Source organism: Pseudoalteromonas sp. Ld20, assembly GCF_045064175.1.
Lineage (GTDB): Bacteria > Pseudomonadota > Gammaproteobacteria > Enterobacterales > Alteromonadaceae > Pseudoalteromonas > Pseudoalteromonas neustonica.
Genome location: NZ_JBISHB010000045.1, coordinates 1 through 56,443 on the forward strand (window position 1 = coordinate 1; position 56,443 = coordinate 56,443).

General features: G+C 40.4%; 51 protein-coding genes, 1 tRNA gene and 1 rRNA gene. 19 read left to right on the forward strand and 34 right to left on the reverse strand.

Annotated elements, in window-relative coordinates:
- From ACJJVX_RS19890 to rph, 3 genes are all read right to left on the reverse strand, one after another.
- A 16S ribosomal RNA gene (locus ACJJVX_RS19890) occupies positions 1-100 on the reverse strand; the annotation flags it as partial.
- A gap of 637 nt (positions 101-737) precedes the next feature.
- Positions 738-1,382 carry an orotate phosphoribosyltransferase gene (pyrE, locus tag ACJJVX_RS19895; protein ID WP_054206701.1) on the reverse strand — a complete coding sequence of 215 codons (645 nt, stop codon included), beginning with the start codon at positions 1,380-1,382 and terminating at the stop codon, positions 738-740.
- Positions 1,383-1,402: 20 nt separating this feature from the next.
- Positions 1,403-2,116, reverse strand: coding sequence for a ribonuclease PH (gene rph, locus ACJJVX_RS19900; RefSeq protein WP_054206700.1), 714 nt, complete (start codon positions 2,114-2,116; stop codon positions 1,403-1,405).
- Between the two features lie 178 nt (positions 2,117-2,294).
- Between rph and ACJJVX_RS19905 the strand changes: the two genes are divergently transcribed.
- The 7 genes from ACJJVX_RS19905 to ACJJVX_RS19935 all read left to right on the forward strand — a co-directional run bounded on the left by ACJJVX_RS19905 (position 2,295) and on the right by ACJJVX_RS19935 (position 10,908).
- Entirely contained in the window at positions 2,295-3,155 is an 861-nt protein-coding gene (locus ACJJVX_RS19905) for a YicC/YloC family endoribonuclease (RefSeq protein WP_054206699.1), read from the forward strand.
- Between the two features lie 249 nt (positions 3,156-3,404).
- Positions 3,405-5,414 (forward strand): methyl-accepting chemotaxis protein, encoded by a 2,010-nt coding sequence (locus ACJJVX_RS19910; protein WP_405633189.1) that lies wholly within the window; start codon positions 3,405-3,407, stop codon positions 5,412-5,414.
- A gap of 102 nt (positions 5,415-5,516) precedes the next feature.
- Positions 5,517-6,137, forward strand: coding sequence for a guanylate kinase (gene gmk / locus ACJJVX_RS19915; protein ID WP_054206697.1), 621 nt, complete (start codon positions 5,517-5,519; stop codon positions 6,135-6,137).
- A gap of 118 nt (positions 6,138-6,255) precedes the next feature.
- A complete protein-coding gene (rpoZ, locus tag ACJJVX_RS19920; RefSeq protein ID WP_054206696.1) occupies positions 6,256-6,531 on the forward strand; it encodes a DNA-directed RNA polymerase subunit omega in 276 nt (91 codons plus the stop codon).
- 128 nt (positions 6,532-6,659) lie between these two features.
- Positions 6,660-8,759 (forward strand): bifunctional GTP diphosphokinase/guanosine-3',5'-bis pyrophosphate 3'-pyrophosphohydrolase, encoded by a 2,100-nt coding sequence (gene spoT / locus ACJJVX_RS19925; protein ID WP_169328336.1) that lies wholly within the window; start codon positions 6,660-6,662, stop codon positions 8,757-8,759.
- Positions 8,760-8,771: 12 nt separating this feature from the next.
- Positions 8,772-9,164 (forward strand): RidA family protein, encoded by a 393-nt coding sequence (locus ACJJVX_RS19930; RefSeq protein ID WP_405633193.1) that lies wholly within the window; start codon positions 8,772-8,774, stop codon positions 9,162-9,164.
- A gap of 139 nt (positions 9,165-9,303) precedes the next feature.
- Entirely contained in the window at positions 9,304-10,908 is a 1,605-nt protein-coding gene (locus ACJJVX_RS19935; protein WP_169328335.1) for a FapA family protein, read from the forward strand.
- A 58-nt stretch (positions 10,909-10,966) separates the two neighbouring features.
- Here ACJJVX_RS19935 and asnA read toward each other — a convergent pair whose 3' ends face one another.
- Complete coding sequence (gene asnA / locus ACJJVX_RS19940; RefSeq protein WP_342884395.1) at positions 10,967-11,962, reverse strand: aspartate--ammonia ligase; 996 nt, start codon at positions 11,960-11,962, stop codon at positions 10,967-10,969.
- 190 nt (positions 11,963-12,152) lie between these two features.
- Between asnA and asnC the strand changes: the two genes are divergently transcribed.
- From asnC to recG, 3 genes are read left to right on the forward strand one after another with little or no spacing between them, the layout of a single operon-like run.
- Positions 12,153-12,611 carry a transcriptional regulator AsnC gene (asnC, locus tag ACJJVX_RS19945; RefSeq protein ID WP_405633197.1) on the forward strand — a complete coding sequence of 153 codons (459 nt, stop codon included), beginning with the start codon at positions 12,153-12,155 and terminating at the stop codon, positions 12,609-12,611.
- Between the two features lie 41 nt (positions 12,612-12,652).
- Complete coding sequence (trmH, locus tag ACJJVX_RS19950) at positions 12,653-13,339, forward strand: tRNA (guanosine(18)-2'-O)-methyltransferase TrmH (protein WP_054206690.1); 687 nt, start codon at positions 12,653-12,655, stop codon at positions 13,337-13,339.
- A gap of 60 nt (positions 13,340-13,399) precedes the next feature.
- Positions 13,400-15,481: an ATP-dependent DNA helicase RecG gene (gene recG / locus ACJJVX_RS19955; RefSeq protein WP_054455955.1), complete on the forward strand. Its 2,082-nt coding sequence runs from the start codon at positions 13,400-13,402 to the stop codon at positions 15,479-15,481.
- A gap of 218 nt (positions 15,482-15,699) precedes the next feature.
- Here the strand turns inward: recG and ACJJVX_RS19960 are convergent, their stop codons facing one another.
- Together ACJJVX_RS19960 and ACJJVX_RS19965 are read right to left on the reverse strand one after the other, a co-directional pair.
- Complete coding sequence (locus ACJJVX_RS19960) at positions 15,700-16,617, reverse strand: porin (RefSeq protein WP_054206688.1); 918 nt, start codon at positions 16,615-16,617, stop codon at positions 15,700-15,702.
- A gap of 190 nt (positions 16,618-16,807) precedes the next feature.
- Positions 16,808-17,686, reverse strand: coding sequence for a LysR family transcriptional regulator (locus ACJJVX_RS19965; protein ID WP_054455954.1), 879 nt, complete (start codon positions 17,684-17,686; stop codon positions 16,808-16,810).
- 91 nt (positions 17,687-17,777) lie between these two features.
- Between ACJJVX_RS19965 and ACJJVX_RS19970 the strand changes: the two genes are divergently transcribed.
- Positions 17,778-18,152: a DUF413 domain-containing protein gene (locus tag ACJJVX_RS19970; RefSeq protein ID WP_054206686.1), complete on the forward strand. Its 375-nt coding sequence runs from the start codon at positions 17,778-17,780 to the stop codon at positions 18,150-18,152.
- Between the two features lie 131 nt (positions 18,153-18,283).
- Positions 18,284-19,519 (forward strand): response regulator, encoded by a 1,236-nt coding sequence (locus ACJJVX_RS19975; RefSeq protein ID WP_064436036.1) that lies wholly within the window; start codon positions 18,284-18,286, stop codon positions 19,517-19,519.
- Here the strand turns inward: ACJJVX_RS19975 and rarD are convergent.
- The gene (gene rarD, locus ACJJVX_RS19980) at positions 19,516-20,439 is read right to left on the reverse strand and encodes an EamA family transporter RarD (RefSeq protein WP_169328331.1); all 924 of its coding nucleotides are present in this window, start codon (positions 20,437-20,439) and stop codon (positions 19,516-19,518) included. The two genes, ACJJVX_RS19975 and rarD, sit on opposite strands and share 4 nt — an antisense overlap.
- A 52-nt stretch (positions 20,440-20,491) precedes the next feature.
- Positions 20,492-20,947, reverse strand: coding sequence for a thioesterase family protein (locus ACJJVX_RS19985; protein WP_197279091.1), 456 nt, complete (start codon positions 20,945-20,947; stop codon positions 20,492-20,494).
- A gap of 119 nt (positions 20,948-21,066) precedes the next feature.
- Here ACJJVX_RS19985 and recQ point away from each other — a divergent pair, with 119 nt between their 5' ends.
- From recQ to ACJJVX_RS20005, 4 genes are all read left to right on the forward strand, one after another.
- Complete coding sequence (recQ, locus tag ACJJVX_RS19990) at positions 21,067-22,890, forward strand: DNA helicase RecQ (protein ID WP_054206706.1); 1,824 nt, start codon at positions 21,067-21,069, stop codon at positions 22,888-22,890.
- 15 nt (positions 22,891-22,905) lie between these two features.
- Positions 22,906-23,205 carry a DUF3630 family protein gene (locus ACJJVX_RS19995; RefSeq protein WP_054206683.1) on the forward strand — a complete coding sequence of 100 codons (300 nt, stop codon included), beginning with the start codon at positions 22,906-22,908 and terminating at the stop codon, positions 23,203-23,205.
- Positions 23,206-23,451: 246 nt separating this feature from the next.
- Entirely contained in the window at positions 23,452-25,161 is a 1,710-nt protein-coding gene (locus ACJJVX_RS20000; RefSeq protein WP_054206682.1) for a POTRA domain-containing protein, read from the forward strand.
- Between the two features lie 53 nt (positions 25,162-25,214).
- Positions 25,215-25,790: a mechanosensitive ion channel domain-containing protein gene (locus ACJJVX_RS20005; RefSeq protein WP_054206681.1), complete on the forward strand. Its 576-nt coding sequence runs from the start codon at positions 25,215-25,217 to the stop codon at positions 25,788-25,790.
- Positions 25,791-25,846: 56 nt separating this feature from the next.
- Here ACJJVX_RS20005 and ACJJVX_RS20010 read toward each other — a convergent pair whose 3' ends face one another.
- The 3 genes from ACJJVX_RS20010 to ACJJVX_RS20020 all read right to left on the reverse strand — a co-directional run bounded on the left by ACJJVX_RS20010 (position 25,847) and on the right by ACJJVX_RS20020 (position 28,286).
- Complete coding sequence (locus ACJJVX_RS20010) at positions 25,847-26,905, reverse strand: succinylglutamate desuccinylase/aspartoacylase family protein (protein ID WP_054206680.1); 1,059 nt, start codon at positions 26,903-26,905, stop codon at positions 25,847-25,849.
- Complete coding sequence (rimK, locus tag ACJJVX_RS20015; RefSeq protein WP_054455946.1) at positions 26,892-27,797, reverse strand: 30S ribosomal protein S6--L-glutamate ligase; 906 nt, start codon at positions 27,795-27,797, stop codon at positions 26,892-26,894. Before rimK ends, ACJJVX_RS20010 begins: the two co-directional genes overlap by 14 nt.
- A gap of 66 nt (positions 27,798-27,863) precedes the next feature.
- Positions 27,864-28,286, reverse strand: a complete 423-nt coding sequence (locus ACJJVX_RS20020) for an ATP-dependent zinc protease (protein WP_054206678.1) — start codon at positions 28,284-28,286, stop codon at positions 27,864-27,866.
- 150 nt (positions 28,287-28,436) lie between these two features.
- Between ACJJVX_RS20020 and ACJJVX_RS20025 the strand changes: the two genes are divergently transcribed.
- Positions 28,437-29,408 (forward strand): zinc transporter ZntB, encoded by a 972-nt coding sequence (locus ACJJVX_RS20025; RefSeq protein WP_054206677.1) that lies wholly within the window; start codon positions 28,437-28,439, stop codon positions 29,406-29,408.
- Here ACJJVX_RS20025 and ACJJVX_RS20030 read toward each other — a convergent pair.
- Together ACJJVX_RS20030 and ACJJVX_RS20035 are read right to left on the reverse strand one after the other, a co-directional pair.
- On the reverse strand, positions 29,386-29,610 hold the full coding sequence (locus ACJJVX_RS20030) for a Rho-binding antiterminator (protein ID WP_405633209.1): 225 nt from the start codon (positions 29,608-29,610) through the stop codon (positions 29,386-29,388). The genes ACJJVX_RS20025 and ACJJVX_RS20030 overlap by 23 nt on opposite strands.
- Positions 29,611-29,675: 65 nt before the next feature.
- Positions 29,676-29,750: transfer RNA gene (locus ACJJVX_RS20035), tRNA-Arg, on the reverse strand.
- A 255-nt stretch (positions 29,751-30,005) separates the two neighbouring features.
- Here ACJJVX_RS20035 and ACJJVX_RS20040 point away from each other — a divergent pair.
- Entirely contained in the window at positions 30,006-30,188 is a 183-nt protein-coding gene (locus ACJJVX_RS20040) for a hypothetical protein (protein ID WP_054206675.1), read from the forward strand.
- Here the strand turns inward: ACJJVX_RS20040 and ACJJVX_RS20045 are convergent.
- The 3 genes from ACJJVX_RS20045 to ACJJVX_RS20055 are packed head-to-tail and all read right to left on the reverse strand — an operon-like array spanning position 30,185 to position 31,899.
- Entirely contained in the window at positions 30,185-30,994 is an 810-nt protein-coding gene (locus tag ACJJVX_RS20045; RefSeq protein WP_405633213.1) for a phosphotransferase, read from the reverse strand. The two genes, ACJJVX_RS20040 and ACJJVX_RS20045, sit on opposite strands and share 4 nt — an antisense overlap.
- Positions 30,995-31,002: 8 nt before the next feature.
- A complete protein-coding gene (gene pnuC / locus ACJJVX_RS20050) occupies positions 31,003-31,626 on the reverse strand; it encodes a nicotinamide riboside transporter PnuC (RefSeq protein WP_054206673.1) in 624 nt (207 codons plus the stop codon).
- A gap of 18 nt (positions 31,627-31,644) precedes the next feature.
- The gene (locus tag ACJJVX_RS20055) at positions 31,645-31,899 is read right to left on the reverse strand and encodes a YkoF family thiamine/hydroxymethylpyrimidine-binding protein (RefSeq protein ID WP_054206672.1); all 255 of its coding nucleotides are present in this window, start codon (positions 31,897-31,899) and stop codon (positions 31,645-31,647) included.
- 132 nt (positions 31,900-32,031) lie between these two features.
- On the opposite strand from ACJJVX_RS20055, the gene ACJJVX_RS20060 reads away from it, so the two are divergent.
- Positions 32,032-32,271 carry a DUF2960 domain-containing protein gene (locus ACJJVX_RS20060; protein WP_405633217.1) on the forward strand — a complete coding sequence of 80 codons (240 nt, stop codon included), beginning with the start codon at positions 32,032-32,034 and terminating at the stop codon, positions 32,269-32,271.
- Positions 32,272-32,299: 28 nt separating this feature from the next.
- On the opposite strand, the gene alr is transcribed toward ACJJVX_RS20060, so the two are convergent.
- From alr to ACJJVX_RS20150, 18 genes are all read right to left on the reverse strand, one after another.
- Positions 32,300-33,379 carry an alanine racemase gene (gene alr / locus ACJJVX_RS20065; RefSeq protein WP_054206670.1) on the reverse strand — a complete coding sequence of 360 codons (1,080 nt, stop codon included), beginning with the start codon at positions 33,377-33,379 and terminating at the stop codon, positions 32,300-32,302.
- A 1-nt stretch (position 33,380) separates the two neighbouring features.
- Positions 33,381-34,760, reverse strand: coding sequence for a replicative DNA helicase (gene dnaB, locus ACJJVX_RS20070; protein WP_054206669.1), 1,380 nt, complete (start codon positions 34,758-34,760; stop codon positions 33,381-33,383).
- A gap of 113 nt (positions 34,761-34,873) precedes the next feature.
- Positions 34,874-35,815: a DUF4097 family beta strand repeat-containing protein gene (locus ACJJVX_RS20075; RefSeq protein WP_054206705.1), complete on the reverse strand. Its 942-nt coding sequence runs from the start codon at positions 35,813-35,815 to the stop codon at positions 34,874-34,876.
- An 11-nt stretch (positions 35,816-35,826) separates the two neighbouring features.
- Positions 35,827-36,309: a hypothetical protein gene (locus ACJJVX_RS20080; protein ID WP_082355730.1), complete on the reverse strand. Its 483-nt coding sequence runs from the start codon at positions 36,307-36,309 to the stop codon at positions 35,827-35,829.
- Positions 36,290-36,847, reverse strand: a complete 558-nt coding sequence (locus ACJJVX_RS20085; protein ID WP_054206668.1) for an RNA polymerase sigma factor — start codon at positions 36,845-36,847, stop codon at positions 36,290-36,292. Before ACJJVX_RS20085 ends, ACJJVX_RS20080 begins: the two co-directional genes overlap by 20 nt.
- A gap of 558 nt (positions 36,848-37,405) precedes the next feature.
- On the reverse strand, positions 37,406-39,226 hold the full coding sequence (locus tag ACJJVX_RS20090; RefSeq protein ID WP_405633220.1) for a hypothetical protein: 1,821 nt from the start codon (positions 39,224-39,226) through the stop codon (positions 37,406-37,408).
- On the reverse strand, positions 39,226-39,747 hold the full coding sequence (locus ACJJVX_RS20095) for a PilW family protein (protein WP_054206666.1): 522 nt from the start codon (positions 39,745-39,747) through the stop codon (positions 39,226-39,228). Before ACJJVX_RS20095 ends, ACJJVX_RS20090 begins: the two co-directional genes overlap by 1 nt.
- Positions 39,748-39,749: 2 nt before the next feature.
- On the reverse strand, positions 39,750-40,151 hold the full coding sequence (locus ACJJVX_RS20100) for a prepilin-type N-terminal cleavage/methylation domain-containing protein (RefSeq protein ID WP_054206665.1): 402 nt from the start codon (positions 40,149-40,151) through the stop codon (positions 39,750-39,752).
- Positions 40,151-40,600: a GspH/FimT family pseudopilin gene (locus tag ACJJVX_RS20105; RefSeq protein WP_064436039.1), complete on the reverse strand. Its 450-nt coding sequence runs from the start codon at positions 40,598-40,600 to the stop codon at positions 40,151-40,153. Before ACJJVX_RS20105 ends, ACJJVX_RS20100 begins: the two co-directional genes overlap by 1 nt.
- A 2-nt stretch (positions 40,601-40,602) precedes the next feature.
- Positions 40,603-41,055, reverse strand: coding sequence for a type IV pilin protein (locus tag ACJJVX_RS20110; RefSeq protein ID WP_316244668.1), 453 nt, complete (start codon positions 41,053-41,055; stop codon positions 40,603-40,605).
- A gap of 307 nt (positions 41,056-41,362) precedes the next feature.
- Complete coding sequence (gene rplI, locus ACJJVX_RS20115; RefSeq protein ID WP_054206663.1) at positions 41,363-41,815, reverse strand: 50S ribosomal protein L9; 453 nt, start codon at positions 41,813-41,815, stop codon at positions 41,363-41,365.
- Between the two features lie 36 nt (positions 41,816-41,851).
- Positions 41,852-42,079 carry a 30S ribosomal protein S18 gene (gene rpsR, locus ACJJVX_RS20120; RefSeq protein WP_002962753.1) on the reverse strand — a complete coding sequence of 76 codons (228 nt, stop codon included), beginning with the start codon at positions 42,077-42,079 and terminating at the stop codon, positions 41,852-41,854.
- Positions 42,080-42,091: 12 nt separating this feature from the next.
- Positions 42,092-42,394, reverse strand: coding sequence for a primosomal replication protein N (gene priB, locus ACJJVX_RS20125; protein ID WP_054206702.1), 303 nt, complete (start codon positions 42,392-42,394; stop codon positions 42,092-42,094).
- A 69-nt stretch (positions 42,395-42,463) separates the two neighbouring features.
- Positions 42,464-42,805 (reverse strand): 30S ribosomal protein S6, encoded by a 342-nt coding sequence (rpsF, locus tag ACJJVX_RS20130; protein WP_054206662.1) that lies wholly within the window; start codon positions 42,803-42,805, stop codon positions 42,464-42,466.
- 219 nt (positions 42,806-43,024) lie between these two features.
- Positions 43,025-43,771, reverse strand: a complete 747-nt coding sequence (rlmB, locus tag ACJJVX_RS20135) for a 23S rRNA (guanosine(2251)-2'-O)-methyltransferase RlmB (RefSeq protein WP_054206661.1) — start codon at positions 43,769-43,771, stop codon at positions 43,025-43,027.
- A complete protein-coding gene (gene rnr / locus ACJJVX_RS20140; RefSeq protein ID WP_405633224.1) occupies positions 43,768-46,260 on the reverse strand; it encodes a ribonuclease R in 2,493 nt (830 codons plus the stop codon). Before rnr ends, rlmB begins: the two co-directional genes overlap by 4 nt.
- A 480-nt stretch (positions 46,261-46,740) precedes the next feature.
- Positions 46,741-50,838: an OmpA family protein gene (locus ACJJVX_RS20145; protein WP_405633227.1), complete on the reverse strand. Its 4,098-nt coding sequence runs from the start codon at positions 50,836-50,838 to the stop codon at positions 46,741-46,743.
- Positions 50,831-56,443 (reverse strand): SdrD B-like domain-containing protein (locus tag ACJJVX_RS20150; RefSeq protein WP_405633229.1); only part of this gene is annotated, 5,613 nt, incomplete at its 5' end. The genes ACJJVX_RS20150 and ACJJVX_RS20145, both read right to left, overlap by 8 nt.

Sequence of the window (56,443 nt, forward strand, 5' to 3'; positions counted from 1 at the left end):
CGTCAGCAAAGTAGCAAGCTACTCTCTGTTACCGCTCGACTTGCATGTGTTAGGCCTGCCGCCAGCGTTCAATCTGAGCCATGATCAAACTCTTCAATTAAAAGTTTTTTCCGTTCTCATCCAATAAAGAATGAAGAACCTGCTCAATGAATTCTGAATTTATTTAATATCTTTCGATATTGAATTGACTGTGCCGAATAATTATTAAAAATAACTATTCTGTTGGTCACTCAGTTTCTCTTTCGAGAAATCACATTGAGACTCTAAATTTGTTTGCCTTGCTTACCTATCTAAAAAGAAAGTTAAGCTCGGCTGTTAGAACTCAATCTGTACGAGTGCCCACACAGATGATTGCTTTATATTGTTAAAGAACGTTGCGATTAAAGTTAAACTTTATCTCGCTAGGGCTGCGCATATTACGCTTTCCTATTTTTTTGTCAACACTTAATTTTTAGTTTCTTTTAAAGAATTTCAAAGTTAAGTTTTACTCGACTCACTGATTAACTCTTGCCCCGCTAAGCGTTGCTGTCTGCCGTCTCAGTGGGGTCGCATTATAGGGCGCGGCGGATTTTACGCAAGCGTTATTTGAAGAAAACTTGAAATAAAGTACTGTTCGTTCATTATTTAAACCAAACACTGCAAAACCAAAGCTTTTAACGTTTAAATAACCCTAATAACGGGTTTTAAATGTAAAAAGCCCAGTGATATATCACTGGGCTTTATTTAAATAACTCTAGTTAAGCAATACCATATTGTTCACGGTATGCTTTTACTGATTCTAGATGCTCATCCATAGTACCTTTACTCTCAAGGTAACTGATTAAATCAGCAAGCTTAACGATTGAAACTACTTTAGTTCCAAAGTCACGCTCTACTTCTTGAATTGCAGAAAGCTCTGCTTTTCCTTTTTCTTGGCGGTCTAGTGCTATTAACACACCGCTTAGGTCTGCACCGTTTTGCGCGATGATCTCCATAGACTCACGAATTGCTGTTCCAGCAGTGATCACGTCATCAACTAACATGATTTTACCTTTAAGCTCAGAGCCGACTAATGTGCCACCTTCGCCGTGTGCTTTTTTCTCTTTACGGTTAAAACAATAAGGCACATCTTTATCATGATGATCAGCAAGTGCGACTGCGGTAGTCGTTGCAATTGGAATACCTTTATAAGCAGGGCCAAATAATACATCATATTCAATTGCAGCATCTTCTAATGCTGCGGCATAAAAACGACCAAGGCGTGCAAGGTCACGACCAGTATTAAATAAGCCCGCATTAAAGAAGTAAGGACTAGTACGGCCAGACTTTAAAGTAAACTCACCAAACTTTAGTACCTGCTTTTCAAGGGCAAATTCAATAAACTCTATTTGATAATCTTTCATTGCTATAAACCTATCATTTATTAAGCTAATGCTTGTTTTTGAATATCGATAATTTCGCGAATTGAATGTTTTGCAAGTGTTAGCAGCTCATCAAGCTCGTCAAACGAAAATGGTTCGCCTTCCGCAGTACCTTGAATTTCGATCACTTTGCCTGTTTCAGTAAGAATTACATTCATATCTGTTTCAGCGGCTGAATCTTCTAGATACTCTAAATCACTAATAGCCTGGCCTTTATAGATGCCAACAGATATAGCAGCGATCATATATTTAAGAGGATTCGAATTGATCATACCTTTACTACGCATATGTGTAAGTGCATCGACTAACGCAACACATGCGCCGCTGATAGATGCGGTACGTGTTCCGCCATCAGCTTGAATAACATCACAATCAATAGTAATAGTATTTTCACCTAACGCTTTTAAATCTACAGCAGCACGAAGTGCTCGTGCGATTAGGCGTTGAATTTCCATAGTTCGACCGCTTTGTTTGCCGCGCGCCGCTTCACGACCATTTCGAGTATGAGTAGAGCGCGGTAACATACCGTACTCAGCTGTGATCCATCCTTTGCCTTGGCCTTTCATAAAGCGTGGTACACCTGATTCAACAGTTGCTGTACAAAGTACTTTAGTGTTACCAAATTCAACCAACACAGAGCCTTCAGCATGCAAGGTGTAATTACGTGTAAATGTAACCGGTCTAATTTGGTTAGGTGTTCTTTCGCTTGGACGCATTCACGATCCCCTTAATTCAGAATTTTACGTATTATAAGTCGATGTGTGCTTAGATGCCATGCTGATTTAAACAAAAACCAACTGTAAAATTCTCATCAACAAAAATTTCCGCTAGAGCTTATACAGTGTTACGGTATAATCACTTTAATATTGTCTAAATAAAACTAGGAAACCATCCATGATCCACAGTATGACTGCTTACGCGCGTCGCGAAATTAAAGGCGATTGGGGCACTGGCACCTGGGAAGTTCGTTCAGTAAACCAACGTTACCTTGAAACCTTTATCCGCGCACCTGAGCAATTTCGTGGCATGGAGCCGGTTATTCGTGAGCGCTTACGTAAACATTTGCAACGCGGTAAAGTTGAAGTGTTCTTAAAGTTTGTAGCAAACCCAGCTCATGTTGGTGAGCTGTCGATCAATGAAGCATTGGCAGCGCAGCTTATTAATAGTGCTAAATGGGTGCAACAACAAAGTAATGGTGACATTAATCCTGTTGATATCTTACGCTGGCCTGGTGTTATGGAAGCAGAAGAACTTGATATGGACAGCGTTAACACAGCACTTATATCGGGTTTTGATCAAGTGATCGAAGACTTTAAATCTGCCCGTGGTGATGAAGGTGCTAATCTCGAAGAAATGATAGCGACCCGTCTTGATGCTATTTTAGAACAAGTGAATATAGTAGAAACTCACATGCCGGAAATAGCAAAATGGCAACGTGAAAAACTCGCTCAAAAACTAGAGGATTTAACCGCTAATATTGACGAATCACGCCTTGAGCAAGAACTTATTTACCTAGCACAAAAACAAGATGTAGCTGAAGAGCTTGACCGTTTAAAATCTCACGTAAAAGAAACAAAAAAGATTCTTAAAAAAGGCGGAGCGTGTGGTCGTCGTTTAGATTTTATGATGCAAGAGTTTAACCGCGAAGCAAATACTCTAGCGTCTAAATCTATTAATAGTGATATCACTAGCGCAGCTGTTGAACTTAAAGTATTGATTGAACAAATGCGCGAGCAGATCCAGAACATAGAGTAACGCAATAAAAAGACCCAAATAAATATTTTGTTCTTTCAGTCTATCTATAGGTACTTAAGCTAGCATTTAAGTGCCTTTAAATAGACTCTGGTTTTGCAAGAAAAGTATTTAGATCCCTCCCCTCTCTCCACTTTTTTTATTTTATAAATTCACATTATTTATCATAAATAATTCGCTGCCAATAGAATATAATGGGCTATACTTACGTCTAAATAAGCAACAGTGTTGAATTTAGATAAGGTTATACCTATGAAGTTAAATGTTAAATTATACTCTGCATTTTCGAGCATCATCATTTTGATGTTAGTCTCGAGTACTATTGTTTGGTTTAAAGTATCTACTGAAACTCAACGAGCTTTAGAAATTAAAGGCGATGACTTACCTGGGCTTATTTTATACATGGCGCAGCTTGATGAAATGTATCGTATGCAAAATGAAGCTTTAGAGTACTTATCTGGTGATGTGAATAAAGTTAAAGATTTTAATGAGCTATTTACTCAATTCAAGAAAACTAATTCAGAGTTAAGGAAATACGAATCAGCAAAAGCTTCTGATCGTATAAAGATGGATAAAATCTCAAGTCTAATGGAACAGTATCATCAAAGCGTTAATAATAATATTTTTGAAAAATACAATCCTGCAACGCACCAACAAGCTATTGCTCAAGCAAAAAGCCTGAAAAATACATCTGGTGAGCAGTTAGAGACTCTTTTAGATAAATTAAAAGACGAAGAGTTTGCCGACGCCTTTAACACAACTGAAATAAACGAAGCCCTAAACGATGATTTACCCGGGGTGCGTTATTATTTAGAAATGGTTGATGAAGCCGGTGATATGCTGTCGTCGATTAATTCACATCTAGCAGGTGATTTGTCTGCGCAAAATGATTTTAAAAAGGATGCAGCAAGCTTTGCTGAATACCTAACATTAATAAAACCGCTAGAACAAAAGCCCAATGAAATTCAAAATATCAAACAAATTGAAAGTTACTTTGAAACGATAAAGCGTGAAGCTGCTGTTGTTTTTAATGCTTATAATCCACAAAACCATACAGCTGCAAAAATCGCAATTAATACTCTAGAAGAAAGTATTATTAATGAATTAGTTGCAATTTTACAATCATCCGCTGATGAAGAAAGAGATGATGCTACTTCTGCTCTAGATCACTTAGATACCGGATTAAATTTTACTTTAACTATTATTATTATAATAACCTTAATAGCAACCATCATTGGATTTAGTGTAGCTTACCTAATTAGTAAATCTATTTTATCAAGACTCTCTTTGGTACTAGATACCGCTCATAGCATTGGTAATGGAGATATATCAAAACCAGCAATCGAACATCGTAATGAAGATGAAATTGACGCACTTGCTGATGCAACCAACAAAATGTCGTTATCATTAAATAACTTACTTGAAGCCATCAGTGGAGTTGTTTCTGATGTGAAGCTTTCAAGTGGTGATATTGCAAATACAAACACCCAAATAGCAACCCGCAGCCAAGAGTCTGCCGATCAATCAACACAGGTCGCGACAGCTATTGAAGAAATGAGTTCAACGGTCTCCGAAGTTGCGCGTCAGAGTCAGCAAGCCTCCAGCCAAGCTGAAAATGCAAAAGATCTCGCAAGCAATGGGGGTATATCAGTAAAAAGTACAGTTGATGAAATTAAAAGTGCCTCAGCGCGCGTACAAACTACTGCAGATACGGTGACTGAACTTGGTGATTTAAGTGCGCAAATAGGCAATGTGATAGGGGTTATAGGCAGCATCGCAGAGCAAACTAATCTGCTAGCATTAAACGCTGCAATTGAAGCTGCTCGAGCCGGTGAACAAGGTCGTGGATTTGCCGTTGTAGCCGATGAAGTTCGTACTTTAGCTGAGCGAACAACTAAAGCAACTGAAGAAGTAGTTAATACTGTGCAATCCATTCAAAATCAAACGCAAGTTGCAGTGAACTCAATGCAAAGTAGTGTTGAACAAGTAAATATGAGCGTAACTTTAGCTGAAGAGGCTGGTAATCAGCTAGAGAACATTGTGGTTGGCGCAACTGAAATCGCAGCAATGATCCAATCTATCGCAACAGCCACAGAAGAGCAGTCTGTTGTTGCAAGTGAAATGGCTAAAGATGTGTCACTCATTGAGCAATCAAGCCAAAGCTCACTCCGTGACACTCAAGTTGCTGCGCACTCCGCAAACTCATTAAATAGCCAAGCAGAGCAACTTGCGCAATTAGTTGCTAAATTTAAACTAAGGTAATGTGTAGTTGAGCTAGTTTAGTCATTTACAGTACAATGCTCCTATCAAAGGCTTGGGTAATAGTTAACCCAAGCCTGTTTACTTTATGTAGAGAATTAAATAATGGCGCAAACTCGCGGTAACCTGTTTATTTTATCAGCCCCATCTGGCGCAGGTAAATCAAGCTTAATCAATGCATTGTTAGCTAAGTATAGTGATATGAAAGTGTCTGTATCACACACTACCCGCTCACCTCGCCCTGGTGAAGAAAACGGCGCACATTACCATTTTGTGAATGTTGATGAATTCAAATCATTGATCGAAAAAAATGATTTTTTTGAATGGGCCCAAGTCTTTGATAATTACTACGGCACATCAAAGCAAGCAATTGAGGAGCAACTCGCTGCCGGTATTGATGTGTTTTTAGATATTGACTGGCAAGGCGCGCAACAATTACGCAAACTTGTTGATGATATAGAAACCATTTTTATCCTACCGCCATCAAAAGCAGAGCTTGAATCTCGCTTAAATAACCGCGGACAAGATTCACAAGAAGTGATTGCAAGTAGAATGGCTAAAGCACAATCAGAAACCTCTCACTACGATGAATATGATTATGTCGTCGTTAACGATGATTTTGCCAGTGCATTGAATGAAATTGAAACAATTGTGCTAGCAAAACGCCTATCACTACAAAGCCAAGCTATTCGTCATCAAGATTTACTCGCTGACCTACTGAGTTAAATCTTAATTTAAGCTCGGTAAGTATTTTATTTGTTTAAATTAACCACAAGCTATTGGCGAATCTGGCTCGGTGCAGTAAACTACGTCTTTGCTTAAAAATTTATTTGGAGTGCTGAAGATGGCTCGCGTAACTGTTGAAGATGCAGTAGATGCAATTGGTAATCGTTTTGACTTAATTTTAGTTGCGGCTCGTCGTGCCCGCCAAATTGCAGTTGGTGGAAAAAACCCACTAGTTGATCCTGAAAACGATAAGCCAACAGTTGTTGCTTTACGTGAAATTGAACTTGGTTTAGTTGATAGCTCATCGATGGATCTTATTGATCGTGAAGAGCAACAACACCAAGAAGCAGCTGAAATGGCTGCCGTTGCTGCTATTGTAGGTGGCAACCAATAATCTGACTTCCCGGTCCGATTTAGCCAACGACGTAGTATTTCTACTCTAGTCGTTGGCAATCCCTCCTTTTCATCGTATATTCTTAACTTACCGTTACCTATTTGCTTCACTCGAACATTGGAGTGTGAATGTATCTTTTTGAAGGTCTAAAAAAGAAAATATCAGAATACTTACCTGCTGCTGATGTAGAGCTGGTACAAAAAGCCTACGTGGTAGCCCGAGAGGCCCATGAGGGTCAAACTCGCTCAAGCGGCGAACCTTACATAACCCACCCTGTTGAAGTAACCCAGATTTTGGCTGGCATGCACTTAGATCACGAAACATTAATGGCAGCATTGATGCATGACGTGATTGAAGATACCGACTTTAGCCAACAAGATTTAGCCGAAATATTTGGCGAAACAGTTGCTGAATTGGTGGAGGGCGTCAGCAAGCTTGATAAACTAAGCTTTAAAGATAAAAAAGAATTTCAAGCTGAAAACTATCGAAAGATGATTATGGCAATGACCCAAGATATTCGGGTTATTTTAATCAAACTTGCAGATCGTACTCATAATATGCGAACTTTAGGGGCACTTCGTCCTGATAAACGTCGTCGCATTGCACGTGAAACGTTAGAGATTTATGCACCGATTGCCAATCGTTTAGGTATTCATGATATTAAGAATGAATTAGAGGATTTAGGATTTCAAGCCCTCTACCCAATGCGCCACCGCGCACTTAAATCAGAAGTTGCCAAAGCGCGCGGAAACCGTAAAGAAGTTATTTCAAATATCCAAACAGAAATCACAGCACGTTTAGAAGAAGCCGGCATTAAAGCAACCGTCTCAGGTCGTGAAAAACATTTATACAGTATCTATAAAAAAATGCTGAATAAAGAACTACTGTTTAATGAAGTAATGGATATTTACGCATTTAGAATTGCGGTTGATTCAATGGATATCTGCTACCGTGTATTAGGGGTGGCTCATAACCTCTATAAACCAATTGAAACTCGCTTTAAAGACTACATCGCAGTACCTAAAACCAACGGTTATCAATCACTACACACTTCATTAGTCGGTCCTCATGGTATACCTGTTGAAATCCAAATTCGTACTCATGATATGGATCATATGGCAGATAAAGGTGTAGCGGCGCATTGGATGTATAAAAAATCAGGTGACAGTGCCGGTCACACTGCACAGCAACGTGCTCGCCAGTGGATGCAAAGCTTACTCGAATTGCAGCAGAGCGCAGGTTCATCGTTTGAATTTGTTGAAAATGTTAAAACAGAGTTATTCCCTGAAGAAATTTATGTCTTTACCCCTGATGGTCGTATTGTCGAGCTACCTATGGGTGCAACTGCTGTAGATTTTGCTTATGCCGTACACACTGACGTAGGGAATACCTGTGTTGGTGCACGTGTTAATCGTAAACCGTACCCACTAAGTAAAGCACTGGATACAGGCCAAACAATTGAAGTTATTACTAGCTCAGGCGCGCATCCAAATGCCACTTGGCTAAACTTTATTGTTACTGGTAAAGCACGCTTAGGCATTCGTAATTACCTCAAAAGCCAGCATCATGAAGAAGCATTATTACTAGGCCGAAGATTGCTCGATTCAGCTTTAGGTGAAACTAAATTTGATGATATTCCGGTTGAAAATATTAATCGTGTACTAGAAGAACATGAACTTAATAGTGTATTAGAGCTACTTGTTGAAATTGGTTCTGGTAATTTAATGAATATGCTTATTGCACGACGTTTATTGCAAAATGATGATTTAGGCGATATTGCCAAAAATGCCAAAGCGACCATTATTGGCACTGAAGGTATGCTAGTTAATTATTCTAAATGCTGTAGACCAGTACCAGGGGACGCTATCACTGCGCATATAAGCCAAGGTAAAGGGGTAACCGTTCATCGTCAAGAATGTAAAAACATTCGAGGCTGGGAGTCAGAGCGATCAAAATACCTCGTTGTAAAATGGGATGATAATCCAGAGAAAGAATACATTGCAGCACTGCGTGTTGAAATTATCAATCACCAAGGTGCATTAGCAAAATTAACCAATGTTATTGCTACAACCCAAGCAAACATTGTCGAAATCGCTACCGATGAAAAAGAAAGTAATTTATACGTGATAGATTTAGGGGTTACGGTTAAAAATCGTGTCCATGTTGCCAACATTATGCGTAGAATTCGTGTGATGCCTGACGTGCAAAAAGTCTATCGTAAAAAATAAAATAGGAAAATCATGAACAAAGCATTTATTTCTACTGATCAAGCACCTGCGGCAATCGGTACTTATAGTCAAGCCGTTAAAGTTGGCACCGCAGTTTACCTTTCAGGGCAAATCCCATTAGTGCCAGATACTATGGAAGTGATTTCTGAAGACTTTGCGGAACAAACACATCAAGTTTTTAAAAATATTAGTGCTGTGTGTGAAGAAGCCGGTGGTGAAATTCAAGACCTAGTAAAAGTTAATATTTACCTAACCGATCTTTCTAACTTTGCGACAGTAAATGAAGTAATGAGTCAGTATTTCAAAGCGCCTTATCCTGCGCGAGCAGCAATTGGGGTTAGAGCTTTACCAAAAGGCGTACAAGTTGAAATTGATGGCATTATGGAACTACCATCAACTAACTAACCCACTGTTGATAGCGGCCAAAATTAACTTTTGTCCGCTATCAACATTAAAGCCTCAGCGATTTTCTTGACAGTTATACAATTCTCTAGCACTCTTAAATTCATAAACCTTTAATTCTAGCGTTGCAAAAGGATAGTGTGTGTTTAAGCTTGCTCATAATGGTAATGTACTACTCGATGTTATTGAACATTCGCCCCCGAGTGCGGCTTTTGTTATCGAAGCCCTTGAAAAATCAAAATTCTGCGATTGCAAAATTGAGCTGAACACAATCAATGCTTACTTCAAGAAACCGAATAAAGAACGCACATTAGTCGTAGCAGTTAAATATGATGCCTCGTTTAATGTCGTTATTAGCGACGATAAAATGCTTGCTACAGGCGAATTAACACTCGCACAAGGTGGTAGCATTATTGATCTTGATACTGCAAAGCAACACCTAATCAAAGCTGGTGTTGCAAGAGGGTACAAACAAGTATTTTTAGAACAGTTACTACAACAACAATTTGAAATACCTGCAGGTCAAATAGCAAAAGGCACTTTAGCCAAAGGTCGCCTGCCAACCGATGGTCAACCATCAAGATTAATACCTCTCGTGAAAACCTTAAAAGAGCGCCTCAATGCACCGACACTACGTGAAGACGGTACCGTTGATATGCGAGACTTTGGCAAACTAGCGAGCGTCGAGCCAGGTGTATTATTGATCCGCCAACAACCTGCAACCCCAGGTAAAGAGGGCTTTACTGTTTTAGGGGATGTGTTACCTGCAAAACCAGGGGAGAGCTCTCCTTTAGTCGCGGGTGAAGGTGCTGAAATATCAAAGAACAATCCATTAGAGCTCGTTTCAACTATTCCAGGGGTTCCTGTTGATATTCGTAATGGCATGCGAGTTGATGATATTTATACCATTGGAGATGTAAATGTTAAAAGTGGCCATGTTTACTTTGATGGCAGTGTAATTGTTACTCACAACATAGAACCTGGTATGAAGGTAACAGCCAAAGGTGACATTACCGTATTAGGTACTGTTGAATCTGGTGAGCTCATAGCCCAAGGAAATGTAACAATAAAGCAAGGTGTTATTGGCCACCAGCTCGATGATAAATCTTTGTCTTGTAAAATAACCTGCCAAGGAGACATCCACCTTCTTCATGCACAATATAGCCATCTTGCTGGCAGCAATATTTTTATTGAACGCCAAGCAAGTCATTGTGAAATGAAAGCAACACAACTTTTGCAAGTAGGCCAAAGTGATCACCCTAAAGGTAAATTATTTGGCGGTGAAATATTAGACGCAGGAATGATTATCGCCGGAGAGATCGGCAATGAATCCGGCGCTAAAATGATGATAAATATGGCTGTTTCGGGACAAAACATTATCAAAGAAACAGATGACTGCTTTAAAGAACTCGCTCGTACTGACGAACAGCTCGATACTCTTCAAGCAGCCCTTGAAAAAGCTGACTTAGTGAAAGATAAAGAAAAGAAAAAATTATTGATGACTAAGATTGGAGCCACTCAACAACATTATTGCCAACAAGCGGAACAGCTTGAGCAGCGCTTATCTAGCCTTGATCATCATTTAAATAAGCTGCTTAGTGAAGCTAACTTGGCTGTGAACCAAAAGCTTCATTCCGGAGTAGAAATTCACATTTTTGATAAAGTCTTAAAAACTAATCGTACCTACCCCCCTTGCAATGTAAAACTGCAAGAAGGGAAAATAGAAATTGAATTTAAAACCAGTTAATCATTAATTTCTTAATAGAGGCTAAATCAGATTTAGCCTCTATTCATTTCAATATATTTTATAAAATACCCGTTACTTGCAGTCTTAACTCTTCAGGCCATACACTCACTTGCACTTGGCCAATATGTGGTTTTTGCAATAACAGCATTGCTAACCGAGATTGACCAATGCCACCGCCTATTGTTTGAGGTAACTCCTTAGCTAGTAGCTGCTTATGCCAGTCAAGCTCTAGCCGCTCTTCATCACCTGTAATTGCCAATTGTGCGACTAGCGCTTCTGGCGATACACGAATACCCATTGACGATATTTCAAATGCGTCTTCAAGCACTGGGTTCCACACTAAAATATCCCCATTCAAGCCCGCGTATTGATCACATGTTTGAGTAGACCAATCGTCATAGTCAGGGGCACGTACATCATGAATTTTACCATCAGCTAGTGCGCCGCCAATGCCGATTAAGAATACCGCGCCATATTCTTGAGTAATCGCTTTTTCACGTTGTTTAGCTGTAAAGCCAGGATACATTTGGCGTAATTGCTCGCTGTGTACAAACGTAATCTCGACAGGTAAAAATGGGGTGATCCCAAATTCATCAGATACAAATTGCTCAGTGGCCTTTAAACCTTTATATAAAGCATCCACCGTTTCTTTTAATTTATCCAAAGAGCGCTCACTGCTTGCACAAATCACTTTTTCCCAATCCCACTGATCTACATACACTGAATGTATTGGACTTAATGAATCCTCATCTGGGCGTAGAGCTTTCATGTGGGTATATAACCCTTCGCCTAAAGCAAAATCATGATCGGCTAATGTTTTACGCTTCCACTTTGCAAGTGAGTGAACAACTTCAAACTGACTGTCGGGGATAGTTTTAACATTTACAGCAACGGCATTCTCAGTACCACTAAGGTTATCCTGAATACCATCACCAACTTTCGCAAGTATAGGCGCCTGCACTTCAATCAACCCTAGTTGCAGTTCTAATTGCTGTGAAAAAAATTGTTTAACTTTACTAATTTGTTGCTGTTGCTGCACAAAGTGTGAACTCATAATAATTGGCCTCATTCCCAGTTATTGTTACTTGCATGATTGCGTTCAAAGCAGCCATGTCGTTAAAGCAATCCTCAAGCATTTCGTACTTTAATTCAATAACCAATAACAAAAACACCTTTAATATGTAAATTTAATCAATTTAATGGTATAAAAAATAAAGATTCAATAATTTAAAGCAGGTATTTATATGGAAAATTATCAAATCGATAATCTCGATAAACAGATCCTCCACGCATTAATGGATAATGCTCGTATAGCCTATGCTGAATTAGCTAAACGTTTTACCGTTAGTGCAGGTACAATTCATGTACGGATTGAAAAAATGAAGCAGGCAGGGATCATCATAGGTACCCAAGTAAGCGTAAATGCCAAGCAATTAGGCTACGATGTATGCTGTTTTATAGGTATTAACCTCAATAATGCCCGTGACTACCCGCAAACCTTATTGTACTTAAAAGAGCTTGAAGAAGTCGTTGAAGCTTATTACACCACAGGTAATTACAGTATTTTTATTAAAGTAATGACTCGTTCGATTGATCACTTACAAGATGTACTAATTAACAAAATTCAGGCCATCGAAGCAATCCAGTCAACTGAAACCTTAATTTCATTACAAAACCCAATTAGCCGCAGCGTAATGCCTTAAGGTATAATGGCGTTAATTTATGAGTTCAGACAAGGCTAAAAATGGAAAACACTCGCTATCACCGCATTAAAAGTGTACTAGATCGTCGTCAAACTGATTTAACAGTGTGCTTAGAAGATGTGCACAAACACCATAACTTGTCTGCTATTGTACGCAGCGCTGATGCTGTAGGGTGTCATAATGTTCACGCAGTATGGCCAGAAAACCAAAAATGGCTGACTAATAACACGTCCGGTGGCAGTAAAAATTGGATCGCCACACACTTGCATAAAGATATCGACGATGCCGTCACTCTCATGCGTCAGCACAACCCTCAGGTGCAAATATTAGCGACCAACTTATGCCCTGATGCAGTTGATTATCGCGAGATTGATTACACGCTTCCCACAGCGATTATCGTAGGCCAAGAAAAAACGGGGATCTCCCCACGAGCCCTTGCCCATGCAGATAAAAATATCATCATCCCGATGCAAGGTATGGCGCAATCATTAAATGTATCTGTTGCGGCTGCATTAATTTTATTTGAAGCTCAAAATCAACGCCTTAAAGCGGGTTTATATGAGTCAGGTAGGCTTGATGAAACCATAAAGCATAAAATGTTGTTTGAAGGCTGCCATCCTATCATCGCCCAAAAATGCAAAGAGAAGTCACTTCCTTATCCTGGTCTTGACGAAAATGGTGAAATTATTGCCGATGACGCGTTTTGGCTACGATTAAAACATGCTTGATGCCCTCAGCAATCGCACGTAAACTAAAAACTATCTAAAAATGAAAGATTTGAGCGTACAGTGTCCAAGCTAACGTTAAGCCGCTACCCCATTACCGATCTAAAAGGCGTTGGCCCTAAAATGGCCGAGCGGCTAAAGAAATTAGGCATTAGCACAGCGCAAGATATGCTCTTTCATTTACCCCTGAGGTACGAAGATCGTACTCGCATTTATGCAATCAGCGATTTAGCAGTCCATAGCCATGTAAGCATTGAAGCTACCATTGAAACGAGCCAAATTACTTTTGGTAAACGTAAGATGCTTGTTTGCCAAGTTAATGATGGCACTGGCCGTTTAACACTGCGGTTTTTTAATTTCACTGCAGCACAAAAGAATGCCTTCAGCAATGGGAAAGTGATCCGCTGCTTTGGTGAGGTACGCCGTGGTCGTGTTGGGTTCGAAATGACACACCCTGAATACAGTTTAAGTGAAACACTATTAGAGCAACCTACTGCGACCACACTCACTCCCGTCTATCCGACAACAGAGGGGTTAAAACAACTCTCTATACGTGCATTGAGCGATCAGGTCATTTCCTTGCTTGAAAAATATCAAATAGAAGAGTTATTGCCTGCGCAATTTCAACATGCAGGCATGGGTTTAAGTCACGCTTTATTATTGTTACATCGTCCAAGTAATGATGTTGATTTAGCGGCGCTAGAGCTAGGGCTTCATCCAGCTCAACAACGTTTGGTATTTGAAGAATTACTTGCGCAAAACTTAAGCCTATTAAAGTTACGTCAACAAGGGCAACAAGTAAAAGCCGTAGCCCTTGCGCCAATTAACCACTTAGAACCAGACTTTTTAGCACAACTTCCGTTTGCCCCCACCAATGCGCAAAGCAGAGTCGTTGCTGAAATAAAAAGTGATTTGCAACACCCCTACCCTATGATGCGTTTAGTCCAAGGGGATGTAGGGTCGGGTAAAACTTTGGTCGCTGCACTAAGTGCTTTAACTGCAATAGCACAGGGCTACCAAGTCGCACTTATGGCTCCTACAGAGATACTTTCTGAGCAGCATGGCATAACCTTCAAAAATTGGTTTGAGCCGCTTGGGATCACTACAGCATGGCTTGGCGGTAAAACAAAAGGCAAAGAGCGTACAGCGACACTTGAAAAAATAGCCTCAGGTGACGCGCAAATGATAGTAGGCACCCATGCGTTATTTCAAGAACAAGTCGTTTTTAATAATCTAGTATTAATCATCATTGATGAACAACACCGCTTTGGTGTTCACCAGCGATTATCGCTGCGAGAAAAAGGCCGCTTTGGCGACTGCTTTCCTCATCAACTGGTGATGACTGCCACGCCAATCCCTCGCACGCTAGCTATGACTGCTTATGCTGACTTAGAGACATCGGTGATTGACGAACTTCCCCCTGGGCGAACCCCAATCACAACCGTTGCACTGCCCGATACTCGTCGGGATGAAATTATTGCACGAGTAAAAACAGCCTGCACAGAACAGGGACGCCAAGTTTATTGGGTATGCACCTTAATCGATGAATCTGAAGTACTGCAGTGTCAAGCAGCTGAAGATAGTGCAGAGCAATTAACTCGTGCTTTGCCCGACTTAACCGTAGGGTTAGTTCATGGCCGAATGAAAGCAGCTGAAAAACAAGCCATTATGAGCGAATTTAAAGCGGGTAACATACATATATTGGTTGCAACCACGGTGATTGAAGTAGGTGTAGATGTGCCAAACGCCAGTTTGATCATTATTGAAAACCCAGAACGACTTGGCCTTGCCCAACTACACCAATTACGGGGCCGAGTTGGTCGTGGAGCAACCGCATCTCACTGCGTTCTTTTATACCATGCACCACTGTCATTTACCGCGAAAAAACGCTTAGCCGTATTAAGAGACAGTAATGACGGGTTTATTATTGCTGAGAAAGACTTAGAGATCCGTGGCCCAGGTGAAGTGCTTGGCACCAAACAAACAGGGTTAGCCGAATTTAAAATAGCGGACTTAACTCGCGATAAACACACGCTCAATCAAGTAAGACCTATAGCACTGCAAATGCTTAATCAATATCCTGAGCAAGTTGATAAATTAATCAACCGATGGCTAGCAGGAAAATCTGATTACGCCTTAGCCTAAAACCAAAGAGAATATGTACCCAAGCGATCTCAAAATGCGAGCGTCGTTGAAATTAAAAGCGATTTAAGCAAGTGCAAAGTAACGCCTTGATATTAAACACCAATGAAACGCTGAAGTGTGCATCTTAAGATGGCTTGGGTATATTGGGGTTGCTTAGATATAAAAGCCTTATTCAAGTATGAATAAGGCCATAAAAGAGGGGAAGCTATATCGACTAATTAAAACTTGTATTCAATACCTAAACCTAAGTAATCTTGATCAACATTACTATCCATATCAAAGTTAGAATAGAAGGCAAATAGTTTAGTATTTTTACTTAATTTATGATCAACACCAGCTGATATCGCCGTCTTCTTATCCGCGTCATCAAAATCCATTACCTGATACTGCACTTTAAACGTATTGCTATCTAACGTATAAGCTGCATTAACCAAATAACCATCAGCATCACCGCTGCCATCTACTTTTTCTTGGGTTTGATACATTGCGCCTAATTTAATATCAGCCACTTTACCCTGTACGGTAGCACGCACTACATCATAGCCATTCACTTCACTGTCAGCTGCAATAGATGCGTACACCTTGCTTTTCTTTAAACCTGAATCGCCATAAGTAAGCGCCAATGAGTAACCATTTTCGCCTTCACTGTCTTTTTCAGCGACGTAAGTGGCAAGTACTTTAAAACCGCTTAGGTCATTTGATGAATACGTTACTGTATCGCTTAAGCGATTTTCACCTTTGAATAAATTTTTAATATCGCCTTCAAGGTCATTAAATAAATCAAGCTTACCTTGCGATTGCTTTAGCGCAGTATCATTACGACCAAGCACAACTTGACCAAAACCACCTTTCAAACCAACATATTGGTTGCGTGAAGTTAACGTATCTTTTGAATCATCTGAAACATTTACTTGGAATTCGAATTTATAGACCGCTTCAAGGCCTTCACTGAGTGTTTCAGAACCCTTGAAACCAATGCGTGATGCATTACTCTTAATTTCAGTGAATGACCCTTCACCATCATCAGATGATTGTACAGAGACATTTGCTTTACCATAAACATCAACATCAGCTAATGCAGAAAAAGATACACCACTCAATACAGCTAATAACAGGCTCGACTTTGCAAAATTCATATTATTTCCTCAATAAACGCAACAGGCTAATTTTTAAAACAGCTGCAGTTTGCCAGCGATAAATTACAGTAATATTACAACAGAAATATTTATGACTTATTTAATTCATAAAAAAGAATAAAAACTGCAATTCATTTAACACTAAAATTTTGTACACCGTTTATTAGTCTATGCGATCTTGAGTATATCGCTATTTTTTCTCGCTAAAATCACTGCTAATGTTTGGGGTTAGCTCAACCAGTAAGTTAACAAGGGTTTCAAGCAATGGTTTTTGCTCATTATCCCTATGATAAGCAACAAAAATATCGCGAGATGTGTGCTCTACATCCGACACTTCAAATAACTCTCCATTCTCAATATGGCTTTTTGCTAACACTTCAGGAATAAATGCACTACCACCACATTGCAATATTAAATCTAATGCAATACGCCCTGTACTTGTACGAAAGTACGGAGGCGTACGTCCGGTAAATTGACGTGCGTGCCACAGCGAAAAAGTAGTGCCCCAGTCAACATAAACATATTGGTTATCAAAAAAATTATCATTGGCTGCAGATTCAAAAGCACTCACAGGAATGATGGGTAATGCGCAAATACGCTCTACAACTAATTCATCCACTTTAGGCGGATCAAATAATATAGCCAAATCCAGTGTACGTTCTAACAATAAACGCGTACTTTCTTGCTGTGCTTTAACTTCAGCAACGAGTGACACACCGGGCATAGCAGATACAATATTTGAAATACCAAATTGTAAAAAAGCATCCCATATATTAGGTGTACCCGCTAAACACACTTGCTTATGCATGTTGTCAGCAAGTGCCACATCAACTTTTGCACGTTGCATACCTGTAATAATCATTTGTGCGTGCGGTAATAGACGCTCGCCAGGTGCTGTAAGCTGAATATTGTTACGTTGTCGAATAAACAGGTTAACGCCTAAACCTTGCTCTAATTGACGAATTCTAAAACTTACCGCCGATTGCGTGATATAAAGGTTTTCAGCCGCCTTACCAAAGTGGCGAGTTCGCACCACCTCAACAAACGTTTTTAATAAATCGATATCCAATATTTTATCCTCACGATAAAAATTTTTTGTTTAATAAATTACGTAACTTGATCCATACTCCAGCTTAAGATCCGGGTATGAGGAAACAGCAATGAACATTAATATTTCACTACTTCGTCAAGCATTTGTAAGCCAACGTCAGTTCTATGATGATTACAATTTTCCACGCGGATTTTCGCGTAGCGGCAACTTTACGTTACTTGAAGCCAGTATCCTTGAGCAACACGGTGTTGTTCTACAGGGGTTATACAACAAAACCCTTGAACCACAAAATGAAATTCAAGAACAATTTATATCTGTTACTGCAGGTAGCCAAGAGCCGACGAATCCAATCGAGCGAGCTTGGATCAAATACTTAAAATTAACGACTTCAAAAACAAAATTTCACACTTTATTTGGTCGTTCAAAAATGTCAGCACCTACGCTGCCAAGTAGCGACTATTATTCAGAATCTGATAGCATCTAAAATTCCTTTTTAGGCCACTTTCGCGTTGATTTATAAGTGGCCTAAAGACATTGTTATTTGCTTTTTCTTGTTTTAGCGGTTACAACTTGTATAAGCAATTATATTCGGCAAAGCCGAAAACAAGGTGTTACGTGACACGAAAAATACTTATCATTGAAGATACACCTACAATAGCGCGAGTACAAAAGCATATAGCGATGAAAATCGGTTATGATGCGGATATTGCAGGTTCGTTAGCTGAAGCTAAAGAGCTGATCAGTAAAAACTCATATTTTTGCGCTGTAGTAGATTTCATATTACCCGACGCCCCTAGGGGAGAAGCGGTGCCCTGCACTATAGAAGCTGAAATTCCAACTATCGTCATGACCGGAAGTTTAGATTCAACAACGCGTGACACTGTTGAAAAGTATCCAATTATTGATTACATCACTAAAGAAAATAAACAAGCCTATCAATACTTAGAAAAACAATTGCAGCGCCTACCTCGTAACGAAAATGTTAAAGTACTCGTTGTAGATGACTCAGCTGCTACACGTCGTCATATTTGCAGCTTACTTAGCCGCCATAAATACCAAATACTCCAAGCAAGTGATGGTATTGAAGCCTTAGCAATGCTAGAAAAAACACCCGATATAGCTGTCATTATCACTGATAATGAAATGCCCAATATGAATGGTGATGAACTGTGCGGCGAAATTCGCCGACTTTACAGTAATGATGAAAAAGCAATTATTGGTATTTCTGGCTCTGATGCTTCTCATCTTTCAACACGTTTTCTTAAAAATGGTGCTAATGACTACTTGCGAAAACCATTCAACAATGAAGAATTTTATTGTCGTTTAAGCCAAAACGTCGACATGCTAGAGCAAATAGCCACAATCCGACTGCAAGCAAATACTGATTTTTTAACTAAGCTACCTAACCGACGCTACTTTTTTGAAGAAACAACAAAGTCACTGAAAAAAATAGAAAAAAGCAGTCAAGCCTCCTCTTTAGCTATGCTTGATATTGACCACTTTAAATCAATCAATGACACGCATGGACATGATGTGGGCGATGAAGTACTTAAAGGACTGTCTATTTGCTTTGCTAAATATTTTGAAAAGCAGCTCGTTGCTCGTTTAGGTGGTGAAGAGTTTGCTGTTTATTTTGGCGAAACAAGCAAAGAAGAAGCACTGAAACGCCTTGAAGGGTTTAGGCACTTTATTGAACTAAGCAGCTCAGAATTTAGTAATTTAAAAATTAAATTCACAATCTCCATTGGGTATGTACACGGGCCTGTTTATCAAATTGATGAATTATTAAAACAGGCCGATATAAAACTTTACGAAGCAAAAGAGTCTGGTCGTAATATAGTTATTTCTTAAACTGATTCTGCTCGCGCAAGGAGCGCTGCTTTCTTGCGCTTTTGTGCTTGTCGGTACGAGTCCCAGCTAAATATTGCCAGCGCACTCCAAATGCATGCAAAAGTAACAACGCGCTCCGCGCTAAACACTTCACCGTAAAATACCACCGCGAGTACAAACATCAGACTTGGACCAATATACTGAAAAAAACCTAATGTTGTATATTGCAATCTTTTTGCAGCTCCCGTGAAACACAGTAAAGGTAATGTTGTTATAACACCCGCACTTATCAACAGTAGATTTGTATGCCAATCATTAACAATGAGATCTGAACTTGCTGTAGGAAGCATAAACCACCAATAAATAGCTGCAAATGGTAATAGTATAAGCGCTTCCAATAATAGACCTGGTAACGATTCGATAGGTAACTTTTTACGTAATAATCCATAAATAGCAAATGAACTAGCGAGTGAAAATGCCACTACCGGAAATGAACCAAAGCTAATTAATTGAATAACGACCCCGCCAAGCGCCAGAGCGACAGCAAAACCCTGCCATTTTCGTAGCTTTTCGCCTAAAAACAACATACCTAGCAACACGTTTAAAAGTGGATTAATATAATACCCAAGACTGGCATCAAGCATATGGTTATTATTAACTGCCCATATAAATAATCCCCAGTTAAACCCCAGCAGTGTAGCTGTTAGGGTAAGCATTAAAATTAACTTTGGTTGCTTAATGACATGCTGGATTTTATGCCACTGCTTTAAAACAGCGACAATAATCACAATAAATAACACCGACCACACAACTCGGTGCATTAATATTTCAAAAGCCGATATGTGCTGTAATAACTTAAAGTAAATGGGTGCAAGACCCCACATAAAAAAAGCCATGCAGGCTAAAATAACACCCTTGCGTTGTTCTTGATTAGTAGGCATAAATAGAATCTAGATGCTGAAAAAGGCCGCTAGTTTACCCCCTGAACACATTTTATCCAACTAAATACGTTGCTGTACCAAACGCTATTTGAGTTCTTTTTTCATTATGCAATTCCATCCGACAAACACACACTTTATTGCCTGAACGAATCAGCTTTGCACTCGCAGTAAACTCTACTCCCTTACCTGGACGTAAATAATCGGTACGTAAATCAATAGTACCTAAAGTAGCTAATTTTTGCTGAATGCTCACTACATCGAACTCAGTAAGCTTATCAATCATCGCAGCGGCAGCAAGCATACCACCTACATTATCAAGTACTGCTGAAATCACACCACCATGAAGAATTTTTTGTGCTGGGTTACCAATAAATACATCTTGCCAAGGAAAACTAATTTGCGCTTGCTCAGCATCAAGCGATACGACCTTAATTTGTAAGAATTGATTAAACGGCATTTGCTCTACGAATACCTTAGCGACTTGCTCAATTAACATAGTTTTATTCATTATTATTATCTATTATTTGAATCTGGTAGGATGAGTAAAGCATAGCATTGTATAAAGTGCGATATAAAAAGCGTATAGGTAGCTATGCAAGGTCACTTAAAAGCTCTAAAATAAGCGCAATGAATACACAAACCCCCACATCAAGCACCATAGTGCGCACTCCCGCAGCCATACTTAAGCAAGTGTTTGGCTATAGTGAATTTCGTGATGGCCAAGAAACGGTTATCAATGCAGCATTAAGCGGGCAAGACTCATTGGTGTTACTGCCCACTGGTGGCGGTAAGTCAGTATGTTACCAAGTCCCAGCTTTAGCTTTTGAAGGGTTAACGGTGGTTATTTCTCCGTTAATCTCTCTAATGCAAGATCAAGTAACACAATTACAGGCATTAGGTGTGAAAGCAGCTTACATCAATAACAGCCTTAATCGGGATGAGCAGCAGCAAATTTACCAACAGTTACACAGTGGTTTAATTAAATTACTTTATGTTGCACCTGAAAAAATTTTACAACACGAATTTTTAGAGAGGCTGCGTCATTTAAATATCAGTTTATTTGCGATTGATGAAGCTCACTGCGTTTCTCATTGGGGTCATGATTTTCGTCCACATTACTGCCGTTTAAGCGAACTTAAGCATCATTTTCCTCATGTCCCCATGATGGCTCTAACTGCCACAGCAGACACCGCTACTCGCTTTGATATTGTGCAGCAACTTGGCTTAAACGCCCCCTATATACACACGGGCAGTTTTGATAGACCAAACATTCGCTATACCATTGAAGAAAAATTCAAGCCTTTAGCACAATTGTTACGCTACTTAAAAGAACAACAAAATCAAAGTGGTATAATTTATTGCACCAGTCGTAAACGCGTCGATGAAATAGCCGAAAAGATTGCCGATGCAGGAATGAATGCAGCGGCCTATCATGCAGGGATGAGCAACGAACAGCGTCAATTTGTACAAACCGGTTTTGCCCGTGACGATATTCAAATCGTTGTCGCAACGGTTGCTTTTGGAATGGGTATAAATAAACCGAATGTGCGCTTTGTATTGCACTATGACATCCCTAAAAGTATTGAATCTTACTACCAAGAAACCGGCCGAGCGGGACGTGATGGCTTAGCCGCTGAAGCAATTATGTACTTTGACCCTGCTGATATCGGCCGCGTAAGACGGTTCTTTGAAGATATAGAAGATGAGCAACGCCGTCGCGTTGAAGAACAACGTTTCAATGCCATGGCTAGTTTTGCAGAGGCACAAACTTGTCGCCGACAAATACTGCTTAACTATTTTAGTGAATATCAGCGAGAGCCATGTGGCAACTGCGACATATGCCTTAACCCGCCAAAAAGTTTTGATGGCACTTTAGTCGCACAGCAAGCACTATCCTGCGTATATCGAGCCGAGCAACGTTTTGGTTTAGGTTACATTGTTGAGTTATTGCGTGGCGCGAACACCAGTAGAATTCGAGATAACAACCATCATCAGCTCAGCACTTATGGTATTGGTAAAGATCATAGCAGTGAGTTTTGGCTCAGTATTTTACGCCAACTTATTCATCAAGGCTTATTGAGTCAAGATATAACCCAAGGCTCATCTCTTCGATTAACTGAAGGTGCGCGAGCAATTTTAAAAGGTGAATTCGCCTTACAGATGGCTGAACCTCGCCTGCAAGCAAAGCACGTATACCAAGATAAATTGGCACAGTTTAATTACGATAAAAAGTTATTTGCGAAACTCAGAGCCTTACGTAAAGAACTTGCCGATGCAGATGATGTGCCACCCTATGTTGTCTTTAATGATAAAACACTTGCTGAAATGGCACAATTAATGCCCACTAACGACAGTGAATTTCTTAAAGTGTCGGGTGTAGGCTTTACTAAGCTCAATAAATACGGCGGCCCATTTTTGCACGCAATTCGTAACTATTTAGCACAATCCTAAGTACAGAGTAATGTCATGACTCAATACCAATTTGATAACCGCCACAATGTGATTATAATCACTCCAAGTGAAATGCCCAATGACGACGACTTTGAGCTATGGGCACATTTATTTTTACACAGCTCTGAGATTAAAATAGGTGAGTTTGAAGCTGGAGCCGACCGCCATCAAATGCGCTTTAATTATGAACAGCAAGGTTTTAACTTAAACTTCGAGCATTATAGTAACAGTGTCTGGATCAATGGCGAAGGCCAAGAAGCCAATCACTTATTAGCCGCATTAACGCATTATTTCCTAACACAAATGCAACAATGAACTAGACTTATACTATGAGTTAACCTGTATACCCAAGCCACCTCAAGACGCAAAATTCAGCGTTTCAAAGGGCTTAATATCAAGGCGCGACTTTGTAAAAATGGATTGATTTTAACAATAGAACGACTATTACTTGTAATCAATACCTTGTTGCCTAAATCGCTTTTAAATCCAACTGAAACTAGCATCTTGAGGTGGTTTGGGTATAGTAAGATAATACTAACTACGCATACCTAAGGTGTTTGAATGGTCGCAAACAGTTTCACTACATTTATTTTTCTCTCCTGTGCCAGCACTATGCTCTATAGTCAAAGTGGGCAAGCACAATCAATTGATCTAGGGAAAAGCAGTTGTAGTAATCAGCGCACCATTTCACCCAGCGAAAATAACCTTCGTCGTCAGCTTGATGGCGATGAATTATTACCTGAAAAAACCGCAAATGCTCGTATTGGGAATATCAACCTAGAACAGCTCAATGTATTTAACACGGCGCTTGAAGAAGAAGATAATTTCCTGTTCCGTTTTGCCAATCGTGTTCACATGACTACAGAACCAGATGTAATAAACAATCTTTTGCTATTTCGTTCTGGTGAAGAATATGAACCTAAAAAACTCTCCGAATCTGAACGCCTCCTAAGACGTCAAGGCTATCTATATGATGCAAAAATTGATGCTGAGATTAACTGTAATGGCGAAGTTGACGTAAACGTAGTTACCCGAGACCTATGGACCCTGCTCCCTGAAATTAGCTTTAGCCGCAGTGGCGGAGAGAATAAATCAAGCATTGGTTTTCGTGAATCAAATTTACTTGGTTGGGGGAAACGCCTTTCATTTTCACGCACTACAGACGCTGACCGCAGTGGTTATTTATTTGTCTATGACGATCCAAATATACTATCAACTCGTTATCGAGGGCGCATTGAGTATTCCGATAACAGTGATGGAAAACGCCATTTACTAGAGCTTACATATCCTTTTTATTCAATTAATACACCATACAGTTATGGCCTTGTCAGCTACTCGGATCAACGCACAGAATCGCTCTACCAACGTGGCGAAGTGTACAGCGAATTTGAACAAAAAACTGATTATAACCGTATTCATTTTGGTCACTCAAAACAACTAGGAAATAGCTGGACCCAGCGCTTAAGCGTTGGCTATGTGCACGAACAACACTCGTTTAATAAAACTGTGAATACATTTTCACCATTGGCAGATGAACGCCAACTTAGTTACCCATACGTAAGCGGGCATTGGTTTGAAGACCACTTCATTAAAGTACGAAACTTTGACAGTATTTACCGCACCGAAGATTTAAATCTAGGCTGGAATATTCAAAGCTTGCTCGGGTATTCAAATAAGCAAATTAGTGATGACGATAGCCGTGCTATTTATTCATTTAATGCGAGAAAAGCCCACTTTAGCGGTGATAACACACTATGGCGTTTTCAAGCTAGTCTTGATGGCAACTGGAATGAAAAGCAAAGCAAAGTTGAAAACCTATTCGCCAGTAGCCAAATACAATATTATTTAAATACCACAACTAAGCAGTCATGGTATGCAAAAATACGTTTAGACTATGCCAAAAACCTTACTCACGATAAACAACTAAGCTTAGGCGGAGAAAACGGCTTGCGTGGCTACCCGCTTGACTATCAACAAGGTGATCGTAGCTTTTTAATAAATTTAGAAAAACGCTATTACTGGGAATATGATTTACTGCAACTATTTAAAGTCGGTGGAGCTGCCTTTGTTGATATTGGTCGCGCTTGGTTTAACGACCAAGCCAATACTAATCACGGTAAAGTATTAAAAAATGCAGGTATCGGATTAAGGCTGGCCCCTAGTCGCGCTAATGCAGGAACAGTCATTCATTTAGATATTGCAGCACCACTGGACAAGAGCAATGACGTTGACTCAATTCAATGGTTAGTCACTGTAAAAAATACCTTTTAAAGTACACCAAAAACGCTAAACTACGGAGCTATTAACACCTTTTTGGATTCATTGTGGAACTGCTCGAACTCATCGAACTTTTTAGTACGCAATATAAACTTATTGTTACAGTCGTGGCGCTTTTAGTTTTCCCTGTACTTTTAAAGCTGACTAAAAAGCTGCTTGAGAAAACAATTAAAGGTAAAATCGACATTCATCGTAAATACCGCGCTGAGTTACTTTTAAAAATTATACTCGCCATAGTAATGATTTGTTTAGTGCTGGTGTTTTGGGGTATAGAGCTGCGCGGTTTGCTTGTACTTGGTTCATCATTATTTGCCATGTTAGGTGTCGCACTATTTGCTGCTTGGTCACTCTTAAGCAACCTCACCTCATTTTTACTGATGTTTATTCAAAATGATTGCCGTGTTGGCTATTGGGTACGCATTATTGACGGTGCTAACTTTATCGAAGGCCGCATTGTCGAAATGGGTTTAATGAATGTCGTGCTTGAACATATTGATGGTCACCGCGTTATTTACCCTAATAATCTCTTTGTTACGCGTCCTGTGATGGTGTTAAATAAAGAACCTAAACCTACAAAGCCCGTCGCTATAAAACGTGTAATTGGCCCGAAAAAAACGCTATAAGATAAAAAGCCATTTAAGGATATCCTCAAATGGCTTTTAAAATAACGTTTAGCTTACTAATTATTTAATTCAGCTGTTTTCAACTCATCTTCAATATCGCTGATTTCATCGATAAAAGTTTCAAGTTGCTGCTCAACCAAGCTGTTTGCATGAGCAAAATACGCTAAGTGGAACACCGCATCACCTTCATTAACAAGCGGCATTGTCTGTTGACCAATAACAATACCACTGCGTGGTGCTAATAGTTCTAACTCAGAGTCGCCTAATGGGCTACTTATATACGCTAAAATCTGCCCTTTATTAACCTTCTCGCCAAGTGATACCTGCGCACGTACAATACCGTCCACTTCAGCACGTACCCAACTTGTTGAGCTGGCAATAATTGGCTCTGGCAATTTTTTAGCACGTTTACCGCGGCTCATTTTTAAGTGGCGCATCACATAATCAACACCTTGTACACCTGCTGCTATCGCAATTGGATCAAAGCGAAGTGCTTCACCAGCTTCATAAGTGATCACAGGGATCCCTAAGTTAGCCGCTTCACTGCGTAGTGAACCATTTCGTAGTGATGCATCTATCACCGCTGGCGTGCCAAATGCTTTTGCCATTTGTGCGGTAGCATCATCACTTAAATCTGCGCGAATTTGCGGTAGATTCGTGCGATGAATAGCCCCTGTATGTAAGTCAATAATATGAGTGCAATGCACTGCCACTTGACTGAAAAACATGTGCGCCATGCGACCCGCAAGCGAGCCACGGATAGAGCCAGGAAAACTGCGATTCATATCACGGCGATCTGGTAAATAACGCGACTTATGGATAAAACCAAATACATTTACGATCGGTACCGCTATAAGCGTACCACGTAGCTGCGTAGGATCGATTTTAGCCAATAACTGACGAACAACTTCAACACCATTGAGCTCATCACCATGAATGGCTGCACACACCATCAGTACAGGCCCTGCATGAACGCCATTTACCACTTCAATAGGAATATTTAGCGGCGAGTGTGTATAAAGCTTTGCAGCCTCTAATGCGAGCGTTTTACGCTCACCCACACCAACAGTTTCACCTAATAAAGTAAAAGAGCTATTGATTTTAACCTTTGCCACGTGTTGCCGTTCCTTTAGTTGCAGCGGCTTTTTCGATAAAGTCGATCACCATACCTGCAATATCTTTTCCTGTTGCTACTTCAATTCCTTCAAGACCTGGTGATGAGTTTACTTCCATCACTAATGGGCCACGTGATGAACGAAGTAAGTCAACCCCAGCTACATTCAAGCCCATTGCTTTAGCTGCAGCCACCGCTGTTTTGCGTTCTTCTGGTGTAATACGCACTAATGTTGCACTGCCACCGCGGTGTAAATTAGAGCGGAACTCACCTTCTTGTGCTTGGCGCTTCATTGCGGCAATCACTTTATCACCTAGTACGAAGCAGCGAATATCGGCACCACCAGCTTCTTTAATGTATTCTTGTACCATGATATTAGCTTTTAAGCCCATGAATGCCTCAATAACACTCTCAGCCGCTTTACGTGTTTCAGCTAATACAACACCAATGCCTTGCGTGCCTTCTAGTAACTTAATAACAACTGGTGCACCGCCTACCATTTCCAATAAGTCTTTCACGTCATCAGGCTTGCTTGCAAACCCTGTTACTGGCATGCCTACACCTTTGCGTGATAATAACTGTAATGAACGCAATTTATCGCGAGAGCGTGAAATAGCAACTGACTCATTAACAGGAAATACATTCATCATTTCAAACTGACGTAATACAGAGCAGCCATAAAATGTTACTGACGCACCAATACGTGGCACGATCGCATCGAAATCTTTTAAGTTTTCACCACGATAGTGGATCTCTGGTTGTTCAGAGTTAATGTTCATATAACAACGTAGTGCGTCAATCACTTTAACTTCGTGCCCACGTGCTTGAGCGGCCTCAATTAAGCGACGCGTTGAGTACAAGTTTTTGTTGCGAGATAAAATACCGATTTTCATAATCAAATCCTTTACTAGTGCATATTCTGTTTTAAGTTATTATGTAGTTAAAACTTTGGCACATTTTTATAATAAGTGAGATAAAGCCGGGTCTACGACTATACGATTTTCCATGGCTGTACGCCCTAATAACATTCTAAACTTCATACTTGCACGACTTGTTAAAGTCACCTCAATTGGCCAACTTTTATCTCCGGCATGAAGCATTGTTTCAATAAAATAGCGTAACTCTCGCTGCCCACTTGAGCTTGTTACATACTTCATTTTTTTTACTTTAACGTCACACTGTATTTTAGTGTGTTCGTCGTCCTGCAATGGCTGAGCAATAAACTTTACCCACTTTTCCCCATCGCGTTCATATTCTTCAATATTAAGAGCATGAATACATGAAGTACGGGCGCCCGTATCAATCTTAGCTTTAATTTTATTTATGCCAAGTTCAGGTAAACTTAACCACTCACGCCAACCAACAATTATCTTTGCCGTCATAAATGTGCCCTTTAATAAAAAAGTGTCTTATACGCTACACACACAAAAAGACCAATGAAATAATTTTATCTAATCAATCAATCGATTTGATTGACCTAATCAGCTCAATAGTCAACCATATAAACAATACACTAATAATGAGAATTTACTATGTTCGACGGTTTATTACATGCACTCATACTTGATGAGCAAGGCGGTTCACGTGCAATCGAAAGCAGTGCCGAACTTCACAATTGGCAGCCATCTCATGGGAAATTATGGGTGCATATGGATTATAGCCAAAGCGACGCTGTTGAATGGCTAAAAAGCTGTGATTTTTTAACTGATTACGAGCTAGAATCATTGACTGCAGAAGAAACTCGTCCTCGTATAGCGAGAGCGACAAATGGCTGTATGCTGTTTTTACGTGGTGTAAATTTAAATCCGGCACAAAGCCCTGAGGACATGGTGTCTATTCGTTTGTTTATTAATGAAAATGTAGTAATAACAACACGCAAACGTAGATTGCTATCGGTGCAGGATATTCTTGCTTCATTACATGAAAATACTGGGCCAAGCAGTATTTCCGAATTAGTGTGTCAATTAGCGCAAAACCTTACGTCTCGTATGCAAGGCGTTATTGATGGTTTAGACGATACGTTAGATGTATTTGAAGATGAAATTGATGAACCTACCAAGCGTTTTGATAATCAAGGTTTGTCACAATTACGCCGCCAATCAATTGGCCTAAAACGCTATATTAGACCGCAAAAAGAAGCACTGAGTACATTGATGGCAAATAAATATAGCTGGCTCAATGAAAACGATAAAGCGAAACTAAACGAAACAACGAACATGCTTATTCGTTTTATTGAAGAGTTAGACAGCTCTATCGAGCGCGCGCAGATAATTCAACAAACGATTACCAACCAAATATCTGAGCAATTAAATCAACGTATGTATGTGATGTCGGTTGTCGCGGCTTTATTTTTACCTCTGGGGTTTTTAACTGGTTTGCTCGGCGTTAATGTTGGTGGTATTCCAGGCACTGATAGCCCTTATGCCTTTAGCTTATTTGTGCTTTTTTTAGTTGTACTTACGAGCAGTATTGGTATTTACTTTAAAAATAAGAAATGGCTTTAATATGATCTAGGCGAACTCTTTGTTCGCCTTTTTCTTGATGTTCAATAAGTAAAAATTCACCTTCCCCTTTAAGGTTTAGTAAATTTTTAGCATTACCTACTACCTGTGTATTATCCGTGGTAATTATTTTAACCATTGAAAAGTGCATACAAAACAATTCATATTGATCGTAATCACTGCATTTTATTGGTTGATAAGTCATTGGCGTTAATCATTGATAAAACTAAAGTGTAGCAGGAAGAAAAAGAGAAGAAAAATAATAGCAAATGGCGCTCTCGGTAGGGATCGAACCTACAACTCAGCCTCCGGAGGGCCACGTGATATCCATTTCACCACGAGAGCACATTTGTGCCGCCACACCAACTCGCGATATCAGTGCTTAGGCATCAGCAATAATAAAGGCATCTGCAACTAAATGCTAGCTTCTATCGCCTATATGCCTATTAATTCAGCAAATTATAATAAATTGCTTCACAAGCAAGCAAAAAACAGCTATTAAATTATACTTAGTAAAAATTAATAACCATTTTGCAACATATCTATACTAGAGACGTACTTATCAAGCACGTGTAAAAGGTTTAACAAGAGGAAGTATTTATGAGTTTAATGTCAACCGAGCAAGTCGCTGAATTTTTAGGTGTAAAAACAGAACGTGTTAAGCGCCTTGCGCGAGAAAGTTTGTTAATTTCAAAATCAGTCGATGAGAACGGTGAGCCTTTATTTGATTCTGATGAAGTCACTAAATATAAAGAACTTGCAGCACGCTTTGGTGGTCTTTAGGGCTTACTAAAGCGTAAATTAATTAAACGGTCTAATTGCGTACGTAAAACGGTTACCTTATCACCCACCGAACGTGCGCTATACCAAAGAATACATAACAGCAAAAATATTAATTGGTAGCACTCAAGCTTTCTAACCGATACTGTAAATCGATGTTGTATAGGCAACGATCGCTGATACGTCTCGAGTAAACCTACCTTCTCAACTGGATCAAGCTCACAACTGACTACAATCGCGGCTAAATCAAAGTATACGTCATTGGTCTTCGCGTATTCAAAATCAATTAAAAACATTCCATAGGGGTTTTCTATAATGTTTTCTTTAACTAAATCATTATGACAAAAACCACTATCACGTGGAAATAGTTCAACCTGTGACAACGTTTGCTCAATGATAATTTTATAATGTTGATAAAGTGAGGTATCACGATAGTGATCAAGCTCTTGTTTGATGTCCATAGGTAACGTAACGACTTGATGGTGATGTAAAGCGACCAATTTATTTATTAACTCAGGGGTATAATTATTATTGGTGATAGCGCCTTCAATATACTCAAAAATAGCAAATTGGTTAATTTCATCTACCCATAAAAGCTCAGGGCACACCTGCTTTTTGGCAAATAAAGCTTGCGCCGACAAGCCGACGGTAGGCCAATGTTCACGGTAAAACTTTAGCAAATAAGCATGTTGCTTGGTACGTACTAGAAAGTTGTCGTTACTTAAGCCGTTATGAAGACGCTCAATACTGAATATTTTTAATTGAGAATTAAAAGCGGCAAAAATACCGCTAATTTCATTATCAGTCATACAGCTCCTTATAATTGCGCTAAGGGTTTGGCTTGATTTTGTTCATATTCTTCGTACCAGGTTTTAAACCCCCACACAGCCATAATGGTATAAAATACAAATAATGCTAATGTTGGGTAGTAGCCTTTCTCGTAATATAAATACATCGAAGCTGTATCAATAACTATCCAATACAACCAATTTTCGAGTACTTTTTTAGCAACTAAGTAAGTTGTTACCACAGCAAAACAGGTAGTAAAGCTATCTAAATAAGCAAAATCTGCATGGGTGTAATTAGTCATAACATAGCCCAGTATTACTGCAACGATTGAAGTCGCTACAATAATCACTAAGTGCTGATTTAGCGTCCATGAAGTAATCACTAACTCACGTAAGTTGTCCCCCCCTCTACGCCAGGCTATCCAGCCATATACTGCCATATACATATAATAAAAATGTAGCAGTGACTCCATTAACAAGGCACCATTCCAATACATTATTGTATAAATAAATGTGCTTAAGAATGCAGCAGGCCAACACCAAAGGTTCTCTTTTATTGCTAACAATAAATACGCCATTGAGAGTGCTACGGCTATATATTCCCAATACGACATCGCGGTAAACCCTGCGAGCGTTTGTGTTATAAATTCCATAATTGATCCGTTTAGACTTTAAAGTTCAGGAGAGAGATCACCATTTAGAAATTTACAAACAAAAATAGCCTTACCAAACTCTTCGTATGAACGTTTTATCTCTGTATTTAACACTGACATTACCAAATCGTAATCACCAAAAATCTGTGTTGATAGCGTATTTGTTATTACTTTTAAATCATCATATTCATTTAAACGATCAATAAAACCTTTAATAAATGGAATATAATCTTGATGAAGTGGGTATTTACTGATCTCTACTGATAATTTCATGATAATCCTTGATATTAACGACGAAAATTATAACTATTGTAACGTGACCCCAGACACAAGTCATTCAAAGGTAGAGTGGATGTAAAAGAAGGTGTAAAATCACTGTAATTTAATTCCGTTTACGAGTTTCTCATGGCACGACGCATTACTTACAAATTTAAAGATCAACCTCGCGAAATTAATTTTTCAAAAGATAAATACCACGATATGTATCAAGCGATTGCAGCTGCAGAAGGTATTGATTTAACTAACTACCTCAGCATGGTTCAGCAAATTGAAATGACATCGAAAGGCTCAGCGTCTGTTCGTAACTTTCGCGATCAAGAGTTTGCACGTATGGGATTTAGCGATGTGTACTTTATTAAAGAGTAGCTATATTAAAGAGTAGCTATAAATTTAGCTACTCTAGGTATTCATAGCTGACACGAGGGGTAATATTACAGAGTAACTCGTAAGGAATTGTCGTAGCACATTGGGCGACTTCTTCAACGGGTAACTCTGGCCCCCACATCTCGACTTCATCGCCTACTTTAATGCCAGCGGTGTTTTCGCCAATGTCCACACTAATCATATCCATTGAGACACTTCCTGCGATAGGGTAACGTTTAGAGCCTATTACCACAGGCGTCCCTTGCTTTGCATGGCGCGGATATCCATCACCATATCCCATAGCAACCACAGCAAGCTTAGTGGCCTTAGTGCTTTGCCAGCGCCCGCCATATCCTACACATTGCTGCGCATCCACATCACGAATTGCTATTACTTTAGTGGTTAAACGCATCACAGGCTTTAATCCATGTTCTTTACCTGTCGCATTAAGCATTGGCGATACGCCATACATCATCAAACCTGGACGTACCCATTCACCATGACCGGCAGGCCACGCAATAATACCCGCTGAATTTGATAAACAATGCGCTTGTTGTTTACCTTGTACTAAAGAGTCAAATAAGGCAATTTGCGCAGCTGTTTTTGGATCTTGTAGATCATCAGCGCAAGAAAAGTGCGTCATCAAATTGATTGTATCTTTAGCATTACTCGTTGCTTGCAAGCGTTGGTAAAAATCATTGAGTTGCGCAGGCGCAATGCCAAGACGGTGCATACCGGTATTAATTTTTAACCAGCAATTAATTGGCTCATCAAGATTTGCCTCTTCAAGTGCTTTAAGCTGATTTTCATCATGAATAATAGTTTGAAAGTTATTAGCCAATAAAATAGGTAAGTCATCTTGATGAAAAAAACCTTCGAGCAATACAATTGGCTTAGTTAACCCACCCGCTCTAAGTGCTAAAGCTTCATCAATGCGCGCAACAGCAAACGCATCAGCATCATTAAGATGCTGCGCTATTTTTACTAAACCATGTCCATAAGCATTGGCTTTTAATACCGCCATGACCTTACTTTTCGGCGCAAACTTGCGCACTTGCGCTAAGTTATCTGCAAGTGCTGTTAAGTTGATTTGAGCAATAGCTAAACGCATATTAATATTCGTCGTCTACCGCAGGCCCAGCGTAATTATCAAAACGCGAGAACTGACCTTGGAAGGTTAGCCGCACCTTACCAATTGGGCCGTTACGTTGTTTACCTATGATGATTTCAGCAATACCTTTGTCTGTACTGTCTTCGTTATAGACTTCATCACGGTAAATAAACATGATTAAATCGGCATCCTGCTCGATAGAGCCTGATTCACGTAAGTCAGAGTTAATTGGACGTTTATCAGCACGTTGCTCTAGGGTACGGTTAAGCTGAGACAGTGCTACCACAGGGCATTTCAATTCTTTTGCTAATGACTTGAGTGAACGTGAAATTTCAGCAATCTCTAAGGTACGATTGTCCGACAAACTTGGTACACGCATAAGTTGTAAGTAATCCACCATGATCATACTGATACCGCCATGATCACGCGCAATACGACGTGCACGTGAACGTACATCAGTTGGTGTTAAGCCTGATGCATCATCGACAAACATTTTACCTTTTTCCATGAGCAGTCCCATGGTTGAAGATAACCGTGCCCAATCATCATCATCTAATTGACCAGTACGTACTTTGGTTTGGTTAATACGACCAAGCGATGCCAGCATCCTCATCATGATTTGCTCAGATGGCATTTCTAATGAGTAAATAAGTACTGGTTTATCTTGAGTCATCGCTGCATGTTCAGCTAAGTTCATCGCAAAGGTGGTTTTACCCATTGATGGACGCGCTGCAACAATAATTAAATCTGATGGCTGTAAACCAGTCGTCATTTTATCTAGATCAGCGTAACCGGTGCTTACCCCTGTCACACCATCTTGTGGTGACTGGTATAGCTCTTCGATTTTATCGACAGTTTTTTCTAATATGCTGTGGATACTTTGCGGGCCATCGTTGCTTTTTGTGCGTTGCTCAGCAATTTTAAAAACTTTACTCTCTGCAAAATCAAGTAAGTCATGACTGGTGCGCCCTTCAGGGTTAAAACCAGCTTCGGCGATTTCATTGGCAACACCTATCATTTCACGTACTACAGCACGTTCGCGTACGATATTCGCATAAGCATCGATATTCGCCGCACTAGGAGTGTTTTTAGCAATCTCAGCTAAATAAGCAAAGCCGCCTATACCGCTGAGTAAATTCTTTTTCTCTAAGCTCTCTGAGATGGTGATCAAATCGATTGGATCACCAATTTCGGCAAGCTCAACCATCGCTTCAAAAATAAGCTTGTGAGTACGTGTATAGAAATCTTGCGAAACGACTAATTCAGCAACACGGTCAAAGGCTTGATTATCAAGCATTAAGCCACCTAAAACAGATTGCTCTGCTTCAATGGAATGAGGAGGAACTTTAAGGGTGTCGACTTGTTTATCTGGTTTAGCCATAACTTCGCAATACTAAAATACAATTGCGTCTATTCTATCGACTTGGTAACGCTGTGCAAATAGCAAAGCGGGAATTCTTTTCCCGCTTGCTACTTTTTAATTAAGTAGAATTGTTATTTTTTACGTAATTCAATTCGCCCACTGATGGTGTCTATTTCAATATCCCCATCACCACCATTAATTGAAAACTCCAATTCACTTGATGGGCCGTATTTTGCTTTTTTAACTTTATCATTACTCAATTCATTGACGATTTTACCATTAGCATGTGCTTCAATTTCAAATCGTGCTGAGACATTCGCAGGAAAGAAAAACTCGGCATCACCACTAACAGACTCATAGGTTATTTGTGCACCTTTGATTAACTCATTAATCCGCACTTCGCTTTCACCATTTACGGTATTAATACGCAAACTTTTTAGTTTATCAAACGTAAAATCTATATCACCGTTTACATTCTCTAAACGCACATCTTGCGCGCGGGTTGTTGATTTTATATCGCCATTGACCGCTGTAAACCTTAATGTGCCTTGAGAGTTTTTATCGTTAATTTCACCGTTTACAGTTTCAAAGCGAATATCGCCATTAAGATCTTGCGCACTAACGTCGCCATTAACCGTGTCAAAGCTCAAGTCACCACTGAGACTTTGCACATTGATATCGCCATTGACCGTATCTATCTCAGCGCCCGCGTGTAAATCTTTGGCGCTAATAGTGACATTAACACCTGCGAACTCAAGTTCACTTGTTTTCGGCATATAGATAGTCAGTTTAGAGCCATCACCACTGTTCCAGCCATTGTTGACGTTCCGTGGCATTTTTACAATAAACTCAATCCGTCCATTGCTATTTTCTAACCTGTACCCATTGGCCTTATCATCCAGCTCACCTTCTATTTTAAGTTGCGCTTTATCCCACCCTTCGATGCGAATGTCACCTCGTTGATTTTCAATAAATACACGCTTGTTTACAGGGACATCAACTATTTCATTGATCTTTTGACCTGCTAATGCTGATAAGGGTAATACACTTAATAATAAACATAATACTTTCATAATAGGGACTCCTAAATTTGTTGCCATTTGGGTGCGTGCACCTTATTGATTAAATCCAATTGCTGTTGATATATCTGAGCAAGCATTTTCAATAGCGCTGGGTTTTCAGGCTCATTCTCAAGCGCTTGCTTTATCGCGCTTTCAGCCTCTTCCAGTTCATTTAATTGCTGCTGCCAATTATTCGTTAATGCCGGTTGATTTTGATATTGCACTAACAAGCTTTGCTTTTGCTCTGTAAAATAATCACTCATAGCAACACCCGTTTTTTGCTGCGGCGTATTAAAAAGTAACTGAGCAGTCAATAACGCTCCGACCGTGCATGCAGCAACACCAGCTAGTTTAGGCCACACAGCCACTTTAGTTTGTTGCGGTAGTTTGTGTGATAGTGCTTTTTCAATACCTGGCCACAAATCTTTTTGCGGCGGGAGTTCAGTTTGCGAGCGATTTAATGACTCAACTAAAAATTCTTCAAAATCAAGCTTGCTCATTTTCATACCACTCTTTTAATAACTGTCGTGCGCGATGAAACTGCGACTTACTAGAACCAACTGCCATACCTAGCATGGTTGCAATTTCCTCATGGCGATAACCTTCAATAGCGTGTAATACAAATACCATTCGGGCTCGCTCTGGGAGCCTTAAAACCAATTTATCGAGTCCATTTAAACCTTGGCAATCATCAGCGCTTTGCTCATCCATACCACTTTGTTCAAAACTCACTACTTTTTGCAGCCAGTTTTTATGTTTGCGTAAGTAACTAATGGCAATATTGCTGGTAACACTGTGCAGCCAAGTCGAAAATTGTGACTGCCCTTCAAAGCTAGCAATTTTATGCCATAACTGTACAAACACTTCTTGCGTGGCATCTTCAGCGTGCTCTCTATCAGCGAGTAATCGTAGGCATAATGCGTATACTCGCTTAACATGCAGTGTATACAACGCTGCATAGGCTTGTTGATCGCCACTTTTTACTTTCTCAATCAACACAGTTTCACTGTGTTGATTAAAAGCATGTTTTGCATTTATCAACATCGCAGATGTTGTCCCTTTATGATTATTATTCTGAATGTAGTTTATACTTAAGCCATGTAGAAATACGATATTTCAGGTTTTTAAGTTTCTTGCATAGTTAGACGTGAAAAGAGGTGAAAAAGGTTTAAAGGACGTTTAATTATTTTTAATTTAATCTCAATTTTGGTTAAAGTATTTCCGCGTATATTTAACTATATGAAAATAATCTCAACTGTCCAACCGGAGATTTTCAGGTATTACGGGGCTAATCTCGCTAGGGGCTTTTTATCATCAGTCGATTCAACATAGTTATACCAATCTGCGTAGATATGGAGTCTATTTAATGACAAGAAAATTGCGCTATAACTAGGCTAAAATTTTTATATCTAGTTGTTCTAAATAAAAATTTTTAACAACGTTATAGCGTGATTTAATTCGTTAAATTGTTCAAATATTTATGCAGATTGGTATTAACATTGAAAATAGCCACAAGGCCTGATTTTTCAGCTAAGACTCAGAACTTAATTTATTGAAATAAAAACGACTAACCTAAGTTAGCCGTTATAAATATAAACACAATTAAGGAGTCGGTACTATAGGGTCTACCACCGCTTTTTGAGGAGTTTTATAGGACCAACCAAGGAAAATTAACTCGCCTGCAGTTTTACCTCCCCCGCCACCGCCAACATTAGTCAAGTTAACATCATGGTGAATACCACCCTTACCTGATGCGGTGACCGTTTTTCCTCTAATAGAACCACTAAAACCACCATTAGCAACCACTTTAACATCCGTTTTAGGCGCATAGATTGCAGCATACAAATTAGCATCAGCGTCTATATCTATACCATTATTTTGCTCATTGCTTGAATAGACACTAAATACAGGCTTGCCTGTGGCTGTTAAACCATGCTTCATGGTTATAGAGCCTGGTGAAGCTTTCATTTTAACTTTACCTGTTACGTAAAGAGTTAAACTACTCCCTTCTGCAATATGTATTTCTGACGACCCTTCCATTTTAAAGTCACCATTAACAACTAAAGTAACGTCACCACCGGCCACTTTTAAATTACCATTATTTAATGAAAGACTACCCATCTTGAGTACTTTAACATCAACCTCTTTATCTATCGTGGCAAGCGCATAAGTAATTGTGGCTGGGCGAGCACCTAACCAATTTTCCCATACATAGCTCCCCTGATTTTCAATTTTAGATTGCGCAATCTCAGGTGTTAACTCATAAATAACACGCGTTTCAGGCTTACTAGGAACAAGTACCGAGTTACCGTGCTTAACTATAATTTTTTCAGCCGCAGGATCAACAAGCGCAGTAACAAGTTTGGTTACATCAATTGGATCACACTTTACTTTACCGCCCTCAAAATTAGTCGGATCTTGTGAAGGAACTAGCTCGACATTTGGGTTAACTTTATAGCGTATATCTGAGTAAGGTATACCATTTTGCTCTAGTTGAGATGCCAAATTTTTTGCGGTGAATGTTCCACCATACATCACATCTAACCCATCATTATTTCGATTCACTAAGATTGTAGTTGCGCTATTGTTAGGGATGATAAAGTCCTTATTAGCCCGAATAACACCTAACACCTTGCCTTGCTTCCAAGTCACGTGACCTGCAGATAAAACGTCACCACCTACAGCAGTATCAAGAGGGAAACCATCCGGTAAAACAGGATCAGTAGATACAGTGAAATTAGAATCAATAATAATATGATTATTTGCGCGTAAAGTACCCGTTATAGGCGATGACCCCGAAAAAATGATACTGCCTGTTGCATGCACACTGCCCCAAATTGCTGATGCTCCTGACAAGGTAACATCCTTATCTTTATAGACAGTACCTATCACCGCACCAGCTTCCGCTTTACTGGGATCATAGTCCCCCTTGCTTGAATCGTAACTATCAATTCGACCGCTCGCACTGAGTGATACGCCTTCACAGCCAACAATTGCATTTTGAAAAAGTGATTCGGCTTTACCTGGTTTAAATCCAAATCGTGCAACTAAATTGCTTTGCGCGTCACCGCTATAGCGCTGACCAAGACTAGCTATTTCTAATTCCCCAGCAAGGTTTTTACTTATGCTTGCATCATATGTTGCGTCGATTCCAATCAAACCTCTGCCACTGGCATTACCCGCTGCGGCAATTAATCCATCAATGTCTAATTCTCCATTATTATTCAACGCTTGCTGCATTAATCTCGCTTCTTCGAACACACCTTTTTCTGCAAGCAAACGACTATTCATTTTCTTTTGAAAATTACCACTCATGCGCTCTTGTACAATATTTTCGCGTAATGAATTAAGTACTACAATACTTGCCATACTGGTCAATATAAGCACCGTAATGAGTGTAAAACCTTGCTGTTTATTGTTCACTACACACCACCAAAAGCATTCGTTAAAATAACATTAGAAACCGCAACATCAATACTTATTGCGTTACCAAACTGACTCGGTAAATTTTCAGGCGCCACATTGATTTTTACTACGTTGTTATTAATAGAAAAATTTAACCTTTCAACACCTGTTAGTAACCGCTCTGGAGCAGCAGCTCCTAACGTACACATTAAGTTATTGCCCGTTAATGTGTATATTTCCGTCGTAGGTGCCACAGCGACACTTCCATTACAGGTAATTACGCCTGCGGGCTGCCCAATACTAATAGATAACCCGTCAGCGGCGACAATCGGTAGAGTCGGTGTTTGCTTTATGCTCCGAGTAAATACTTTGCTTGTATAGCGTATAACTTCTTGTGCATTTTCAAGCTCCTTACTGACCATAATGGTACCTTTAATCGCAGAATACGACAGGCTCACCCCTGCCAATAAAAATGATCCAGCGGCCAAAGCAACCATTAATTCCACTAATGTATAGCCACGCATTGAAGAAGAGCTCATAACTAAATACACCCAGCAGGTAAAGTAGGATAACTTGCATTAAGCGATATTTGATTTACAGCTGCATCCGTCATCCGCTCATCAGCCCATGAAACTGTAATTTGCATGTCATCAGCATAAGCCGCAGGTAATGTGAGCTGAAAGTCTGTTGTTTGAGGCCCTAGAAAGGTCCGAAAGTTTACATCAGTAAATAGTGCTGGGTTTGTCGTTTGCAACTCACATAAGCGTGGCCAAATACGTTCGAGAGTATTTTGGCCTTGCACCAAAGAAACCGTATAATTGAAACTGTTATTTGCGAACTGCAACGACTTTAATTGCGCGGCAGCTAAGCCCAACAATGCTATGCCAGCAATGACAACTGACAGCATAACTTCTAACAATGAAAATCCATTTTGCTTTATCATTATGCACAACCTACCGATTTTTCAATCAGCCAATTTTGGCCGCTTTTTAAAATACACAAATAATAATCAACGGTATCAGTTGACGTATCTTCAACTAAAATTGTACTTGCAGCAGATATTTCACCAGTTGATAACACTGTACGATTAACGAGGGATACAGTAACCCCCTGATGTTGAATAACAAATTCTTTTAAAACAGTTTCGACACCATCAACAGGAGCCTTCACTTGCCACTTAGTACCGCTAACTGCTAATGTTACATCCTTATCGCGTTTCACAGCTTCACTGCGCGCATATTTATATACGCTATTAAGTTGGTTTGCAGTAGTGACTACGCGGTCTTGCATAATCTGCTGGCTAAATGAAGGGAAAGCCAAGACAGCCATAATACCTATAATGCTAACTACAACCATTAATTCAACTAAAGTAAAACCAGCCGTCTTGTTCATTATTATTCCCAACAATTCGTCACGGCAAAACCACCTTTAGTAGCGGATTGTGTTCCATCTTGCTTTATAGCGAGTGCACCACAACGATCGCCTTTTTGTGCCGATGTTGATTTTGGAGTTGCTGTTAATGTAAATTGGCGATTTTTAAAATCAACATTAGCGGCGGCTCCTGGTACGCGATCTGAGGCTACATAACTAAAGCTGTAAAAGTCGGTATTGACAGCCCCATTAAAAGCATCTGGATACCCTCCATTACGAGAATAAATACGCTCTAATACTGCGCCATGTTGGAGTATTACTTGCTGAATATCAGCACGTCGGCTACGTTCCATTTGCTCGGTATAGGCAGGCATAGCCACGGTATATAAAATACCTATAATGGCTACAACTATTAGTAACTCAACTAATGTAAAACCATTCTTTTGGCGTACATTTTCTCTCATCTTATCTTTCACTCTCTAGTTCCTTTACACTATGCCCAGTGCACAAACAATATACAGTGACAACGCTGTCAATGTCAATTAACTACGATTTATTTACAAAAAAATATCATTTAATAGTGATAAATAATTAGTTTTTATTATTGGAATATTAAATCAAGAGTGGAATACACACTTAGCCAAAATGGGTACTCTAATCCATTTTTTCTAAAAATGATACAAAATGACGTCTATTTGCGGGGATTAAACTATTTTATTACATAAGCTGTACACAACAAAAAAGCCGTGCGCAATGCACGGCTTTTATACTTAATTATAAAAATTAAGCTTCAGCGATTACGATTACTTTAATAGTAGCCGTTACGTCTGAATGTACTGCGATTGATACGTCAAATTCGCCAGTCTCACGGATAGTTCCTAGAGGTAAACGAACTTCTGACTTAGCAACTTCAACACCAACAGCTGAGATAGCGTCAGCGATGTCGCGAGTACCAATAGAACCGAATAACTTACCTTCGTCACCAGCTTTAGATACTAATGTAACTTCAGCTAATGCTTCAAGTTTCTCAGCGCGTGCTTGTGCAGCAACAAGCTGTTCAGCGATTTTCGCTTCAAGCTCTGCACGACGTGCGTCAAAAGTTTCAACGTTAGCTTTAGTTGCAGGAACTGCCTTACCTTGCGGGAAAAGGAAGTTACGTGCGAAGCCAGATTTAACTACAACCTGGTCACCTAGGCCACCTAGGTTAGCGATCTTATCTAGTAGAATAACTTGCATGTTTCTACACCTTTTAAAAACGTGTTAATCCGCTGCTTACTTATGTAAGTCAGTGTATGGAAGAAGGGCTAAGTAGCGAGCACGCTTAATAGCTGTTGCTAGCTGGCGCTGGTATTTAGCGCTAGTACCTGTAATACGGCTAGGTACGATTTTGCCACTTTCTGTAACATAGTTTCTAAGAGTAGCTAGATCTTTATAATCGATTTGTTGTACGCCTTCCGCTTTAAAGCGGCAGAACTTACGACGTCTGAAATAACGTGCCATGAGATTAATTCCTCAAATAATTCTTTCGATATGCTGAGCATGCAAAACCAATTGGCTAAGGCCGTTACGACCTTCATGGCGGTTTAAAAAACCGCTCACTTGCAATGCCTGCCCAACGTGCAAATGTTGAGTCTGTTGTTGCATTTGCTTACCACTAGCAACCACTTGAAGCTTTACATAACTATTACGGTTAAGGTCTGCTTCAACTTGCATTGATTTATGTTCTACAACAAAAATACAATGCGGTATACCAGCAGGGCTTTGACTATATTTGGGCGTTTTACAAACGACTCCAGATAGTGTTAGTTGATTCATATAAGGACTAAGCGTTTGGCTCATCTTAATTACTCAACTGAACAAGCGCCATGCTTGGACTCAAAACAATTAAGCAGCTGGTGCTTCTTTCTTCTCTTCTCTTACAAGAGGAGACGCTTCAGTTACAGCATTTTTAGTACGCATAACTAAGTTACGAAGCACTGCATCGTTGTAGCGGAAAGTAGTTTCTAGCTCGCTGATTACTTCAGTAGGTGCTTCAACGTTCATAAGAACATAGTGAGCTTTATGAAGCTTGTTGATTGGGTATGCTAATTGACGGCGACCCCAATCTTCAAGACGGTGGATAACACCACCAGCTTCAGTGATTGAACCAGTATAACGTTCGATCATACCAGATACTTGCTCACTCTGATCAGGGTGAACCATGAATACGATTTCGTAATGACGCATGGATATTCCTTACGGTTAATAGAGCCTTCTACCGTTTCGGCCGGTCGGTTTAAGGCAAGGAATTAATAGTTTAAAAGCCGAAATGAGCGCGCATTTTACGCTTAGTTGGAAAATTAAGCAAGCAGGTTTTTTAGCTTTAAGTGGTAAGCTTTACGTTATAAGTGCTTTGGAGTTAATAAAGGAAAGCTGATGCTATGATTAACATCAGCTTAAAGCTTTTTAAGCTTGTGTTGCATTTCTCTGGCGTAGTACTTCAAACAAACAAATGCCTGTTGCTACAGAAACATTTAAGCTTGAAACGGTGCCGGCCATTGGGATTTTAACGAGTACATCACAGTGTTCACGGGTTAAACGACGCATACCTTCACCTTCTGCCCCCATAACAATCGCCATCGGGCCTGTTAAGTTAGCATCAAATACATGAGTGTCTGTTTCGCCAGCCGTGCCAACAACCCATACACCCGCATCTTTAATCTCACGTAAAGTACGCGCAAGATTGGTTACTTGAATAAGCGGTACTGTTTCTGCTGCGCCGCAGGCAACTTTACGGGCGGTGCCATTTAGTTTTGCTGATTTATCTTTTGGTACAATAATCGCGTGAACACCCGCCGCGTCAGCACTGCGCAAACATGCACCTAAATTATGCGGATCAGTGATGCCATCTAGCACCAGTAAAAAAGGAGTTTCTTCACGCGCAATGATCTCATCAAGATCTTTTTCATTAAATGTAGGTGCAGCTATAACGTTTGCAATAATACCTTGGTGCTGCTCACCCTTTGATTTGTTATCAAGTGCTTTACGTTGCATGAATTGTACTGAGATACCAAATTTACGCGCTTCTTCAATAATTGGAGATAAGCGTTTATCATCACGACCTTTAAGAGCATATATTTCAATAAAACGCTCAGGCTCACTTTCAAAAATTGCTTCAACAGAATGAAAGCCAAAAATTAATTCATTACTCACGTATTACTTGCTCCTGAACTCGTACTTTTACGGGCGTTTTTGCCGGGTCTTTTTGGCTTTTTCACAGCCCTTTTCTTCGGTTTTTTAGCGGTTGTAGCAGCTACCGCACCTGACTTTGTAGTCGGTTTCTTTCTTCCTCTACTCGCACTGCTTTTTTTTGGCTTTGGTTTACCTTGGTCAGTGCGATTTTTTTGCTCAGGGCTAACTTGCTCGGTTTCTTTTTTAGCTGGTATTTTACCGCGCTTTAATTGCGAACGAACACTTGCAGGTTGATGCCCTTTAGGCTCACTACGACGACGGGCGTATCTATCCTGTGCAACATCGCCACTGAGCGTTAAGTTAATTCGGCGCTCATCTAAGCTGACAGATGCCACTTGAACCGTCACTTTATCACCTAGACGAAACACTTTATGAGTGTGCTCACCTATTAAGCAGTGCTTAGAAGCATCATGTTGAAAGTATTCATCACCTAAGTTGGTGACATGAATAAGGCCATCAATTTGTAAATCAGCTAAACGAATGAATAAGCCAAAATTAGTAACCGAGGAGATAACCCCTTCAAATTCATCGCCAACATGATCTTGCATGTATTCACATTTAAGCCAATCAGCTACTTCACGGGTTGCATCGTCAGCACGGCGTTCGGTAGTTGAGCATTGCTCACCCAATTGCGCAACTTCTTCCTCACTATAGGCATAAGCGCCAGAAGTAACCATCCCTTGTGCTTTTAAAATACCTTTAATAGCACGATGTACAACTAAATCTGGGTAACGACGGATTGGCGAAGTGAAATGCGCATATTCATCTAATGACAAACCAAAGTGACCAATGTTTTCAGCCTGATATACGGCTTGCTTCATTGAGCGTAACAGCATTGTCTGAATGAGTTCCGCATCAGGGCGATCACCAAGCTTTGCTAATACATGAGTAATTTCTTTTGGTGTAGGTTCATCACTAAGCGTTGATTCAATACCCAGCTCAGATAAAAACTGCCTAAAGTTACTTAATTTTTCACCATCAGGTTCAGCATGAACACGGTAAAGCGCACTGGCTTCGTGTTTTTCAAGCATTTTAGCAGCTGATACATTGGCTAAAATCATACATTCTTCAATCAACTTATGCGCATCGTTACGTACAACAGGCACGATTGATTCAATTTTGCGTTGAGCGTTAAATACAAAACGCGTTTCAAGCGTTTCAAACTCAATGGCACCACGATCTTGTCGTGCTGCTTTTAGCGCCGTATACATTTGCTGTAAATCAGTCAAATGTGGCACAACTGACGCATATTCTGTACGCAGTTTCTCGTCACCGAGCAAAATATTATTTACTTTTGTGTACGTTAAACGAGCGTGCGAGTTCATCACTGCTTCATAAAAACGGTAGCCTGATAGTTTACCAGCCGCCGATACCATCATTTCTGCGACCATACATAAACGGTCAACTTTAGGGTTCAGTGAACATAAGCCGTTTGACAGCACTTTAGGCAACATAGGAATTACTTGTTCAGGGAAATACACTGAATTACCGCGCTCTATCGCTTCTTTATTTAGAGGCGTGTTCATTCCTACGTAGTGTGATACATCCGCAATAGCAACCCATAAGCGCCAACCACCTGATTGTTCTGGTTCACAATAAACGGCATCATCAAAATCACGGGCATCTTCACCATCAATCGTTACTAATGGTAAATCACGTAAATCAACACGATTTTGTTTGTCAGCTTCTTCAACAAACTCACCTAAATGCTCAACTTGCTTTTCAACCTCATCAGGCCATACATGAGGAATATCGTGGTTACGCAGTGCAACTTCTATTTCCATACCTGGCGCTAAATGCTCACCCAATACATCAATAATTTTGCCTACCGCATTCATATTACGATTAGGGTTTTGTGTAATTTGCACTTGCACCATTTGATTATGACGCGCGCCGTTATCACTGCCTGGTAAAATAATGATATCTTGCGTGATGCGTGGATCTTCGGCCACCACAACAGCAACACCATGTTCTACAAAATAGCGACCGACAATAGGTGCTCGTTCATTAGGTAGTACGCGAATAATACGCGCATCGCATTTACCACCTGAGCCTCGCTTAGTGCCTTTAGCCAGCACAATGTCACCATGGAGCACCATATTCATTTGATGCTTGGCAATAAACCAGTCTTTACTTTCGCCTTCGACTTCTAAAAAGCCAAACCCATCACGGTGACCTATGACTTTTCCTTTTACAAGCCCTGCTTCGTCAATTAAGGCGTAGCATTTAAATTTGTTAAAGAAGAGTTGGCCATCACGTTCCATAGCACGTAAACGGCGCTTGAAAGCAATTTGACGCTCATCATCGTTTACCGCTAACTCTTCACATAATTGATGGAAATTAGCTGGCTTGGCACGGTCTTTTATGTGAGTAAGTATAAACTCACGACTTGGGACAGGGTTTTCGTACTTTTCTTGTTCTCGACTGAGATTAGGATCTTGGTTTGACATTCACTATCTTGTTAATTGGTTATGACGTTATTTTAACCCAAAATAGCGCAATGAGACAGTGCAGCAGCATTAAAGTTTTATGTTACGAGAAATTGATTAAACGCTCCCTCTAATTAATTGAATTATATTAACAATTAAATATAACGACGCGAATAAGGTTTTTTAGCGTTATAAAAAAACCCAAACAAAGTGACCTTGTTTGGGGGGGGATACACCCAAACCTCCTCAAGATGTGAGTTCCAGTTGGAATTAAAAGCGATTTAGGCAAGGCATTGATTGCAAGTAATAGTGAGTCTATTGTTAAAATCAATCCCTTATAAAAGTAACGCAGTATAAATCGCTTTTAAACCAACCCCATGGACGCTTCACAGGCACTTACTCTTTACGTTGTTACTTCTTGCCATTGTTGCAAAGTAACGCCTTGATATTAAGTCCCTGTGAAACGCTGAATTCTGTATCTTGAGGTAGTTTGGGTATAGGCTAAAACTTACCAACCATATTGATAAACCAACCTTTTGAATCATAATCTAAGTCCGTCAAATCATCTGAAAAATTAGTGAAGTTATAGCCTATACCTATCTTCATATTCTCACCAATATGACGATGAATAGCGCCGAGCGCCCCACTTCGTCTATCTTGCGATTCGCTGACTTTGAGCATGCGCCATTCTAGTGTTGCGTCCCAATTATGCTGTAAATGATAATCAGCGCGCAGTACACTTAAGGTTGCTGTTGAATCAAACCAAGGGCCTTCATCTCGCACTAAGCGTATTTCGCCTGTACGCTGCGCAAGCTTAGTTCCAAACCGCCATCGTGGTGAAAATTGATAATTTACATCAACCGCCCACACGGTGCTGCGTTGCTGTGGAGTGTTATCTCGACCAATGCCACTAAGCTGCTGCGCTGGGGCTAAATCTTCAAGATAAGTTAAGCTTGCTAGGCCTGACCAAGGGCTGGCATCAATAGGGCGATATGCGAAACCAAGCTGCGCTTCGGTAAAATCGCTATTAAATGCGCCACTTTGCGCTTCTTGATCGCTATCACTGATCGCGGTGTCAACACGTAATTGTCCGCGCCAGTCTTCATTTAATTTAACGCTGAAATTATTACGCATTAACCAATTAGTGCGTTTTTCCTGCTCAGTTTCGTCTGTGCGATATTCTAATGCGCCTGCCCAACGAATATTTTCAAACTGATAGCCTAATCCGAGGTTAACTCCCGATCTTTCTAATCGACCATTTTCAAACATGTCAATATTGCCGTTTTCAAGGCCTAACTGTACCTGCCAACGTGAATTTATGTTGTGATCGACACCATAGGCATGTGTAAGACCTTGCTGCCTATCGTCATGCTGCCATTGTTGCTCGGCATAAACGCTGGTTGAGTCATTAAAACGATGCCTTGCCCCGCTTACCCACTGCTTTTGCTCAGCATTATTAAACAAATCGCTACCATCAGGATCTAGGCGGTAATTAAGATACACATTACCTTTATCACTGTAGGCATAATCAATACCGGCTGTGCCTGCAAACCCTAAATTACCTTCTGAAACTTCACCATTTAGGCTAACACTTTCGGTAATTTGAACTTCTGTACCCAAACCAATGCGATTATTTCGTAAGCGAGTAGCGTCATTGGCAAGTGTGCCTTGTACAAAACCGTAAGCTGACCAGTTTGCATCTGATTGATATGATAACTGAACAACGGTATCTGTTCGCTTACCTTCATCATTTCGGGCTTTACTTGACGCGGTATTTTGCGATTGATTTTGCACCTGAGTAAGGTTTCGACGTTCATCTTGTCTGATCCCCGCACTGGCTTGCCAATGTTTATCGATTGTTTCAGTGACGTTTATTTCTGCAGCTTGACGCTTGTAGCGATTACTTACTTTATTGTCATCGGCTTTCACTTTAACTGCTGTAGTTTCTGTCGCTTGCCATTGCATCATTATACCAGCGGTGTTTGCTTCATCCGCATTAACTTGGCCAAGCCCCGCAAAACCTTGCTCTAAACGTTGCCAATAAAATTGCGCTTGCCCGTCGCTTTCTAAACCAAATTCTTTAAAGCTGGTTGCCGCTTCTAAGCGTATTCCGTTTGCTTTAACAGGTCCTTGTCCTGAGCGTATTTCATCAAAACTAAACCCACCGTTAAATGAATTAAGCTGACTTGCAATGCCATCTGTTTGAGCAACTTCAACTTTAACGTAGCTGCTGGCGCTGTGACGATAGGTCGCATCTAAGCCGATGAGTGTGTCGTCATACTCGTCAAGTTGTTGCTTATTGGCTGTGATCCCAAGTTGAACTTGATCAGTCAACCACTTGCTTACTCGCCCACCATAAGTCAAATTATCTAACTCTGAAAAGCCTGGTGTGTACTCATAGCTTGTAACTAGATACGCCGGGTTATCGTCAAAACTTGCTGCACGAACAAGTAAATCATCTGCTGCAAATGATGAGAGTGGTCGCGTCAGTAAGATGCGCCCTTGCAATGCATCCATGTCGTAGTCTTGACCTGGTGTTAAATTACGACGGATCAACACTAACCCTGATATTTTATCGCGGATCTCTATGGCAACTTGATCAGAGCCAAGCACTATATCTTGATGTTGTAAATAATAAAGCGACCCGCCAGTTGCCCTATGTGTTTCATATGCTGGGAGTGTTTCAGCTTCTGCTACGTAGATTTCTGCTTTGCTGTTATGTTCACCAAAAGAGGTGACATCATTACTGCGGTATTGGGTTTGCAAACCATATAATCCGCGCTCAACACGGCTGAGTTCAGTATCACTGACTTGTGTATTAAAGTTACCCCACATAACTTGTGAGTGATCTTTCGCTATTTTTAAATACACTTTACCGTTACTCGGTGCATCATCAACAACCGTTGAATCATCACCATACTCAGCTACATATTTTTGCTCTTCTAAGCGACGGAATAAGCTTTTTGGATCTTTTTCATGGAGATTAGAAAATAACTCGTTTAACGGCGCTTCGCGGGTGTCAATACGCGCTGTTACTTTGTATTCATCTTCCCATTTACCTGTTATGTAAGCGGCTAAACGCCCTTCGGCAAATAAGTTATTGTCTTTATTATGGGCGTCACTTAATAGCTCTACAGGGCCATTATGACTATTTTGACCCACGGTGAGATCGGCCATCGCAACATAGAACCAGTCACTCTTTGGTAGTGCTAAATCACGTTGAATTAATGCGCCATTGCCTTCTTCATTCAATACCGCAACTTCTGCTTTATGATAGCCAGTGCGCACAATTTGTTGATGTACAAATTTACGCTCTCGGGTAATAGCAACAACACGCCCTAAGAAATAAACGCTGTGACGATCTGGCACCTCTTCACCAAATAAGGTTAAAGTGCCACCATCAACTTTAATATTTTGTTTAGCGAGTTGCGATTTACCATAGTTTGCCATTAAGTAGCCATTGACTTTTTCATTTGCTACGGCAAATTTCGGTCTAAAGTCCGCGCTACTGAAAGAGGTTTCGTCAAAGCGGCCACTTTTATCATATACCCTTAAGCGGTAATTTAGGCTCATACCTAACATATTGCCTGGTAAGCGCCATTTACCTTCTAGGTTTTCGCCCAATGGTACTTTTTTAAGTATGTCTGTGCCATTCGGTGACATGATGTGTACTTCGGCATATTCAAAAAAGTTTATGTAGTTACTGTAGCCTTTTAAATGCAGCATTAACGTATCACCAGATTCAGTAATGGCGTGCGCCACACTGAGCTTTGGTAATGCATCCAATGGATTATATTTTAACTGAAGTTGCATTTTTTCTAACGCCACATCGGCACAACGCTGAGCATCGGCATTATTGGCACTGTCACTGCTAGCAAAAGGTTTACCATCTAGTGTGATAGCCATTGCAGCTTGTTGACGAAAATCACCATCACAAATTAATCGTCGATCTGGGCCTGCATTGACAATCGTTTTTACTGAGGTTTTTTCTTCTACATACACTGCAATTACTTCAACTCGGCGGTTACGCGCCATACCTTCAAGAGTGTCGTTGCTAGCAACGGGATCGTGATTTGAGCGCCCTTCCATTGTCGTAGCTGAGGGCAATATACCTAGCTGCTGACGAAAATATTCGGCCACAATATTGGCGCGATGCTCTGATAAACCTTGGTTAGTTTTATAAATACGTTTTGCGTTAGGACTTAACCTTTGGCTATCCGCATGGCCTATAAAATGGATTTTCAGCTGTTTTTTACCCTGCAAAAAATCAATAATTCGATCCATTTCTTGCTTGGTTGAGCCCGTTAAAAAGTGCTTACCAGAAACAAAGCGGATTGCTGAATCCTTAACGAATTCAGCACTTGCAGGAGTTTGCTTTACTTCACTAAGCTGTGTTGTAGTCGGCTTTATTTCAGGCAAAGCATGAAGTACAAAGTGCCTCTGTACTATCACTTCTTCAGTATTACTGTGGTAGCTATTTTCGCGTACTTGATCATTGCTCAGGCCGTTTGTGATCCCAGCCGCTTTTGCTACAGGTGATAAACCAAATAACGTAACGAGTGTTAATGATATTGGCGTAAATTTATGTGACTTAGTCATTTTTACGCCCCTCTGTAACAACTTCTTGCGGTAAAACATATTCGACAACTTCCGCCTCTAGGGTAAGCTCATGCTCAGTATTTGAATTGTTCCACTGAGCAATAAACCATTGATTAAGTTCAGCAATACGTTGCTTTGCTTGACGTATATTTTCATTTTCGGCCAATTGATAAGCCACCCTGACTGTAATTGGCTGTTCCACAATAACAGTTAGTAATTGCTCCAATTGCTGTCTATGCGTGGCAATTAATCCCTGCTCATCAAACGCACTTTGACTCAGCTGTACACGTGCAACACGATGGATGCTCGCTGCAAAGTCAGCCGTTACATTTTTTCCTCGTGTTAAACGAACTACACGCGGGTTTTCAGATGTGATTCGATACCCTGATGGTAAACTGCGCACATCAACCTTGATGATAAAGTTACTACCACGCGCTTGATGCGGCACATCTGCACACGCTAAATGATAGCGGCCATGCTGATCTGTGGTGATCCACAAACCTTGAGCTGTGGCTAGCTTCACGCCAGGTAAACCAGTTTCACCTTGCTCTTGTATGCCATTGCGGTTGTGATCATCAAACACCTGGCCAGTTAAGTCACTACAATCCATGATGGTGTCTGGAATAACGCGGATACTTGCAATCGCAATATTTGAAACGCGCTTTCCTTTAGGAATTTCATCACCTGGTTTACCGCCGCCACCTGGCGTGCCACCGTCATCTGGATTGTCCTGATCGCCAGAGCCTGTGTATTCAACCCATGCTTGGTTTATGTATTTGCCTTCGCTAACGCCTGCTCCTACAACAGTGAGTAACTGAATGCTTACTGTTTGTTGAGGCAGTAATTCGCGAACTGGCCAAATCAACTGTCTACCGAACACGCGAGGTTCAATGCTAATACCATCAATACGTGCACTACCAATGACATACTTTAGACCCGCTGGAAGCTGATCAATAAAGCTAACCGGCTGTAATACTTTGTCTGAGCGGTTAAAAATAACAATCTCATACGGCACCATTTCACCAACAACCACATCTTGTTTAAGGGCTGTTTTAGTCACTTGCACTAAATCATCACCGTAACCATCTACTGGTATGTGGTTATTCACCACGTTTGCTGATGGTAATTGTGGATTGATATAAAAACGCGTGTAGTACTGTGTAGACGCATTACTTTGTGCCACATTGCTAGATTGGGTAGGACAACTTGCCGCATCATGAATTGCAGAAGAAGCCACTGGCGCTTTATTGGTTTGATGAACCAATACTGGTAACGATTGAGCACTAACTTCTAAGCGCGCTGTACATGCGGGGATCAATTTTGACTCGCCCTGCAAGAAACCAACCGGTGCTGTTACCGCGAGTTGATACTCTCCAACCGGCGCATTTGCAAATAATAAGAATTGATAAAAACCATCATCTGCTGTTGTTTGCTCAACATTATCAAGACCACCAACTAGGTGTAAATCAGGTTCAAACCCAGCAGGCCCTGTAATGCTAACCTTGGCGTTTTTGATTGGCTCTCTTGAACGTGAATCATAAACAATACCTGACGGATCAACTGGCAGAGATTGCTCAACCACTTGCTCTCCGGCACTGAGAATAATATTCAAAATGGTGCCTTTATCAGTTGATGTGTCAGCATCATTTGATACCGGTATTCCGTAGATCACGCCACCTTGAGGGTGTCTAAAGCGCACTTCATATACCCCTACAGGTAAACCTGCGAAAGTATAATCACCTTGCTCATTCGAGCGAACCACAATTAATGGTTCAGCCTCAAGCGGATTAGCTTCGCCTGTTTGCGGATCTGCTAAGAGTTCAACTAACCATCCTGATTTACCGTTATTATCATCATCAGCTCGGTTGTGGTTGTTATCTTGCCATACAGAACCACTGATAGATGCAGGGTTGGTTAATTGCTCACCAAAGTTATACTCTGTCGCCAGGGTGATATGCTCATTGATATTGATGTTTTTAATTTCATCAGCACCAATTTGCTGCGCAACAACACCCCCTAATGAACCCGCTGAATCTTTACCATCTTGGGTTTGTTCTGGTTGCGTTTGCGTAATAGTGAAACCTGTAACATCTGATAATGGAAGGTGCTTAAATTGATAACGACCATAGGTATCAGTAGTTGTCATTCTTACTACTGCTTGCCCATCTAAATCAATACCTTCGATGTGCATTTGCACTTGTGCAATACCAATTTCGTTGTCTTCTTGCGTTGCATTATCATTTAAGTCAACGTAAACAGTTCCTGATAAATAGCTGCCTGTCTCAGCAAAGTTATAATCGTTACCTTGTTGTCCAAGTTCAAGTTGGATTTCACTAAAGTTGTCATTTGCAATTACACCTGATAGAGAACCTAACTGCTCTTTACCATCTAGCCAAGCACTTGGTTGTGTTTGCGTAATTGCGTAAGTTCCTGCCTTTAATGAATCAAAGGTGTATTGACCTTGCTCATTGGTTTTCGTCACGCGAGTGACATTTTCACCATCAAGTGCGACACCTGTTAGCGTGACGGTTACATCACGAATACGCAGTGTTTCTTGCTCATCTAAAGTGCCACTTTCATTCGCATCAACCCATACTTTACCTGCTAACGAAGAAGCTGGTAATTCAGCGAAGTCAAAGTAGCCGACTTCTCCCGTTCCTTGTAGTTGACCTACAACGATTATATTTGACCCTCTAGAGTCCGCAATTACTTCACCTTGTGCTGACTCTAACCCATCGAGGTAGTCTTTAGGTTGTTGTTGCTCAAGTGTGTAACCTTGTTCATTACTTGGAGACAATTCAGGGAATTCATAATAGCCAAATTCATTGGTCATGACCGTTTGCAGAATATCGTTTTGACGATAATCTTTACCTGATAGCGTGATCTCAACGTTTGCTAAAGCAATACTTTGTTGAGCTGAACTATCAGCTAAGACAGGGTAGAAACCGTCATCATCATGGTCAATAAACACACGACCTTTAACTGATAAACCGTAATTTTCTGCAAAGTTATACTCTTTGCTTTCTTGTGACGGCTTAACATTGATAGCAGTAATTATGTCGCTCTGATCACTTCTTCCGATAACATCTTGGCCAATACTTTCAAAGCCATCAATGTAGTTCTTCGGCTGTGTTTGTTGGATCTGATAACCTTGCTCATTACTTGGCGCTAAGTTTTTAAATGCATACAAACCTAAGCTATCGGTAGTCGCTGACTGGGTTACAGGGTTGTTATTATAATCACGCCCCGAAACCGTTAACTCAACACCCTCAATCGCTAAATCTTGGGCTGTTCTGATGTTATTTTTATCCGTATCAACAAAAACATAGCCCGATAAGCTTGCTGATGCTAATTCTGCAAATCCAAGCGCAGTTAACTGCTCAGACGCACTTAGAGTCACAGTAAATTTATCGTTAATACTTTGCGAATTCACAACACGGCCTGCAAGTGATTCTAAACCGTCTAACCAGTTTTCTGGCTGAACTTGCTTAACCACATAACCTCGTACGTCACTCGCTGATAATCCAACAAAAGCAAACTCGCCTTGCGCATTTGTTAATACTGTTGCATTAATAGCATTACCATAAATGTTTTGCCCAGCAAGAGTAATAACAACGTCTGAAATGCCTTGCTCGTTCGATTGACGTAGCCCATCCATATTTTCATCGCTAAATACAAAACCAGCTATGCGCGCATCATCTTTTGCCATTTCGGTAAAATCAATTAACTGATTTTCGTTAGCAATTAATTGCACCGTTACAGTATCGCTGGTGTCTGAGCCTGCAATAACACCTGAGCTATTACGCTCAACACCGTCTTTATAAAGTGCAGGTTGTGTTTGCGTCACGTTGTACCCATTAGCATCGGAAGCAAATAAATCAGCAAACGTGTATTCACCTTGCACATTCGTTTGCGTTGTCAGGTTAATGTCACTCCCGAAGATGTCTTGACCTGTTAAGGTAATGTCTACATTGGCTAGTAACTTGTCGTTATCTGTAATGGTGCCGTCTTGATTTTCATCAAAATACACACGCCCTGAAATAGTCGCTGTATCTGGATTTTGCTCTGTGAAGTCAACAAGCTCGTTGCTTGTCGTCAGCACAACAGTCACTGTATCCGTTAGATCAGAGCCTGCAATAGCACCCGAGCTATTACGCTCAACACCGTCTTTATAAAGCGCGGGTTGTGTTTGCGCCACGGTGTATCCATTGGCATCTGAGGCAAATAAATTCTCAAACGTGTATTCACCTTGCGCGTTTGTTTGCGTTGTCAGGTTAATGTCTGAACCGAAGATATCCTTACCCGTTAAGGTAATATCGACATTCGTTAATAACGTGTCGTTATCAGCAATGGTGCCATCTTGGTTTTCATCAAAATACACACGCCCTGAAATAGTTGTTGTATCTGGGTTTTGCTCTGTGAAGTCAACAAGCTGATTGTTTGTAGAAAGCGCAACGGTAACCGTATCTGTTAGATCAGAGCCTGCAATCATGCCTGTATTGTTACGCTCAACACCGTCTTTATAAAGCGCAGGTTGCGTTTGCGTTACGGTGTAACCATTATCATCTGAAGCAAATAAATTCGCGAACGAGTATTCACCTTGCGCGCTTGTTTGCGTTGTCAGGTTAATGTCAGTTCCGAAGATGTCTTTACCTGTTAGGGCAATATCTACATTGGCTAATAACGTGTCGTTACCTGTAATGGTGCCGTCTTGATTTTCATCGAAGTACACACGGCCTGACACGCTTGCTGTATCTGGGTTTTGCTCTGTGAAGTCAACTAGCTGATTGCTTGTTGAAAGCACAACGGTAACTGTATCCGTTACATTTGAACCGGTGATCGCACCTGAAGTATTACGTTCGACACCGTCTTTATAAAGCGCAGGTTGTGTTTGCGTAACGGTATAACCGCTGGCATCTGAGGCAAATAAATCAGCGAACGTGTATTCACCTTGCGCGCTTGTTTGCGTTGTCAGGTTAATGTCAGTCCCGAAGATATCTTTACCTATTAAGGTAATCGCTACGCCAGCAAGTAACTTATCGTTATCAGCAATGGTGCCATCTTGGTTTGCATCAAAATACACACGCCCTGAAATAGTCGCTGTATCTGGGTTTTGCTCTGTGAAGTCAACAAGCTCGTTGCTTGTCGTCAGCACAACAGTCACTGTATCCGTTAGATCAGAGCCTGCAATAGCACCCGAGCTATTACGCTCAACACCGTCTTTATAAAGCGCGGGTTGTGTTTGCGCCACGGTGTATCCATTGGCATCTGAGGCAAATAAATTCTCAAACGTGTATTCACCTTGCGCGCTTGTTTGCGTTGTCAGGTTAATGTCAGTTCCGAAGATATCCTTACCCGTTAAGGTAATATCGACATTCGCTAATAACGTGTCGTTACCTGTAATGGTGCCGTCTTGATTTTCATCGAAGTACACACGGCCTGACACGCTTGCTGTATCTGGGTTTTGCTCTGTGAAGTCAACAAGCTCGTTGCTTGTCGTCAGCACAACAGTCACTGTATCCGTTAGATCAGAGCCTGCAATAGCACCCGAGCTATTACGCTCAACACCGTCTTTATAAAGCGCGGGTTGTGTTTGCGCCACGGT

What these genes read in the sequence shown, in the direction of transcription:
- pyrE (WP_054206701.1), bottom strand. Translation starts at nt 1,382, where the DNA reads ATGAAAGATTATCAAATAGAGTTTATTGAATTTGCCCTTGAAAAGCAG.
- rph (WP_054206700.1), bottom strand. Translation starts at nt 2,116, where the DNA reads ATGCGTCCAAGCGAAAGAACACCTAACCAAATTAGACCGGTTACATTT.
- ACJJVX_RS19905 (WP_054206699.1), top strand. Translation starts at nt 2,295, where the DNA reads ATGATCCACAGTATGACTGCTTACGCGCGTCGCGAAATTAAAGGCGAT.
- ACJJVX_RS19910 (WP_405633189.1), top strand. Translation starts at nt 3,405, where the DNA reads ATGAAGTTAAATGTTAAATTATACTCTGCATTTTCGAGCATCATCATT.
- gmk (WP_054206697.1), top strand. Translation starts at nt 5,517, where the DNA reads ATGGCGCAAACTCGCGGTAACCTGTTTATTTTATCAGCCCCATCTGGC.
- rpoZ (WP_054206696.1), top strand. Translation starts at nt 6,256, where the DNA reads ATGGCTCGCGTAACTGTTGAAGATGCAGTAGATGCAATTGGTAATCGT.
- spoT (WP_169328336.1), top strand. Translation starts at nt 6,660, where the DNA reads ATGTATCTTTTTGAAGGTCTAAAAAAGAAAATATCAGAATACTTACCT.
- ACJJVX_RS19930 (WP_405633193.1), top strand. Translation starts at nt 8,772, where the DNA reads ATGAACAAAGCATTTATTTCTACTGATCAAGCACCTGCGGCAATCGGT.
- asnA (WP_342884395.1), bottom strand. Translation starts at nt 11,962, where the DNA reads ATGAGTTCACACTTTGTGCAGCAACAGCAACAAATTAGTAAAGTTAAA.
- asnC (WP_405633197.1), top strand. Translation starts at nt 12,153, where the DNA reads ATGGAAAATTATCAAATCGATAATCTCGATAAACAGATCCTCCACGCA.
- trmH (WP_054206690.1), top strand. Translation starts at nt 12,653, where the DNA reads ATGGAAAACACTCGCTATCACCGCATTAAAAGTGTACTAGATCGTCGT.
- ACJJVX_RS19960 (WP_054206688.1), bottom strand. Translation starts at nt 16,617, where the DNA reads ATGAATTTTGCAAAGTCGAGCCTGTTATTAGCTGTATTGAGTGGTGTA.
- ACJJVX_RS19970 (WP_054206686.1), top strand. Translation starts at nt 17,778, where the DNA reads ATGAACATTAATATTTCACTACTTCGTCAAGCATTTGTAAGCCAACGT.
- rarD (WP_169328331.1), bottom strand. Translation starts at nt 20,439, where the DNA reads ATGCCTACTAATCAAGAACAACGCAAGGGTGTTATTTTAGCCTGCATG.
- ACJJVX_RS19985 (WP_197279091.1), bottom strand. Translation starts at nt 20,947, where the DNA reads ATGAATAAAACTATGTTAATTGAGCAAGTCGCTAAGGTATTCGTAGAG.
- recQ (WP_054206706.1), top strand. Translation starts at nt 21,067, where the DNA reads ATGAATACACAAACCCCCACATCAAGCACCATAGTGCGCACTCCCGCA.
- ACJJVX_RS19995 (WP_054206683.1), top strand. Translation starts at nt 22,906, where the DNA reads ATGACTCAATACCAATTTGATAACCGCCACAATGTGATTATAATCACT.
- ACJJVX_RS20000 (WP_054206682.1), top strand. Translation starts at nt 23,452, where the DNA reads ATGGTCGCAAACAGTTTCACTACATTTATTTTTCTCTCCTGTGCCAGC.
- rimK (WP_054455946.1), bottom strand. Translation starts at nt 27,797, where the DNA reads ATGAAAATCGGTATTTTATCTCGCAACAAAAACTTGTACTCAACGCGT.
- ACJJVX_RS20020 (WP_054206678.1), bottom strand. Translation starts at nt 28,286, where the DNA reads ATGACGGCAAAGATAATTGTTGGTTGGCGTGAGTGGTTAAGTTTACCT.
- ACJJVX_RS20025 (WP_054206677.1), top strand. Translation starts at nt 28,437, where the DNA reads ATGTTCGACGGTTTATTACATGCACTCATACTTGATGAGCAAGGCGGT.
- ACJJVX_RS20030 (WP_405633209.1), bottom strand. Translation starts at nt 29,610, where the DNA reads ATGACTTATCAACCAATAAAATGCAGTGATTACGATCAATATGAATTG.
- ACJJVX_RS20040 (WP_054206675.1), top strand. Translation starts at nt 30,006, where the DNA reads ATGAGTTTAATGTCAACCGAGCAAGTCGCTGAATTTTTAGGTGTAAAA.
- ACJJVX_RS20045 (WP_405633213.1), bottom strand. Translation starts at nt 30,994, where the DNA reads ATGACTGATAATGAAATTAGCGGTATTTTTGCCGCTTTTAATTCTCAA.
- pnuC (WP_054206673.1), bottom strand. Translation starts at nt 31,626, where the DNA reads ATGGAATTTATAACACAAACGCTCGCAGGGTTTACCGCGATGTCGTAT.
- ACJJVX_RS20055 (WP_054206672.1), bottom strand. Translation starts at nt 31,899, where the DNA reads ATGAAATTATCAGTAGAGATCAGTAAATACCCACTTCATCAAGATTAT.
- ACJJVX_RS20060 (WP_405633217.1), top strand. Translation starts at nt 32,032, where the DNA reads ATGGCACGACGCATTACTTACAAATTTAAAGATCAACCTCGCGAAATT.
- alr (WP_054206670.1), bottom strand. Translation starts at nt 33,379, where the DNA reads ATGCGTTTAGCTATTGCTCAAATCAACTTAACAGCACTTGCAGATAAC.
- dnaB (WP_054206669.1), bottom strand. Translation starts at nt 34,760, where the DNA reads ATGGCTAAACCAGATAAACAAGTCGACACCCTTAAAGTTCCTCCTCAT.
- ACJJVX_RS20075 (WP_054206705.1), bottom strand. Translation starts at nt 35,815, where the DNA reads ATGAAAGTATTATGTTTATTATTAAGTGTATTACCCTTATCAGCATTA.
- ACJJVX_RS20080 (WP_082355730.1), bottom strand. Translation starts at nt 36,309, where the DNA reads ATGAAAATGAGCAAGCTTGATTTTGAAGAATTTTTAGTTGAGTCATTA.
- ACJJVX_RS20085 (WP_054206668.1), bottom strand. Translation starts at nt 36,847, where the DNA reads ATGTTGATAAATGCAAAACATGCTTTTAATCAACACAGTGAAACTGTG.
- ACJJVX_RS20095 (WP_054206666.1), bottom strand. Translation starts at nt 39,747, where the DNA reads ATGAGCTCTTCTTCAATGCGTGGCTATACATTAGTGGAATTAATGGTT.
- ACJJVX_RS20100 (WP_054206665.1), bottom strand. Translation starts at nt 40,151, where the DNA reads ATGATAAAGCAAAATGGATTTTCATTGTTAGAAGTTATGCTGTCAGTT.
- ACJJVX_RS20105 (WP_064436039.1), bottom strand. Translation starts at nt 40,600, where the DNA reads ATGAACAAGACGGCTGGTTTTACTTTAGTTGAATTAATGGTTGTAGTT.
- rplI (WP_054206663.1), bottom strand. Translation starts at nt 41,815, where the DNA reads ATGCAAGTTATTCTACTAGATAAGATCGCTAACCTAGGTGGCCTAGGT.
- rpsR (WP_002962753.1), bottom strand. Translation starts at nt 42,079, where the DNA reads ATGGCACGTTATTTCAGACGTCGTAAGTTCTGCCGCTTTAAAGCGGAA.
- priB (WP_054206702.1), bottom strand. Translation starts at nt 42,394, where the DNA reads ATGAATCAACTAACACTATCTGGAGTCGTTTGTAAAACGCCCAAATAT.
- rpsF (WP_054206662.1), bottom strand. Translation starts at nt 42,805, where the DNA reads ATGCGTCATTACGAAATCGTATTCATGGTTCACCCTGATCAGAGTGAG.
- rnr (WP_405633224.1), bottom strand. Translation starts at nt 46,260, where the DNA reads ATGTCAAACCAAGATCCTAATCTCAGTCGAGAACAAGAAAAGTACGAA.
- ACJJVX_RS20145 (WP_405633227.1), bottom strand. Translation starts at nt 50,838, where the DNA reads ATGACTAAGTCACATAAATTTACGCCAATATCATTAACACTCGTTACG.